The sequence below is a fragment of the Rhizobium sp. BR 315 genome (genome assembly GCF_050577975.1).
Classification (GTDB): domain Bacteria; phylum Pseudomonadota; class Alphaproteobacteria; order Rhizobiales; family Rhizobiaceae; genus Rhizobium; species Rhizobium miluonense.
Map to the genome: position 1 here is coordinate 1 of NZ_JARWKZ010000042.1, position 53,599 is coordinate 53,599.

The window sequence follows — 53,599 nt, forward strand, 5'->3', positions numbered from 1 at the left end:
CCTGAATCCGAGCTGCGCAACATCAAGCCCATCGACAAAGGCATCGATCACCCGCACCGCAGCATCTGCCGCAACGTAATCCTCGATCCGGGCTGGCAACAGCGACGTCTGACCCCGATCAGTCCCTGAAATGTATCCCATGAAAATGGCCGCATCGTTTCCAATGCGGCCACCTTAATTGATTTGCCGGACTTCTCACACAGGCTGCTCAGGGCCCGTTTTCTGTTTCCGCCGCTATGTCGAGTGCCTGAGCGGGCATTGCCGCTCAAGCCTCCATGGAGTAGCCCGCGCCGCGAACGGTGCGGATGACATCCTGCATGCTGGAAAAATTAAGCGCCTTGCGCAGGCGTCCGACATGAACGTCGACGGTTCGTTCGTCAACGTAGATATCATGCCCCCATACGCCGTCCAGCAGCTGTGAACGCGAGAAGACGCGACCCGGCGAGGACATCAGGAATTCCAGCAGGCGGAATTCCGTCGGCCCCAGCCGCACTTCGCGGCTCTTGCGATGGACGCGATGGGTCTCGCGATCCAGTTCGATATCGCCGCAGCGCAGCACCGTGGAGAGGACCTCCGGGCGGGCACGCCGCAGCATCGCCTTGACGCGGGCCATCAGCTCCGGCGTCGAGAACGGCTTGACGACATAATCGTCCGCGCCGGTGGAAAGGCCGCGCACGCGCTCGCTTTCCTCGCCGCGGGCCGTCAGCATGATGATCGGCAGGCGCTCCGTTTCCGGCCGCATACGCAGCCGGCGGCAGAGCTCGATGCCGGACACGCCGGGGAGCATCCAGTCGAGGATCAAAAGATCGGGGATGCGCTCCTGGAGACGCAGCTCGGCTTCATCGCCTCTGAGGATCGTGTCGACCTCGAAGCCTTCCGCTTCGAGATTGTAGCGCAGCAGAACGCTCAGCGCTTCCTCGTCTTCTACAACAGCAACTCTCGGAACCATGCGCCTGTGGTCTCCTTTCTTAGCTTCCAGATTATTCCGTCACCGCACCGACGGTGTTCGCAGTATCGTCCTTCGGACGCTCGCCTTCCGGCTGAGCGCCGGTCGCCATGTAATAGATCGTCTCGGCAATGTTGGTGGCATGGTCGCCGATGCGCTCGATGTTCTTGGCGCAGAAGAGAAGATGCGTGCAGGTGGTGATGTTGCGCGGATCTTCCATCATGTAGGTCAGCATCTCGCGGAAGAGCGAGGTGTACATGGCGTCGATTTCCTCGTCGCGCTCGCGGATCGACACGGCCTTGTCGGGCGAACGGGTCGCGTAGACATCGAGAACCTCCTTGAGCTGGCTCAGCGCCAGTTCGGAGAGATGTTCGATGCCGCGGGCAAGCTTCCGCGGAACGCCTGTGCCCTGCACGGCGATGACGCGCTTGGCGGTGTTCTTGCCGAGGTCGCCGACACGCTCCAGATCGGAGGCGATGCGGATCGAACCCATGATCTCGCGCAAATCGGCCGCCATCGGCTGACGACGGGCGATGGTGACGATCGCCTTGTCGCCGACTTCGCGCTCGGCATGATCGAGGATGACGTCGTCGGAAATGACCTTCTGCGCAAGAGCAGTGTCGCTTTGGACCAGCGCGCGCACGCTGTCGCTGACCATCTGCTCGGCCAGACCGCCCATTTCCGCAATGCGGCGGGTCAGGAACTTCAGGTCTTCGTCATAGGCAGAGAGAATGTGAGTGGAGACCATTTTTCTATCCTCAAGGTGAATTGTGTGAAAGGAACCGCGCGCGCGGCATCATCAACCAAATCGGCCCATGATGTAATCCTGCGTGCGGAAGTCGTCGGGATTGGTGAACATCTTATCGGTGTCGTTCTCCTCAACCAGATGGCCGAGATGGAACATTGCGGTGCGCTGCGAGACACGGGCGGCCTGCTGCATGGAATGCGTCACGATGACGATGGTGAAGTTTTCCCGCAGCTCATGGATCAGATCCTCGACCTTTGCGGTTGCGATCGGATCGAGCGCCGAGCAGGGCTCATCCATCAGAATGACCTCCGGGCTGACGGCAACGGCACGGGCGATGCACAGGCGCTGCTGCTGCCCGCCGGACAGGCTGGTGCCAGCATCGTGCAGCCGGTCCTTCACCTCGCCCCACAGACCGGCCTTCTGGAGGCTGGTCTCGACAATATGCTCGAGATCGGCCTTCGAACGATGCAGGCCGTGGATGCGCGGGCCGTAGGCGACGTTTTCGTAAATCGACTTCGGAAACGGATTGGGCTTCTGGAAGACCATGCCGACACGCGCACGCAGCTCCACCACGTCGATACTGTTGTCATAGACATCCTGATCGTCGAGCGTGATCTTGCCGGTAACGCGGCAGGTCTCGATCGTATCGTTCATGCGGTTGAGGCAACGCAGGAAGGTGGACTTGCCGCAGCCGGACGGGCCGATCAGCGCCGTAACCGTATTGGCGCGGATATTCAGATTGACGTCGAAAAGCGCGCGCTTTTCGCCATAGAAGACCGAAACGTCCTGGCCGATCATCTTGTAGGGGATCGTCATCATCTTCTTGGCCAATGCTCTTTCACTTCCAGCTTCCGTCATCATGTTCATCTTAGCCCCTCCCTTACCAGCGCCGCTCGAATCGGCGGCGCAGCAGGATCGCGCCGATATTCATCGCGACGAGGAAGAAGAGCAGGACGATGATGGCCCCTGAGGTTCTTTCGACGAAAGCCCGCTCGGCTTCGCTCGCCCACATGTAGATCTGAACCGGCAGCGCCGTCGAAGGATCGAGCGGTGATGTCGGATAGTTGGCGACGAAGGCGACCATGCCGATCAGAAGCAGCGGCGCGGTCTCGCCGAGCGCATGTGCCAGCCCAAGGATCGTGCCCGTCAGGATGCCGGGCATGGCAAGCGGCAGCACATGGTGGAAGACCATCTGCATGCGCGATGCACCGAGGCCGAGTGCTGCGCTGCGGATCGAGGGCGGCACGGCCCGCAGCGCGGAACGCGTGGCGATGATGATCATCGGCAGCGTCATCAGGCTGAGCACCAGCCCGCCCACCAGCGAGGCAGAGCGCGGCAACCCCATGGTGTTGATGAAGACCGAAAGCCCGAGCAGGCCGTAAACGATCGAGGGCACGGCGGCGAGGTTGTTGATGTTGACTTCGATCAGATCCGTCAGCCGGTTCTTCGGTGCGAACTCCTCGAGATAAATCGAGGCGGCGACACCGACCGGCAAGGCAAGTACGAGCACGGTCAGCATCAGATAGAGCGAGCCGATGAGCGCGACGCCGAGACCTGCGGCCTCCGGCCGGCTCGAATTGCCCGACAGGAAGAGGCCGCTGTTGAAACTCTTATACAGAGCGCCGCTTTCGCTCAGCTGCTTCATCCACGCGACTTGGCGATCGGATACCTTACGGTCCTTCTCCTCAACAGTCAGATCGATCTGCCCCTTGCTGGCGGAGTCGATGTTGGCGCTGGCGAGGAAGGTGACATTCTGGGTCGTGCCTATGATCGCAGGGTTTGCCACCACCTTGTCGCGAAGCACGATCCTGGCGCTGTCCGACACCATCGAGGTCGCTTCGCGGACGAGCGCGCGATTGGCAGGGTCGATGCCCAGCACCTTCACCAGCGTGTCGCGCACGAGGATGGGATAATTGGCTGATATCAGCACCTTGGAATCGCCGGCGCGCTTGCCCGCGGGGTCGATAAGCTTCTCGCTGAATTCGATCGGCAGGGTGATCGAGGTCTGCACGAAGGCGGTATAGCCGTTGCGGACGACCGTCGAGACCAGAATGACGAGGAAGACCAGGCCGAAAATCACGGCGGTCATGCCATAGGCGCGAAAGCGTCGCTCGGCGGCATAGCGCCGCTTGATGCCAATATCACGTCGCGCCGGAGCGCCTGGCGTGAGCCCGCGCGGGATGTTCTGTGACGGGGAGGATACGATGTCGCTCATTCGTATTGCTCCCTGTAGCGGCGGACGACGTAGAGGGCATAGACGTTCAGGCAGAGCGTCAGGCAGAACAGCGTGATGCCGAGCGCAAAGGCGACCAGGGTCTGAGGCGAGGTGAATTCCAGATCGCCGGTCAGCTGGTTGACGATCTTTACCGTTACCGTCGTCATCGGCTCGAAGGGATCGAACTGCATGCGTGCCGCGACGCCGGCCGCCAAGACGACGATCATCGTTTCTCCGACTGCCCGCGAGGCAGTCATCAGCAGCGCGCCGACGATGCCCGGGAGTGCCGCCGGCAGGAGGACGCGCTTGACGGTTTCCGAGCGGGTGGCGCCGAGGCCGAGCGAGCCGTCCCGCAGCGAGCGTGGCACCGCCATGATGATATCGTCCGACAGCGAAGAAACGTAAGGGATGAGCATCACGCCCATAACGAAGCCGGCGGTCAGAACGCTCTGCGCTTCAATGAAGCTCGTGTAGCTTCCTGTCATCAGGCCATTGATCTCGGCCGAGATGTCCCTGAGGAAAGGTCCGACCGTGACGAGGGCGAAGAAGCCGTAGACAATCGTCGGAATGCCGGCCAGCACCTCAAGCATCGGCTTGGCGATGGATCGCACGCGGGCCGAGGCGTATTCCGCCATGTAGATGGCGGCGAACAATCCGATGGGCACGGCAAAGAACATCGCGACTAGGCCGATATAGATCGTTCCCGCCAGCAAGGGGATCAATCCGAAGGTCCCAGATGTCTGCGAGCCGGCGCCGGTAAAGCGCGGATCCCAGACCGTGCCGAAGAAGAATTCGTTGGCGGGCACCATGCTGAAGAAGCGCGCCGCTTCCGACAGCATCGAGATAACGATCCCGACCGTGGTCAGCACGGCGATGGAGGACGCAACGATCAAAGCCCCGAGAATGACCTGTTCGACGCGATTGCGGGCGCGAAAACGCAGCGCGATGGCCCGCAGGCCGTAAACAGCGCAGAGCAGCGACAACAGGATCGCCGATATGGTCATGACGATCCGGCTGATCTCGCGCATGCTGTTATACTTGTCGGCGGCATCGATCATGTAGCCGGTCGGGCGAATTGCGAGCGGCACGCCCTTCTGCGCCAGCAGCAATTGAAGATCAGCCGTGCCGCCGGCGACTTCAGCTAGCTCCTGACCATTGAGAAGGCGCATGCCACGGGCGATGCTACGCACCATGCCGTAGCTGAGGTTGAGCTCGGCCAGCGGAAGCGCTTTCACTTCCTCCGGAAAGGACTTGACCACCAGGCGGTCGATCACCTCCGGGCTGACGATCGACCAGACGCAGACAAGCGCCAGGGCCGGAAGCACGGCCCATATGGCGGCATAGGCGCCGTGATAGCCGAGCCGGGAATGCATCGACGAAGACCTGCCGCCCGACAGCGCAGCAGCCCTCACCCGCCCAAGCACGAAGGCAAAGGCGCCGATGACCGACACGCATAACAGCAGTAGCGACACACTCATTCCAATTCCCCGGCCCATTCCTCGGCCAACGTCGGCGCGATCGAATGCCGCACCGACGCATAGTCCTTACGCACTCACATGATCTTTCCGTCCGCAAAATCCTTGCGGATCTGGTCGCGCTCAGCATCCGGCGCCGGCACGAGGCCATATTCCGCCAACGGGCTATCCGGCCCGATCATCTGATCGCTGATGAAGAAATCGACATATTCCTTAAGTCCAGGAATGACGCCCATATGCGCCTTCTTGACGTAGAAGAACAGCGGCCGCGATACCGGATAGGTGCCGTCGGCGATCGTCTGGCCCGACGGTACGATGCCGCTCACGGTGGCGACCTTCAGCTTGTCGGCGTTGTTCTGGTAGAAATACAGGCCGAAAACGCCGATGCCGTGCTTGTTGGCATTGATGCGCGCCAGCGTCTCGGGATAGTCGCCGTCGATGTCGACAGCCAGGCCGTCCTTGCGCACGGCAATGCACTTCTTCGCCTGCTGGTCGGCATCCTTGACCGTGGCCTTGATGACGTCGAGCGCGCCGGACGCCTTGCAGCCGGCGGCAAGCACCCGCTCTTCGAAGACCTCGCGCGTGCCGTGCTTCTCGCCGGGAATATAGGCTGATATTTCAAAAGCCGGCAGCGACGGGTTGATCTCAGACCATTTCTTGTAGGGATTGGCAACCAGCTTGCCGTCAACGACGACCTCGGCGGCGAGCGCCTTGTAGAGATCGGCGGGCACGAACTTGATGTCCGGATTGCTCTTGTCGAAGGCAAAGACGATGCCGTCATAGCCGATCTTGACCTGCTGGATGTCGGCAACACCGGCCGCCTTGCATGCGCCGATTTCGCTGTCCTTGATCGGACGCGACGCATTGGCGATATCGATGGAATCGGTGCCGACGCCCTTGCAGAATTCCTTGAGGCCGGCACCGGAGCCGCCGGATTCGACGATGGGCGTCTTGAAGTTGGTGTGGGTCTCGCCGAAATTTTCGGCAACGATCTTGGCATAGGGGAATACGGTGGAAGAACCGGAAATCTGAATCTGGTCGCGGGCGACGGCGGCGCCTGCGAAAGCAGCCGATGCGACCAGCGCGAGAATAGACAATTTCAACGCGTTCATGATGAATCCTCCCTGACGGGCTTAAGGAGCACGACGGCGGACAGCACATCCGCCAGTTTCAGCGCTTCTTTCTTACCGGCCAAAGCACCGTCCTTTTATGTCAGGCGAGTGAAACAATTATGACAGGCCATCTATTTGAAATTGATGCGATAAATCTCGCATAAAACAGCCGGTTCACAGAGGTTTTCAGAAGCGTACGGTAAAGTCCGTCCCCTTGCCGACTTCCGACTTGACGATCAACCTGGCGCGGTGGCGGGTAAGGATATGCTTGACGATGGCAAGCCCGAGGCCAGTGCCCTTCTTGGAACGGCTGTCCTCAACGTTAACGCGATAAAAGCGCTCTGTCAGGCGTGGCACATGCTCTGCCGGTATCCCCGGTCCCTTGTCGGAAATGACGACCGCGACCGCCTGGTCCGGCTCGTTCAGCAACGAAACCTCGACCGATTTTCCTTCCTGACCATACTTGCAGGCGTTCTCGATCAGATTTTCGAAAACCTGCACCAGCTCGTCGCGGTCGCCCAGCACCTCCGCCTTGCCGGCCGGGACATGCAGGTTGATCGTCACATCGAGATCGCCGGCAAGCGGCAGCAGCGAGTCCCGCACATGGCCAAGCAGCGGCACCAGATCGACCTTCTGATCCGGAGCGATATGCGACTTCGACTCCAGTCGGGACAGCGACAGCAGATCGTCGACCAGACGGCTCATCCGCGTCGTCTGATCGAACATGATGCCAAGGAAGCGCTGCTGCGCCTTCGGGTCAGACTTGGCAGGCCCCTGGATGGTTTCGATGAAGCCGCGCAGGGAGGCCAGTGGCGTGCGCAGCTCATGGCTGGCATTGGCGACGAAGTCGGAGCGCATGCGATCGATATGGCGCAGTTCCGATATGTCACGGAACGACAGCAGGAAGAAGGTTCCCGCCTCCACCTCGGCTTGCTGCAGATCGATCGGCGCGATGCGCACGATATAGACGCGCTCGGACGGCAGCCGCTCGGAGTGCTCGATCTGGTTCGGGCTATTGGTCGCCATGGTCTCGCGGACCATGTCGAGCAGGCCCGGAGAGCGCAGCTTGGAAGAGATGTGCGCGCCGATCGGAAAGGCGCCGAAGGCCTTTTCAGCCGCGGCATTCTGCATCAGCACCGAGGCCTCGCGGTCGATGATCAGCACCGGTATGTCGAGTGCCGAAAGGCCCGCGAAAGCGGTCCGCAGCAAAGCTTCCGGATCAACAGACGCGGGCGCGGTCTGCGATGACACGACGACCCGCTCCACCAGCGGAGGCCGGATCAGCGCAACGATGAACGTGATGGCCCAGATCCAGAACACGATGCCGGTGTGGATGCCTTCTATGAGCGCAAGCGCGGCGATCAGCGTCGCCAAAATCAGGATGGCGCTCTCCTGTCGTAGCCGCCCCGCCAACTTCCTGACAAATGACCACTCGTCTTCCAACTGCGCCCGTCCCTTCGCCTGCCATCATGGAATGCTGGATCCCGCCTCTTATCTGCGATTCATGACAGAAGTATTCGGCTGTATCCACAGAAGGCGATAACTGACAACAATAAATGTAGCCGGCAAAAGAGGAAGATCGCAAAGGGGTTGAAACCATTGGATAAAAGGGCCAATTTGCCTGCGGAGCTTTTTGCCGCGATCCCGCGGCAGGATTAGCAAAGCGTAAACAACCGAGGAGCCGGGATATATGGGAGAGGAAGCGAAAAGCCGCACGGTGGAATTGGATATCGGCGGTACCAAGCGCATATTCGATGTCGACGATCCCGTACTGCCAAGCTGGATCGACGATGAGGCGCTGACTTCCGGCAACTATCCCTACAAGAAGAAGCTCAAGGACGAAGAGTATCTCGACGAGCTGAAGACGCTGCAGATCGAGCTCATCAAGGTGCAGTTCTGGCTGCAGGCGACCGGCAGGCGGGTGATGGCCCTGTTCGAAGGGCGCGATGCCGCCGGCAAGGGCGGCTCGATCGCCGCGACATCGGCCCACATGAACCCTCGCCTGGCGCGCGTCGTGGCGCTGACCAAGCCGACGGATCGCGAGGCCGGTCAATGGTACTTCCAGCGTTATGTCGCAGAGTTCCCGACCGCCGGCGAATTCGTGCTGTTCGACCGCTCATGGTACAACCGCGCCGGTGTCGAGCCGATCATGGGCTTCTGCACACCGAAACAGTACGAGCAATTCCTGAAACAGGCGCCGCAGATGGAAAAGCTCATCGTCCACGACGGTATACACTTCTTCAAATTCTATCTCGATATCGGCCGGGAGATGCAGCTGAAGCGTTTCCACGACCGGTGCCACGATCCGCGCGCCGTCTGGAAGCTTTCCTCCATGGATATCGCCGCGCTTCCGAAATGGAAGGAATACAGCGAAAAGCGCGATCGCATGCTGAAGGATACGCATACCGATCACGCGCCGTGGACCGTCGTGCGCGCCAACGACAAGCGGCGCGCGCGCCTGAACCTTATCCGTCACATCCTGCTGACGCTCGATTATGACGGCAAGGACAAGAAAGCGATTGGCGAGATCGACGACAAGATCCTCGGCACCGGATCGTCCGTTCTCAAATAGCTGATGGCTCTCAAGCAACTGACGGCTGGCGCGCAGCCCGGACTTATTGTCCGGGCAAAACACGGATAGCGTAGACGTTGATGCCGCGCGCCTTGCCATCGACATCGCTGTTGATGATCAGTCGACCAGAGCTCGTCGGCGCCATCGCGCGATCATAGCGAACCTGAAATAGCGCATCCGTTTTCTGGCGGCTGACCGTGAAGCGATGACGCCCGCAGCGGCCGAGCGAACCGAAATCGCATTCCACCGTGATCTGCGTCGGTGCATCAGACGTGGACTGCAAGGTGAGCGCGATCGTCGAAGGTTTGCCAGCCATCTGCTGCAGCACGCTGGTCGGCACCTCGACAGTGGCGTTGCCGTCGGAACCGCTGCTGAGAGAGGTAATCCGCACGGCCGCCCCCTCGTTCTCCGAAACATTTTCAGCCTTCGCCTGCGCCGAGGAGCCAACCTTCGATGCTTCCGTGGGCTTCAGGACTTCGATCCACTCTGCGGAGAAGCTGTTCTGCGGGTCTATGGTCGCGAGCCCAGGATTGACCGGGCCGCTGTTGTCGTCATACTCGGCGTTGTCGTCTTCGCTATTGTTGCCGCTGAAATCCTGCGAATCGACATGCGCCGGCGGATTGCGGACGCTCGTATCCCGCTGGGCCGCCGACATGAAGACACCCGAGGTCTTGATCCACCAGCCGCCAACACCGAGAAAGGCCAGCAGGATGCAGAACACCAGCAGCCGCGAGAAGAACTTGCGCGGCTTGCGGCGAACCGCGGCGCGCTCCGGCTTGAAATTCATCGGCCGCGCGGCTGTCGGCGCTTCCGCGGTCGCCCGCACCTCGCTGTCGACGCCGAGATGATCGGCGGGGCCGGCTCGCATATCCCCGAAATCGGACTGCGGCCCTGCAGCCTCGACCGACTCGCTTTCGACCGGAACAGGGTCGCGGGCGACAGGCGGCGCGGTCTCACGGGTTTCGCCGCGCACGCTCATGACCGGCTCCGTCCGCAGCACAGGCCGTCCGGCCTCTGGGCGCGTTGCGGCGGGGGAAACATGCGGGGCGCCGAGATCCGGCGAGATAGGTATTTCTTGCGCGGGGCGCGCGCGCTGCTCGGCCTCGATCTCCCTTATCGTCGCTTCCAGCCGCTGACGCTGGGAGGAAATGACGTTGACATCGGTAATGTCCTGCTTGCGGAGACCGGCTTCCAATGCCTGTCGTGCTGATTGATAGATACGAGCCCGGATTTCCGGATTGGCGCGATCGGACCGATCCAACGCGCTTCTGATAGCCGTTTCTAATCCGCTCACATCAGGTCCTTTACTCTTACTCGCAACATACGCGCATACTCTGCTGGCAAGACGGCCTTGGTCTTTAGCATTCGTTAACCGGATTCGGTAGCGCCCCGCTTGTCAATACGCAAGCCTTCGACAAGGACGGCGAGCACTCCGGCGGGGATAAATGCCAAAGGCGACGCTTTTGCGATAGCTCAAGGGCTGTCCGACTTGCGCCGGATACTCCTTGAAATCGCCTTGGAAAGCTGCCCGGCAGCTCGCCACTTCCCCTGGCAACGGACATCTGCTATCCATTTTGACGTTTTCGTAAACGTCAAAATGGATGATGTTCATGGCCCTTCCCTCCATCCTGACCGAGCGCCTGCGCCTGCCGATCGTCGCTTCGCCGCTCTTCATCATCTCCCATCCGGCGCTGACGCTGGCGCAATGCAAGGCAGGCGTGGTCGGCTCCTTCCCGGCCCTGAACGCGCGCCCGGAAAGCCAGCTCGACGAATGGCTTGGCATGATCACCGAGGACCTCGCCGCATATGATGCCGCAAATCCGGATCGCCCGGCGGCCCCATTTGCGGTCAATCAGATCGTCCATACGTCAAACAAGCGCCTGGAGCATGATCTGATGCTCTGCGTGAAATACAAGGTGCCGATCGTCATTTCCTCACTCGGTGCCGTGCCCGAGGTGAATGCGGCCGTACATTCCTATGGCGGCATAGTGCTGCACGATATTATCAACAATCGCCATGCCAATTCGGCGATCCGCAAGGGCGCGGATGGGCTGATCGCCGTAGCGGCAGGCGCCGGCGGCCATGCCGGCCGTTTCTCGCCCTTCGCGCTGGTCCAGGAAATCCGCGAATGGTTCGACGGGCCGCTGCTGCTGGCAGGCGCGATCGCCACCGGCGGTGCCGTATTGGCTGCTCAGGCCGCGGGCGCTGATCTCGCCTATATCGGCTCGCCCTTCATCGCGACGGAGGAGGCCCGCGCCATTGATGGCTACAAGCAGGCGATCGTCGAGGGAAGCGCCGCCGATATCGTTTATTCCAACTATTTCACCGGCGTGCACGGCAATTATCTGAAATCCTCCATCCTCGCGGCCGGCCTCGATCCCGACAATCTGCCCGAAGCCGACCCCTCCAAGATGGACTTCGAAGCCGCCACGACCGGCGTCAAGGCCTGGAAGGATATATGGGGCTCCGGCCAGGGCATCGGCGCCGTAAAGGCCATCCAGCCCGTCGCCAAGCTTATCGACAGGCTCGAGGCGGAATACCATCAGGCGCGGGCGCGGCTCGCCCTTTGAGCATGCGGGAAGCGGGCTTGTTTTTCACAAGCCCATTCGCTTTTTTGCCAAATGGCAATTTGAGCGCTTGAAATCTGGTCGCATAGACTGTATCAGCGCCATGCAAATCGCGGGGCCGAACCGAATGCCCCTTGAATGCCGCTTTAGCTCAGTCGGTAGAGCACATCATTCGTAATGATGGGGTCACGTGTTCGAGTCACGTAAGCGGCACCACTTTTATTTGCAAGGCAATTGAAAAGAAAACGAATTAGCCTCCCCAAATGGTTCCTATCCACCTTTGTTAATTCGGTGCAGGCCGAAAAATGATTCCCGTCGTTTTCTAAAATTCGCGCTCGGATTATCACACCGCCATGTTGGCGACTGGAGCTCGAGCCTCGACGATGCCCCTTTCGACAATCGAGAGCCGGGTTCGAATAAAACAAGAGAGTTTTACCCGGTTGACGTTGGCCTTTTGGCCCAACGACGCGACCGCCCCAAAATCATCACTTTTGGTTCAGCTGACGTTCAGGCGGCACGGGATCTAATGCAATTTAAGGGGCTGGATGGAGCGCGAAATGAATCGAATCCTGATCACATCAACGCTGCTCGCCGGGTGCTTTCTCGGCGGTACAGCGAATGCCATGCCGGCGCTTGAGGCCGGTGTCGTGGCAACCGAGCAGAAGCCTGTCCTCGTCGACTATGCCTGCGGTCCCGGCTGGCACCTGACGCAATGGGGCCATTGTCGCCGGAACTATTGGCAACCGGCGCCCAGGTATGTCTATCCCCGCGGCTACAATGGCTGGTACGGCCCTCCCGGCTGGCGCGACCGCGGCCCTCCGCCCGGCTGGCGGCATCGTCATCATCATGAAAACGACGACGATCAGGGCGACGACGACTGACGGAGGCTTTCGGCGGCGGCCCGTCTTTTTGACATTCGTTCCTCTCAGCGTCGCCGAGAAACGGTCTTGTGACCGGAGCCCAAAGAAATAGCCAAGCAGCCTTACGCGCCTTTGCCACGAAATGGCATTGCATCAACAACGAACTCGACTGCGTTTCAGGTTGCTTGGCTTGCCGCCCGACAATTGACGTTTCTCAGTCCCCCGGATGAGGTGCATTCAGAGCCGCTTCAGGGAAAACGAGAAATGCCCGTGGGATTCCATGGTGAGGTATTCGAATTGCCAGTGGAAATCCTTGCAGAATTTCGTGCAGGCCTCGACGACGCCGTAGGGGACGGCATCGACCACGTTGCCACTGCAGAAATCATGGCCGGCGATGCGCCCCTGCGGCCTTACCTTGCTGTTGCTGATCACCAGCTCTTCCCAGGTCGTCTCGAAACTATGGTTGGTATCGATATAGACCCAGTCGAAAAAGCTGTTGGGAAATTCCGCCAGCCTGACGGTTGAATAGCCCTGCACGATCCGCAGGCGATCATTTTCCAATGCGCCTCGGTATTTCATCCTTATCTGCTGCAGGCCGTCCTGATAACGGGGCGTGTCCCAGGCGTCGATCAGGTAAAGTTCGCGTGGCGCATTCTTTTCGAGGATCTCGCCGGTGAAATCGCCGAAAGCTGCACCGATCTCCGCGCCGACGCCACCCTGTGGCAAACGACAGAGAAGCTCGCCGCGATCCGGCAGCAAACGGGCATTTTCCGTGTGCTGCAGGCTGAGCTGCGTGTGCGGCATCGCGCTCTTGTACTGAAATCTCCAGTCGCGGGTATTCATGTGCGGCGGATACCTTCGATGTTGAGCGGCCGAGCCGCGCCGATGACCCGCTTTGGAAGCGGTGGATGAGTAAATTCTTGGCATCCATGGCTTGCCTCAGGCATTCGAGCCGATATGCATTCGCCACGCTTCATGCGCTTGCTTGGCCATCGACGACTTCATCTGTGATGCCCGTTTAGATATCGCCATTCTGTGATAGTGATCGACACCTGCCGCGGATTCGGCGGATTCGGCTATTTTTCATCCCAATTACTTATGGTTCCAAGGATATCGTCATGATCCACGTTCTCGCCATTCTTACCGCGCTGCCCGGCAAGCGGGTCGAAATGCTCGAAGCTTTTCAGGCCAATGTTCCCGCCGTTCACGCCGAAGACGGCTGCATCGAATACACTGCTGTCGTGGATGTCGAAGGAGCCGATCCGGCGTTTGGACCCGACACATTCGTCGTGGTCGAGAAGTGGGCAAGCATGGACGCGTTCAAGGCTCATGCGGCTTCGGCGCATATGGCAGCCTATGGCGAGAAGGTGAAGCATCTGATGGCCGGCCGCGCCGTTCACGTGCTGAACCCGGCATAAGCCTGTCACCGCCCGGCAGGCCAGGCGGGAACATCCTCAGAGAGCGGCGCCATCGGGCGCCGTTTTGCTATCGGCATGGTCGTCAGTTGTGCGAGAAATGCGGCTCGCCATGATACCGCCAGTATCCGTGGCCGCCGTGCCATCCGCCATGATAGTATCCACGATCACCGTCCCAGCCATGATGGTGATGGCGATATCCGCCGAAGCCGCCAAACCAGCCGAACGAGTAAAATGGCTGGTAGCCGCCATAATAGGGCTCGTCGTAGCCATAATAGGGCCGGTAGTAATTGGGATAAGGGCTGTAATAGGGACGATAGTAGTAGCGATGATAATAGTAGTGCCGATAGACCATCATGTGGTGATAGTGGTGATGCCAATGATGGTAGTGACGACGCGCTTCGGCATGGGTTGCAGGCAGCGCGAGCATGCCTAGCGCGATGAGCGCTGTTGCCAGAATTTTCATTTCCAGCCTCCTTGAATGCCGGACGCAAACGCGACTCGGATCATTCGTGTCGCCCGGACCATAAGATAAACGCAATTGCACCCTCGAAAGTTCCGCTAACCGCTGCACCGCAAGCGTTTTCGCGGCTTGCCCATATCGCCCGCCACGCCAGGAAACACCGTTAGATCAGCAAGTGCGCCTCGGCCGAGGCTTGCGACCATTAATTCATCACGCGGGACGGCATGTGTTTTCGCGGAGCGTCCATCTCTCCCACCAATTCGCGAACCGCCTGCTGGATCAGCCGACAAGCTTCGACCGAGGCTTTGCGACCATTATGGGCGAGATGGTAGGACAATGGCAGGACCTCATCCGGATCGACGATCCTCACCTTGTCGGCGATCGGCAAGGCGCTGACGCGGCCGAGAAACGAGACGTAGCCATGATTGGCCACCAGGTCGACGATGACAGGCAGGGAATCCGCCGAGGTGATGTCGCGGCCGCGAAACCGGCGCCGATCATGGCTATCATAGCCGAAGGCAGTCGCCGCGTTGCCGATGCCTGTGCGCGGGCTCGGCACGCAGAGCGGATGATTTTCCACCAGCGCGGCGAGCGTCTGCTCCGTGCTGTCAGGTGGCGCGATCGCCACCATGTCGGTCGCCACCAGCTCCATATGCTCGAAAGCGTCGAGGCCGAACACGGAATCGACGATGGCAACGTCGATACGACCGGAGCGGAGCGCCTCGCGCAGATCATCGGCAGTCATCAGCATCAGCGACAGCATGTTGCGGTTGCCGCCGATGTTCCATCGCGACACGAGGCTTGCAAGCGAGCGGGCGACCCAGCTTTCAGCGCCCGTCGGAATGATAGAGCCGATGCGCACGGCGCGGGCGGTGCGTTGAAAGCGCTCGTCCGCTGCCGCCCTCATCTCGTCCCATGCCTGTGCGATGCTGGCCAGAATGGCGTGAACCTCCTGCCCGGCCTCGGTCAGTACGGAACCTTGCGCCTGCCGAGCGAACAGGCGGAAGCCGAACAGCTCCTCCAGATTGGCGATCTGCAAGGAGAGCTGCGGCTGTCCCAACCGCAGGCGACGGGCGGCACGATTGATACTGCCTTGATCGGCCACTTCGAGGAAGCGCTCGATGGTGGCGATCTTCAGCGACAGGCGTGCCGCCCATTGAGCATAATCATCGGCCGCGGGCGGATCCTTCATCAGGGTCGAAAGCTCGCGAATGCCGGCGAGAACGGGCTGCAGCCCCTTCTGGACCTTCGAGCTGGCGAGCAGCGTCGCCAGCTCTCCGGATGCGCGCTCGACGAGCTTCATCGCCAGTTCCGTTTCCAGGCGGCGCAGCGCGCTGGAGACCGTCGAAGCCGAAAAGGAGAGCCTGCGAGCAGTCTCCCTTACCGAGCCGATGGAGAACACCATGTCCGCTATGAACAACGCCCCGAGATACAAGCCCTTTTTCCCTTCCAAGCCAAGCATGCGCCGCCTTTCCGTCACGGCGGCACCAATTGATATCCCGACGATATGATGTGTTCTTGAAAAAAGATATCCCTAAGCGGAAGAGCGATGGCTATCGTTTCCTTGTCGCCTTACCGATCCAGCCGCAAAATGAGATCGGAACAGCGCCAAACGGGTCAGGGGAACAAAAACAAACGCACTTGCCCCCGAAAAAAGAAATCCAATTTCGCGCGAATGTCGAGTACGCTCGGCATAATCGCGCGACTGCAACGGGAATCCGGAGCATCATCGACTTTTCCGCGATGAGCGCCACGTGCCCGAAACAGCCACGAATTCGCCAGTGGGCCGCCGGCCCGCTCGAAGCCTGCTTGTCCGAACTGCGGCCTTGAGGCGCATGGGCAAGCAGAACAAAGGTTTAACGGGGTACAAAGGGAAAACATCATGCTCAAGAAGCTTGCACTTGCCGCCACGCTGACGGCTTTCCTCGCTAGCGGCGCCAGCGCCGCCGATGTCATCGTCTCCTCCAAGATCGATACCGAAGGCACGCTGCTCGGCAACATCATCCTCGCCGCACTCAATGCCAACGGTATCAAGGCTCAGGATCGCATCGCGCTCGGCACGACGCCGGTCGTGCGCAAGGCGATCACATCAGGCGAAATCGACATCTATGCCGAATATACCGGCAACGCCGGCTTCTTCTTCAACAAAGCCGACGATGCGGCCTGGAAGAACCTGCAGCAGGGCTACGATCTGGCCAAGAAGCTGGATTACGACGCCAACAAGATCGTCTGGCTGACGCCCTCGCCGGCCAACAACACCTGGGCGGTCGCCGTGCGCAACGATGTCGCCGGCCCGGCCAAGCTGAAGACCATGTCCGATTTCGGCAAGTGGGTTGCCGGCGGCGGTTCCATCAAGCTCGCGGCTTCTTCCGAATTCGTCAATTCTCCGGCAGCCCTGCCGGCCTTCGAGACCACCTATAGCTTCAAGCTGAAGCCGGATCAGGAAGTCGTGCTTTCGGGCGGCGATACGGCAGCGACGATCAAGGCTGCGGCCGACCAGACCAATGGCGTCAACACCGCTATGGTTTACGGCACGGACGGCGCCATCGAAGCCGCCGAACTGACCGTTCTTGAAGACGACAAGAGCGTGCAGCCGGTCTATGCGCCGACACCGATCATCCGCGAAACCGTTTTGAAGGCCAATCCGAAGATCGAACAGGTTCTGGCTCCGATCTTCAAGGGCCTGACTGCCGACGTGCTGCGCAAGCTCAACGGCCGCATCCAGGTCGATGGTGAGCCGGCTAAGGCCGTCGCCGAATCCTACCTCAAGGACAAGGGCTTCCTGAAGTAAGGCTATGCCGCTGCTCTTGCGGCTCCATTTTGATAGACTGGAGCCGCGGGGGCTTTCCTATGGGCATGATCTTGTCCGAACCCGCCTCAAATTTTGAGCTCATGCGCTGACGGAGCTTGCCTTATGGAAGATACGCTAGCGGTCCGCAGAGTGGACCGCCTCGGAGTGGTATTGGTGGCAGGCGGCGCATTCGCGATAGCCTGGATGCCGTTCATCATCGTCAAGGCGAATCGCATCGCGGCGGGAAAGCCGCAATTGCTGACGCAGCTTCTTGGCCAGCCGGCGGCGCTTACCCTGCTCATCCTTCTTGCGGCAACCGCCCTTGCCGCACTTTTCCTGCACAATCAGATTATCCGCCTTGGCGTCGCGACGCTTGCGATCGCCATGCTCATCGTCACGCTCGGGCTGGTTTCGACGGCAGCGACGCCGGAGGGCAGCACCGTGGCGCGCATTACACCCGGTGGTTCCTTCTGGGTGTTGCTGGCTGTGGTCGGGCTGATGATTTCGGACGCGCTGGTGAAGCTGCAGCTGACGCCCTGGCTGCGCGTGGCAGCGCTGGCCGCTTATGGCGCCTTGCTCGCGATGGTCCTGCGCTCCGGCCTACTCAACAATCTCTCGATCATGAAGGAATACGCCAACAATGCCGACAAGTTCTGGCATGAGGCGCTCGGTCATGTTTTCCTTTCCCTCGGTTCCGTCGCTATCGCAATCGTGCTTGCTCTGCCGCTCGGCATCTTCTGTTACTGGCAGCCGCGCATCCGCGCCGTGGTGCTGCGGGCGCTGAGCCTGGTGCAGACCATTCCGAGCCTGGCGCTGTTCGGCATCCTCATGCTGCCGCTCGGCTATATCGCCGCCAACGTGCCCTTTGCCGCCGCGATCGGCATCAAGGGTATCGGCGTGGCGCCGGCCCTGCTGGCGCTGGTGATCTATTCGCTGCTGCCGATCGTCGCCAACACCGTCGTCGGTCTTGCCGGCGTCGATCCCTCCGTGCGCGATTCCGCCGCCGGCATGGGCCTGACGCGCCGGCAGATCCTGACCGGCATCGACCTGCCGCTCGCCTTTCCAGTCATCCTCACCGGCATCCGCATCGTGCTGGTGCAGGCAATCGGCCTCGTCACAGTAGCGGCGCTCATCGGCGGCGGCGGCTTTGGCATTTTCATCTTCCAGGGCATCGGCCAGACCGCCAATGACCTTGTGCTGCTCGGCGCCGTGCCGACGGTCTTTCTAGCCTTCTCATCGGCCGTCATCCTCGATGCGGTCATCGACAGCATCCGGGGACAACGCGCATGACCAACATGATCGAGCTCAAGGGCGTCACCAAGCGCTATGGCAGCGCAACCGTGGTCGACAAAGTCACCATGAGCATGGAAAAGGGCACGATCACCGTCATCGTCGGCACCTCCGGCTCCGGCAAGTCGACACTGATGCGGATGATCAACCGGCTGGTGCCGATCACCGAAGGGCACATCACCGTTGGCGGCCAGGATATTATGAGCGTGCCGGCGACCGAGCTTCGCCGTCGCATCGGCTATGCCATCCAGGGGCACGGCCTGTTCCCGCATCGCACGGTCGCGCAGAATATCGCCACCGTGCCCGAACTGCTCGGCTGGGAGAAGGGGCGCATCGATCGCCGCGTCGAGGAGCTCCTCGATCTCTTCCGTCTCGATCCCGGCACCTTTGCCGCCAAATATCCGAGCCAGCTCTCCGGCGGCCAGCAGCAGCGTGTCGGCGTGGCGCGCGCCCTTGCGGCAGAGCCAGAAGTGCTGCTGATGGATGAGCCATTCGGTGCTCTCGATCCCGTTATCCGCGGCAAGGCGCAGGACGATCTGCTTGCCATCCAGAAAAAATTCGGCACCACCATCATTCTCGTCACCCACGACATGGACGAGGCCTTCCATCTCGGCGACAGGATCGCCGTCATGAGCGGCGGCAAGCTTTTACAATGCTCCGAGCCTGAGAAGATCCTGACCGAGCCGGCCGATCCGTTCGTGCAGCAGCTGACTGGTACGTCGGACCGCGCATTGAAGCTGATGTCGCTGCTGCCGCTCAAGGAGAGCATGCAACCGCCGCGGTTCGGCCTCAGCTACAGCCTGCCGCAGACGCTCAATTTGCGCGATGCCTTGGCTGAATTGATCTGGCAGGGCGCGGACGAGGCGACCGTCGAGGACGAACGCAAGATGCCGGTGGGCTCGATTTCGATCCAGCATCTGATCGAGCTGGGCCGCAAAGCATGAAACTCCTCGCCGCCAATCTCTTTCGCCTTCTGGCGCTGACGCTGCTGCTGGTGATGCTGTTCCGTCCGGAATGGCTGACGCCCGTCCTGGCACCCCTGACCAAATTCGGAGCGTCACCGATCTATGCGCAAAACAGCCTGCCGAGCTTGGCGCTCAGCCATCTCGAACTGATCCTCATCTCGATTGCGGCAAGCGGGATCCTCGCCGTTCTCGGCGGCATCTTCGTCACGCGGCCGGCTGGTGCCGATTTCCTGCCGCTGTCGCGGGCGATTGCCAATGCCGGGCAAACCTTCCCGCCGGTTGCCGTGCTGGCGCTTGCCATCTCGACCACCGGCTTCGGGGCAGTACCGACGCTGATCGCACTCTTTCTTTACGCATTGCTGCCGATCTTCGAAAACACGGTGGCCGGCCTGCAGCAAGTCCCAGCCTCGGTGCTCGATGCCGCCAACGGCATGGGCATGAACGGCTGGCAACGGCTGTTCCGCGTCGAGCTGCCGCTCGCCCTGCCCCTGATCATCGAAGGTCTGAAGATCGCGACTGTCATCAATATCGGCACGGCAACGATCGGCTCCACCGTCGCGGCCAAGGGCCTCGGCGAGGTCATTATCGCGGGGCTAATCAACGACAATACTGCCTTCATCCTGCAGGGCGGTCTGATCGTCGGCCTGATGGCGGTGCTGATCTATGACGGCATGGAGATGATCGAGCGGTCCGTAACAAGCAAGATCGGCCTCCAATCCCATTGAGATCGGAGGTCATCACTCGCTCTTACAGCCGGTGATCGGCAAATAGCTCCGTCAATCGCCTTCGCCGGAAAGCAGAGAGGCGCCCGGCAAATACAGCGAGATCGGCCTGATTTCATAAACGGCGGTGGGATTGACGCGGCGCAATTCGCGGGCCGCCTCGACCGCTCCCTCGATAGTCGGAAAATCGACGACGTAGAAGCCAAGCAATTGTTCCTTCGTCTCGGCAAATGGGCCGTCGATGACCAGTCCCGCGCCTTTTCCGCGCACGGTCACGGCGTTTTGCGTCGACCCCAGGCGCGCAGCCGGCCCCAGCGATTTCTGCGCGACCATGCGGTCGTTGATCTCCAGCAGGTCGGTCATGAGCGCGGCGTCTTCCTCCTCGCTCCACGACTCGACGATGTCTTCTTCATGATAGGCCAGAATAGCGTAGTACATGGCGTCTCCCCATTGAGCCGTATGCCTGAGCGCTGGGGAGTAAAGCAGACGGATAGGAATCCAGAAACCCCGGATCTATAGGTAAATGCGCGCAAGACAATTTTCCGCGCCTTGCCTTCAGCGGGCACCGATGGCATTGGCTTCGGATTAGAGACTGAGACGACCGATGGAGAGGCGCCCATGGCCAAGATGATTCACTCGATGATCCGCGTGCTCGACGAAGCACGCTCGGTCGATTTCTACAACAAGGCTTTCGGGCTGGAGATTGCCGACCGTATCGCCTTCGAGACCTTCACGCTGATCTATCTCAGCAATGCCGAGACCGGGTTCGAACTGGAATTGACGGTCAACCAGGGCCGTACCGAGCCCTATGCGCTCGGCAATGCCTATGGCCACCTCGCCGTCTCCGTCGCAGAGCTGAAGGACGAGCATGCGCGCATGACGACGCTCGGGCTCAATCCCGGCAAGATCGTAGAACTCAATCGCGATGGGAAGGTCTTTGCCCTGTTCTTCTTCGTCACCGACCCCGACGGCTATAAGATCGAGGTCGTGCAAAGACATGGGCGATTTCAATAGGTCACACAAACCAAAGCCCCGCGCCAGCGGGGCTTAACGTACCGGCTCCGTCAGCGCGCTCACATCCAATAGGGTGGCACGCCAAAATAATCATGGCTCTTGTGGCCATGATGCTTGTTGTCGTGTTCATCCTTGATGGCGAAGCGGCGCGCTTTTTCAATGTCGTTCTTGGTCATGCTGACACGATAGCCGTCGATGCGGGCATCGTAGCGCAGCTTCTCCCAAGGCAAGCGGTAGTGATCCTGACCGATGCCGAAAAAGCCGCCGAAGCTCAGAATGACGAAAGCGATCCGACCATCGCTTTTTTCAAGCATCAGGCGCTCAATATGACCAATTTGCTTGCCGTCCGATCCGAACACTTTGGATCCTTCGACACGGTCGCAAGCGACCAGCATCGACATGTCCTTGACATAGAGGTCACGGCCAGGGACTTCGACACTCTCTTTATGCATGTGCGCACCTCCTTTTGGATACGCTTTACATAAACTTGGAGCGTCCGATCTGCTCTTCCAGGCACACGATGCTCCGAATGGGTATTCGCCCATGGCGCATTAACGCTCCGTTGCAGCAAAAGTTCCAGCATTTTTTTCAAAACTGTAAAAAAACGTGAGTGCGCAGGAATTATTGACGCTTACGTTAAGGTTAGTATAGCTTTGGATACGCTCGAATGATTTAGTTGAGAGCGAGGGCTGCGACACCGTGAAAAGCGGGAGACTTTTCGGTCGCGCAGTGACACTCTGCATAACCGCCACTGCAATTGGCGGGGCGTGGTGATGATGCGTAAAGGAGGAAGTGCGCATGAATTCAATCTCCGCTCCTTCGGATAGACCGCAGGTCAAAAAGATCTGGCTTGCGTCCTATCCGGATATCGTACCGGCCGAGTTGCCGCCGCTGGAGCATGCATCACTCGTCGAACTGCTGGAGGAAAGCTGCAGGCGCTATGCCGATCGCTCCGCCTTCACCAGCATGGGCAAATCAATCACCTATCGCGATCTCGACACGCAAACGCGCAAGATCGCCGCCTGGTTGCAGAGCCTCGGCCTCAAAAAGGGCGATCGTGTCGCCGTAATGATGCCGAACGTGCTGCAAAATCCCGTCACCACCTATGGCATCCTTCGCGCCGGCCTCGTCGTCGTGAACGTCAATCCGCTCTACACGCCGCGCGAACTCGAGTACCAGCTGCGCGATTGCGGCGCCAAGGCGATCTTCGTCCTGGAAAACTTCGCTCATACCGTGGAGCAGGTGCTGGCGCATACGGATGTGCGCCATGTGGTCGTCACCTCTCTCGGCGACATGCTCGGACTCAAGGGCCATATCGTCAACTTCATCGTCCGCAAGGTGAAAAAGCTGGTGCCGGCCTGGTCCATCCCCGGCCATCGCAACTTCAAGGCCGTGATTGCCGAGGGCGCACGCCTGCCGCTCAAGCCATCCGAGCTCGGCGGCAGCGATATCGCTTTCCTGCAATATACCGGCGGCACGACCGGCGTTGCCAAGGGCGCGATCCTCACCCATGCGAATCTGCTGGCAAACCAGCAGCAATTGCTGCTCTGGCTGCAATCCGCCTACATCAGCAAGCCGCGCCCCGAACAGCTGACCTTCGTCTGCGCGCTGCCGCTTTACCACATCTTCGCGCTGACGGTGAATTCGTTGATGGGCATGTCGCTCGGCGGCCATAACGTGCTGATCGCCAACCCTCGCGACATACCGGCCTTCATCAAGGAGCTGGGCAAATACAAGTTCGACATGTTCCCCGGCCTGAACACGCTGTTCAATGCGCTGATGAACAATCCCGAATTCACCAAGCTCGACCTTTCCAACACGGCGACGCTTGCCGGCGGCATGGCGGTGCAGCGGCCGGTTGCCGAACGCTGGCAGAAGATGACGGGGGCCTGGATTACAGAAGGCTATGGGCTTTCCGAGACTTCACCCGTTGCCAGCGCCAACCGCTTCGATAGTTCCGAGTTCTCCGGCACGATCGGCTTGCCGATCACGGGCACTGAATTCGACATTCGCGACGAGAACGGCAAATCGCTGCCGCTCGGCGAAGTCGGCGAGATCTGCATCCGCGGGCCGCAGGTCATGGCTGGCTATTGGAAGCAGCCGGCCGAAACCGCGCGCGTGATGACATCGGACGGCTTCTTCCGCAGCGGCGACATGGGCTTCATGGACGAACGCGGCTATACCAAGATCGTCGACCGCAAGAAGGATATGATCCTGGTATCGGGCTTCAACGTCTATCCCAACGAGATCGAGGAAGTCGCCGCCATGCATCCGGGCGTTCTGGAGGCGGCGGCGATCGGCGTGCCGGATCCGCATTCCGGCGAGGCGGTGAAACTCTTCGTCGTCAAGAAGGACCCGGCCCTGACCGAGGCCGACCTAAAGGCCCATTGCGCTGAAAACCTGACGAACTACAAGCGCCCGCGTTTCATCGAATTCCGCTCCGAACTGCCGAAATCGAATGTCGGCAAGATCCTGCGTAAGGAGTTGCGCGGCTGACATAATTCCGTGTCATTCAGAAGGCTGCTCACCTTAGCCGGCGAGCGGCCTTTTTTCTTTTTGGACGATACGTGAACTTGATTTACGCCCTACATAGGGAATAGTTTCCGCGACCAACTCAGAGTGCCCTGCCCTCTCCGGACGGCAAGCGGCGCGAACCGCAAGGAGTCCTCCATGAACGCCCTCGTCGATCAACTGAAGAGCATCGCATCTGCAACGAAGGCCACCGATATTCGCGCCGCCTTCGCCTCCGATCCAATGCGCTTTTCCCGCTTCAACGCGTCTTTCGACGACCTGTTGATGGACTATTCCAAGACGGCGGTAAACGACGATATTCTGGGCCTTCTCGAGAAGCTTGCGGACGAGGGCGGCGTCGCGGCCAAGCGCGAGGAAATGTTCTCGGGCGTTGCCATCAACTTCACCGAAAACCGCGCCGTCCTGCACACCGCGCTGCGCAATCGCTCCAATACGCCTGTGCTGGTCGACGGCAAGGATGTCATGCCTGACGTCAACGGCGTTCTGGCCGCCATGGGCAAGTTTGCCGACGGCATCCGCTCCGGCGCGCTGAAGGGCTCGACGGGCAAGGCGATCACCGATGTCATCAATATCGGCATCGGCGGCTCCGATCTCGGCCCGGTCATGGCGACGCTCGCGCTCGCCCCCTTCCATGACGGCCCGCGCTCTCATTTCGTTTCCAACATCGACAGCGCCCACATCGCCGATATCCTGAAGCTCGTTAAGCCGGAAACGACGCTGTTCATCGTCGCCTCGAAGACCTTCACGACAATCGAAACGATGACCAACGCGCAGACGGCGCGCAAGTTCATCGCCGATGCGCTTGGCGAAGCTGCCGTACAGCACCACTTCGCCGCCGTTTCGACGGCGCTCGACAAGGTCGCCGCCTTCGGCATCGACGGCGAGCGCGTCTTCGGCTTCTGGGATTGGGTCGGCGGCCGCTACTCGATCTGGTCAGCCATCGGCCTGCCGCTGATGATCGCCGTCGGCCCGGAAAACTTCGGCAAATTCCTCGATGGCGCGCATGCGATGGACAACCATTTCCGCAAGGCGCCGTTCAAGGAAAACCTGCCGATGCTGCTCGGCACCATCGGCTTCTACCATCGCAACGTGCTCGGCTATCCCACGCGCGCGATTCTGCCCTACGACCAGCGCCTGTCGCGCTTCCCGGCCTATTTGCAGCAGCTGGACATGGAATCGAACGGCAAGGGCGTCACCATCGACGGCACGCCGGTCGAAGGCAATTCCGGCCCGGTCGTCTGGGGCGAGCCCGGCACCAACGGCCAGCACGCCTTCTACCAGCTCATCCACCAGGGCACGAGCGTCATCCCCGCCGAATTCATGATCGCCGCCAACGGTTTCGAACCGGAGTTGCGCCACCAGCACCAGCTGCTAATGGCCAATTGCCTGGCGCAGTCGGAAGCGCTGATGAAGGGCCGCACCTTCGAAGAGGCCAAGGCACAGCTCACCTCGAAGGGCATGGACGGCAAAAAGGCCGACTTCATCGCACCGCACCGCGTCTTCACCGGCAACCGCCCGTCGATCACCTTCGTCTACGACAAGCTGACGCCGTTTGCTCTGGGACGCCTGATTGCGCTCTACGAACATCGCGTCTTCGTCGAAGGCGTGCTGTTCCGCATCAACTCCTTCGACCAGTGGGGCGTCGAGCTCGGCAAGGAACTGGCGACGGGCCTGCTGCCTGTTATCGAAGGCAAGGAAAGCGCTGCCGGCCACGATTCCTCGACGCAGGGGCTTGTGGCTGCGCTAGCAAGCCGCGCGAAGTAATATCTCCATCGGAAACAAAAGAGCCCGCCTGAAGCATCAGGCGGGCTCTTTTATTGGAAGACTTGAAAGTCGAGGGAGCTCAGAGCCCGATCTCATGCGCCCACGGCGGATTGGCGCCGGCGCGGGACACCGTCACAGCCGCGGCCTTGGCGCCGAGCGCCAGCGCATCCTGCAACGCCTTTTCACTCAAAGCAGCGACCTGAGCCTTGGTCAGCAGGTTATTCATCTTCAGCGAGGCCAGAATGCCGGCATCGAAGGTGTCGCCTGCACCGACGGTATCGACCACGGTGACGCGCTCGCTCGGAACCGAGACCTTCAGCGACTTGGTGTAACCGGTTGCGCCTTGCGCACCCTTGGTGATGACGACGAGCTTGGCGCCCTGGCCTAGCCAATGCGCGGCGAGCTCATCGTGATTGCCAGCGATGCCGAACCATTCCAGATCCTCATCGGAGAACTTCAGGATGTCGGACATGGCGACCATCCGGTTCAGACGGGCCATGTGCGCGGCCTTGTCCTTGATGAAGCCCGGACGGATGTTCGGGTCGAGCGAGATCACGCGGCTCTGATGCTCGCGCTTCATCAGCGCCTCATAGGTCGCACCGCAAGGATTGGGGATCAGGCTGATCGCACCGAAATGCAGGGCTTCGCAATCATCACCGAGCGTCGGCAGATCGGCCTCGGTGATCATGCGGCCGGCCGTGCCTTCGTCGTAGAAGGCATAGGTCGCCTGGCCGTTGACGAGCTTGACGAAAGCGATCGTGCTCGGACGGGGCGTGATGGCGCAGTAGCTATAGTCGACCTTGGAGGCGGATAGCGTTTCGCGCAGGATGTCGCCCATCATGTCATCGGCGAGGCCGGTGAAGAAGCCCGTGGGGACGCCGAGACGGCCAAGCGCTATCGCAGTGTTGAAGATCGCACCGCCGGCATAGGGGGCAAAGCCCTTTTCGCCCTGCGTTGTCTCCCGCGGCAGCATGTCGATCAAAGCTTCGCCACAGCACAATATCATTCCGGCCTCCCAAAGAGCGCGTCTATCTTATCCAGTCTCATAAATCGATTAGATAAATTCACGGCAAAAGCAAAGCGTCAGTTTTTCGGCAGCTCCGAAATACCGCCATTCCGGCTGGACCAGGGGAGCGGCGCATTGAGAAAGGCCTCGACCTCGTCGAGCGTCTTCTCGTCGAACAGCTTCTGTTCCTTGGCAACGGCGAGCACATCGCGCCAAGTGGCGATGTGATGCAGGCGGACCTTTCTGTTGGCAAAACGCTGTTCCGCCTCGGGGAAAATGCCGTAATAGAACAGCGCCATGCCATGATCGACGATGCCGCCGGCCGCACGGATGGCGTCGATGAAGGTGAACATGCTGCCGCCGGCCGTCGTCAGATCCTCGATGACGAGCACGCGCGCACCATCCCGCATATCGCCTTCGATCTGGGCGTTGCGACCATGCCCCTTTGGCTGCTTGCGAACATAGATCATCGGCAGGTTCAGGCGCTCGGCCAGGAAGGCGGCGAAGGGAATGCCCGCCGTCTCGCCACCGGCAACGCAGTCGAACTGCTCGAAGCCTGCATTGCGCATGACAATGCTTGCGGCGAAATCCATGACCGTCGAGCGGATGCGCGGATAGGAGATCAGCTTGCGGCAATCGATATAGACCGGGCTCGCCATGCCGGAGGCGAACTTGTAGGGCTTGTCGGCGCTGAAATGGACCGCCTTGATCTCCCAAAGCATCCTGGCCACCAGCTCAGCCATGACGGAGCGATCGGTAAATGTCATCTGGGTCATGCGGGGGGCCTCCTTCGCAGCGCTAATGTTCCAGCGGCAATAGCAGCAAGCGGCCCGGGTTTCCAGACGCATGGAAGGTTTTGCAGGCATCCGTCGCCGGCGCCACAGCCCTCCCTCCGTAAAAAGCCGCCTGTCAAACCACACCGAGATCGGCGGGCAGCATCACCTTGAACAACGCAATCACCTTGTCGCCTTCTTCCCGTTCGATCGAAATCGCATAGCGGACCGCCGCAGCGACAAGCTGCATGGTCAATCTGGCGATCCTTGCCAGCTCGGAATGGTCGCGCTCCGGCCACAGGCGCTGGAGGACAGTGAGAAAAGCCTGCGAATGCCATTCCATGTCCTCGGCATCGACCTGCTGCAGCAGCTTGTCGGCATAGGTTGCGTGCCAGATGTCGCGCATGACGGGCTCATCGAGAAACATGGCGTAATAGCCATCGACAATACGGCCAAGCGCGGACTGGAGCTGATCGCGGCTTTTGATCGCCTCCAGTTCATCCCCGACGCATTGGCGACCCTGCTCGTTATAGCGTTCGGCCAGCACGCGGATGATCGCCGTCTTGTCCGGGAAATATTGATAGAGCGAGCCGAAGGAGACGCCTGCCTTTTCGACGATCTCGCCCATGCGCAGCGCATCGCTGCCGTTCCTGGCAATCAGCTCGGATGCCACCGAAAGGATCAGATCCACGCGTTCGCGGCCGCGCTGCTGGCTGGGTATGCGCCGCGGCGTGCCCGCCTCGTCCTTGCTGCGCCTGCGCTTCGCGACCGGTTCCTGCGTCATGTCATTCCCTGCCTGTGACTGTTGACAAGCAATATAAGAGAGTTTATCACATTTTGCAAATGAGAGAATTTATCACATTTTACGCAGGAGGAGCTTGAAATGCAGATTTCGACTGTTGCCGTCATCGGCGGACTGGGAAAAACCGGCGGGCGGGTCGCGGAGCGGCTGGAGGCGCGCGGCATCGCGGTTCGCGCCGTCTCGCGCTCAACGACACCGAACTTCGATTGGCAGGACCGCGGCACTTGGCATCAAGCGCTTGAAGGCACGTCGGCCGCCTATGTCACGTTTCAGCCGGACCTTGCGGTCGCCTGGGCGGCCGATGCCATTGCAGCCCTTGCGAAGGCGGCTATCGATGCCAGCGTGAAGCATATCGTCCTGCTTTCCGGCCGCGGCGAGGATGGCGCGATCCTGAGCGAGGCAAGACTCAGGGCCGCCGGCGTGGATTACACAGTGCTGCGCGCCAGCTGGTTCAACCAGAATTTCAGCGAGGGCGCCTTCGTGGATGGGCTTCTCCGAGGGAAACTGGCGTTGCCCGCCGGCGATGTGCCGGAGCCTTTCGTCGATGCCGACGACCTTGCCGACGCGGCCGTCGAGTGCCTCATCAATCCGCGCCACCGCAACCAGACCTACGAGCTGACAGGCCCTCGCGCCCTGACATTTCGCGAAGCGGTTGCCGAGATCGCATTGGTCTCACGCAGAAGTATCGGATACGAAACGCTTCCGATCGATGCCTTCATCGCCGAAATGACTGCTTTCGGTCTGCCGCAAGCGGCCACCGATCTGCTGCATGAGCTTTTCACGCAGGTCCTCGATGGTCGCAACTCGCCCGTCATGGATGGCGTCAGCCAAATTCTCGGCAGGCAGCCGAAAGACTTTTCCGATTACGCCAACCAAACCGCCGCAACCGGCATCTGGAGCATTCAGTCATGACTTTTCCGATCACGAATATCGCGCTCATCATCGCGGCGCTCAGCAGCGGTCTTCTCGCCGGCGTCTATTTCGCCTTCTCGACCTTCGTCATGCAGTCCCTCGCCCGCCTTCCGGTCGACCAAGGGATCGCCGCCATGCAATCGATCAACGTCACGATCGTGCGTTCGCCATTCATCGTCGTGTTCATGCTGGCCGCTGCCCTGTCGGTCTTCATCGCCGCCATGGCCATCGTCTATTGGCGGGGCGGCGTCAGCGTGATGATGCTGGCGGGGGCTGCGCTCTATATCGTCGCCAGCTTCCTCTCGACCATCGTGTTCAACGTTCCGCTGAATGATGCGCTCGACAAGGTCGATGGCCATACAGCGGAAGCAGCACAACTGTGGACGACCTATCTCAGCGATTGGATGCAGTGGAACCATGTGCGCACGGTGGCATCGCTTCTTGCCGCATGCGCCTTCGTACGGGCTCTGTTTTAACCGGTAAAAAGAGCGCTACAGGGGTCTAGCGAAATGATCGGCTAGACGGCATGCAGGTAGGCCGCAACCTCGACACGGTTGCGGCCGTTTCGCTTTGCCTCATAGAGCGCCTCGTCGGCAGCGCGAAGGACATCGTCGAAGCCGATCCCCTTGACGGTGCCGGTAGCGACGCCTGCGCTGACGGTGCAGACCAGCGATTTGCCCTCTACCTCGATCGCCCGCGCGGCAAAGGCATCCCGCACCCGTTCCGCGACCTGTTCGGCACGCCCGGGCAAGGTATTGTCGAGCACAAGGGCGAACTCCTCGCCACCGAGCCGCGCCACCGTGTCCGAAGGACGCAAGCCCACGGACAATTCCTGGCCAAAAAGCTTGAGCACAAAATCGCCGGCGGCATGGCCATGCTGATCGTTGATCAATTTGAAGCGATCGATGTCGAAGATGATAACCGCCATGGACGGGCCGAAGGTCCGTCTGCCATGAAGGTCGAAGAGTGCGCGGCGGTTGAGCAGACCGGTCAAGGAATCTGTGATCGCCTCCTGACGATGCAGCGCCGCCTGGCGCCATTGATGCAGTGCAAGCGACAGCGCCCCGATCCCGGTCATTCCGGCGATGCAGACGGCGAGGCTGAAATCCTCGGCCCAATTGTTAGGCGCGTGGCCGAGCACGAGCTTGCCATCGGCGATGAGCACCGCCGCGCAAAGGCCAAAGGAAATGGCGGTCAAAGTGTAGAGCGCGGTAATGCCATAGAGCGGCGTCGGCGCTTCATGGCGGCTTATCCAATATTCGCGCGCCGTCAGAAGCAGCAGCAGGCCGATGACGACGTTGTCGCCGATGAAGGCCAGCCCATCATAGCCGGCGAGCATCGGCCCGACCGACGCGGCAATACCGGTGAGGCATCCGAGCAGGAAGCGCCATCCGGAGAGCCGGCGCGTGCGAAATTGATAACCGGCCACCCAGATCGTCGAGAAGCCGATGAAAAACAAGACGAAAGTCAGGATTGCAAAAATCGGATGCGGCTTGTCGACATAATGGCCGTATATGAAAATGCCGCCCACCAGCGGCACTAGGCCGGCGGAGCATGTCAGCAGAAAGGTATCGGGCCGGCGCGAAAACCAGCTTCCCACCAATGTCACCGCGAGGCAGGATGCGGAAACGCCAAGGGCGAGAAGAAGTGAGTTGTAATCGACCAGCATCATGCTCTTTCGACGGTTTCTTGCTTACCGTAGGGGATCAATGACACGCTAGCTCTCAAGGGGTATCGAATTGGTTACGGCAAATAATAAAGAAAATACATTTCAGTAAAATATACGTGCCATTTGGCGGCAGAACACAAATAATCCGCCGCCAATACTACTCATTAAATTCACTATTACTTATATAAAGAAGAACTAAATCAGGCTTCGACGTCCCAGTGCAGCGGGAACATCGGGTCGAAAACGGTGACCGGGCCAGCCCCGGTCTCGATCTTCGCCGGGAAGGTCACCGCATCGGGCCGGCGCACCAGAGTGATGCTATCCTCGTTGACGGGCAGGCCGTACCAGGCCGGTCCGTTCAGCGAGGCGAAGGCCTCAAGCTTGTCGAGCGCCCCCTCCTCCTCGAAGACATGGGCAAGGCAGCTCATGGTGTTGATCGAGGTATAGATGCCGGCGCAACCACAGGCGCATTCCTTCAGCGGATCGACATGAGGAGCGGAATCCGTGCCGAGGAAGAACCTGGTGTCGCCGCTGGTTGCGGCCGCGCGCAGAGCGAGGCGATGGCTCTCTCGCTTGGCGACCGGCAGGCAATAGTAATGCGGTCGGATGCCGCCGACAAGGATGGCGTTGCGGTTGATGATTAGATGGTGCGTCGTGATCGAGCCGGCGAGATTTGCCTTGGCCGACTTGATGTAGTTCACGCCGTCCGACGTGGTCACATGTTCCATCGTCACCTTCAGTTCCGGCAGGCGCTGGCGCAACGGATCGAGCACGGTTTCGATGAAGACGGCCTCGCGATCGAAAATGTCCACGTCGGGCGTCGTCACCTCGCCATGGACGCAGAGCGGCAGGCCGATCTTCGCCATGCGCTCCAGCACCGGCATGGCCTTGTTCAGATCGCGCACGCCGCCATGGGAGTTGGTCGTGGCACCGGCCGGATAGAGCTTGACGGCGGTGATCAGGCCGCTCTTCTTGCCCTCCTCGACATCGTCGGGGCTGGTATGTTCGGTGAGATAAAGCGTCATCAGCGGCTGGAAGCGATCCCCGGCCGGCAGCGCCTTCAGGATGCGCTCGCGATAAGCCGTCGCATCCGCCGTCGTCACGACCGGCGGCACGAGATTGGGCATGATGATGGCGCGGGCAAAGTGTCTGGAGGTATCGCCGATCACGCCTTCCAGCATGGCGCCATCTCGCAAATGCAGATGCCAGTCGTCGGGACGGCGGATGGTGAGCTTTTGCATGGGCGCGACCTCTGGAAATGTGAGCATGGTCTCGTCCGAAAGCGACTTCCCGCCCTTCGGGACCATACTTGATGATATCGCGCTTCGATAACACCAACCAGCATCGCAAAACAATCCGCAGCGGCGGTTAAATGATCGTGAGGTTCAGTCCTGCACGGCGTCGATGGTGACATCGGCCGGGCGGCGGTTCTCAAGGATCAGCCGACCGTTCGGCAGGTCGTTGCCGTAGACCTTGGCGCCGGCCGCCTCTTCATCGAGATCATAGCCTCTCCAGCGCGCCCATAGCCGCTCCTCAAGCACTTCCATCGGCGGCGCAAGCATGATCGAATAATCGAACACGCCCTCCAGCTCCGCCCATTTACCCTGGCTGAACAGCAGGTAATTGCCCTCGATCACGATAAAGCGATGATCTGGCGACACGATGCGGGCGGATGCAATGGCAAGTTCGCGCGAGCGGTCGAAGACCGGCACGAGCACCTCCTGATCGGCGGCGCGCACGGCTTTGACGATATCGAGAAAAGCGCGGACATCGAAGCTCTCCGGCACGCCCTTCCGCTTCAGGAGCCCTTTTTCGATGAGGACGGCATTGTCCATATGGAAGCCGTCCATCGGCAGGACTTCGGCGCTTTCGCCCTTGGCCTGCAGCGCCTTGGCGACGTTTTCGGCCAAGGTCGATTTACCGGCGCCGGGCGGCCCGGCAATCGCCACCAGAAACCGCCTGGTATCGCCGGCGCGAGCAATGATCTCGCCGGCGATGTTCTCGAGAGAGATACTCATGCGGCGACGTTCTCCACCGGCGGAGCCTTGGCACCGGTCATGAAGGCGACGGCATCGGACATGGTATATTCTTTGGGATTGATGACGGTCAAACGACGCCCAAGGCGATGGATATGGATGCGGTCCGCCACCTCGAAGACATGCGGCATATTGTGCGAGATCAACACGATCGGCAAGCCGCGGGCGCGGACATCAAGGATGAGTTCCAGCACCTTGCGGCTTTCCTTGACGCCGAGGGCGGCCGTCGGCTCGTCCATGATGACGACCTTGGAGCCGAAGGCTGCGGCGCGCGCCACGGCAACACCCTGACGCTGGCCGCCGGAAAGCGTTTCCACCGCCTGGTTGATGTTCTGGATCGTCATCAGGCCAAGCTCGGTGAGCTTGTCGCGGGCACGCTTTTCCATGGCCGGCCGGTCGAGCATACGAAACCAGGAGCCGAGAATGCCGGGCTTGCGGATTTCGCGGCCGAGGAACATGTTGTCCGCGATCGAGAGCGCCGGCGAGAGCGCCAGGTTCTGATAAACCGTTTCGATACCGGCCTCGCGCGCTTCCATCGGCGACCTGAAATGGACAGGCTTGCCTTCCAACCTGATCTCGCCTTCATCGGGTGTGGCCGCGCCGGAAATCGCCTTGATCAGCGAGGATTTTCCGGCGCCGTTGTCGCCGATGACAGCAAGGATCTCGCCGGGGTAAAGATCGAAGTCGGCATTGTCGAGCGCAGTCACGCGTCCATAGCGCTTAACGAGGCCGCGGGCGGTGAGAAGGGGTTCGCCGGTCGTGGTCATGCCGATACCTTTCTGATCCATTGATCGATCGCGACGGCGCCGATGATCAGCACGCCCGTCAGGAGGACCTTCCACTGCGGATCGGCTCCGAGCATGTTGAGGCCCATGGATACGACGCCGACGATCATGGCGCCGAATAGCGTGCCGAGGATCGAGCCGCGGCCGCCGAAAAGCGAGATGCCACCAATCACCGTCGCGGTAATTGCCTGAAGATTGAAATCCGTCACAGCCGAAGACGGCGAGACCGAGCCGTTGCGGCCAATCGAAACCCAGGCAGCAAAGGCCGCAATCAGTCCCGAAACGCCGTAGACCGCGAGCAGCACCTTCTTGGTCTGTATGCCCGACAATTTTGCCGCTTCCGGGTCATCGCCGACAGCATAGACATGCCGGCCCCAAGCGGTGTGATTGAGAATATACCATAGGCCGACCACCAGCAGCACCATGGCGATGACACCGAGGGTCAGCACCGCTCCACCGACACGGAAGCTGATCGCGAAGAGATGCAAAAGCGGTGCCTTTTCATCGACATCGGTGTCACGGATGGTCTCATTGGCGGAATAGATGAAATTCGTCGCCATGACGATATTCCACGTGCCGAGCGTCACGATGAACGGCGGCAGCTTCATGTTGGCGACCAGGAAACCGTTGAGCAATCCGCAGAGACCGCCAGCGACCATGCCGGCAAAAACGGCGACAGGCGTCGGCAGGCCGTAGGTGACGGCGACGTTGCCCATGACGACGGAGGAAATGACCATGATCACGCCGATCGAAAGATCGATGCCGGCCGTCAGGATGACCAGGGTCTGCGCTGCGGCGAGAATGCCGACGATGGCGATCTGCTGCAGGATCAGCGTCAGGGTATAGGCCGAGAAGAAACGGCCGCCGATGGCAAAGCCAAAGATGATGATCGCCAGCACCAGCACGATCAACGGCACGGCGGCCGGCGTCGAATGCAAGAAATGCTGCATGCGTTTGAGAAGAGAGACATCCTGGTGCTCGAACGAGGCAACATTCTTGTCGCTGCCGTCGAGAACACGCTCGAATTCCTGTGCTCCGGTCATTGTATTCCTCCGCTGCCGCGCCGAACTATACGCGGAAACCGCCGGCTGTTGAACCGGCCGAAGTTGAGGTCCGGCCAGCGTTGATGTCAGGAAGGCACGATCGCGAACCGAAGGGCCGCTTCAGCGAAAAGTGTGAAGCGGCTCTCGGATTGGATCATGCCAAGTTCAGGACGAGGCTTAGCCCCAGCACTTTGCCGTGCCTTCCTTGGTGTCGATCGACTTCAGGCCGGGAACCGGCTTGTCCGTCACCAGCGAGACGCCGGTGTCGAAGAAGGACTTGCCTTCGGTCGGCTTCGGCTTTTCGCCGGTCGCGGCGAACTTCTTGATCGCCTCGACGCCGAGGGCAGCCATCATCAGCGGATATTGCTGCGACGTCGCGCCGATCACGCCTTCCTTGACGGACTTGACGCCCGGGCAACCGCCGTCAACAGACACGATCAGAACCTGCTTTTCCAAGCCGACGGCCTTCAGAGCCTGATAGGCGCCGACGGCGGCCGGTTCGTTGATCGTGTGGATGACGTTGATGCTCGAATTCTTCTGCAGGAGGTTTTCCATGGCCTTGCGGCCGCCCTCCTCGTTGCCGTTTGTGACGTCATGCCCGACGATGCGCGGATCGGTTTCGTCGCCGATCTTGTTCGGATCCTTCGGGTCGATGCCGAAGCCGATCATGAAGCCCTGGTCGCGCAGGACGTCAACGGAAGGCTGCGATGGCGTCAGATCCAGGAAGCCGACCTTGGCGTCCTTCACCTTGTCGCCCAGCGTTTCCTTTGCCCACTGACCAATCAGCTTGCCAGCGAGAAGATTGTCGGTGGCAAAGGTCGCGTCGGCGGCGTCGGCCGGCTCCAGAGGCGTGTCGAGCGCGATGACCAGCAGGCCCGCGTCGCGTGCCTTCTTGACCGAGGAAACGATGCCTTTGGTGTCGGAAGCGGTGATCAGAATACCCTTGGCACCGCTGGCGATGCAGCTCTCGATCGCGGCAACCTGGCTTTCGCTGTCACCATCGATCTTGCCGGCATAGGACTTCAGCGTCACGCCGAGTTCCTTGGCCTTGGCCGTCGCACCTTCCTTCATCTTGACGAAGAAGGGGTTGGTATCGGTCTTGGTGATGAGGCAGGCGGACACGTCTGCAGCCTTTGCCGGCGCGGCAAAGGCAACGCCGAGCGCCAGAGCGGCGATCGCTGCTGAAATAACAGATTTCTTCATTCAATCCTCCCGATGTTTGAAAAGCCGGACCGTCCGGCATTCCCGGATGAGCGCCCGGGGTGGAGATGCGCAATGCCTGTCAGATTATTTTCGAGAGACCTCCTCCAAGGCCATATACGCATCCTCGACGCCTATATCTGAGCCTAAAGATTTCCATCTGTCAATAAATAAATCGGATTGAATTATTAATTGGATGTGGCATTCTGGAAAAAAATCAGGCATGGCCATGGTGGAAGGAGCAGGCCCATGTCTCTCGTGCACGACCCGGAGGACACACCCACAACGCCAGCGATTCTCGACCCCAGCGGGGGCGCGAACCAGCTTGGCGTGCGTGCCCATAACGAGCGGCTCGTGCTGTCGCTCGTGCGTCGTCACGGCGCGCTGTCGAAGGCCGATATCGCCCGGCGCAGCGGGCTATCCGCGCAGACCGTTTCCGTCATCATGCGCGCCCTGGAGAAGGATGGGCTGCTATCCCGCGATGCACCGGTGCGCGGGCGCGTCGGCCAGCCATCCACTCCCATGCGGCTCAATCCGGATGCTGTGCTCTCCTTCGGCGTCAAGATCGGCCGACGCAGCGCCGATCTCGTGCTGATGGATTTTGTCGGCAGAATCAGGATGCAGCTTCATCAGACCTATCCCTATCCGCTGCCGCAGGAGATCATCGCTTTCGTGACTGCCGGCATCAGGGAATTGGAGGGGCGCCTGAGCGAAGAGGAGCGCCGCAAACTCGCTGGGATCGGCGTCGCCGCGCCGTTCGAGCTGTGGAACTGGGCCGAGCAGGTCGGCGCGCCGCCCGGAGCCATGGATGTCTGGCGCGGCTTCGACCTGCGCACCGAAATCGCCTCTCGCGTGACTTATCCCGTCTTCCTGCAGAACGACGCCACCAGCGCCTGCGGGGCAGAACTGGTTTTCGGTGCGGGCGCGCATTATCCTGATTTCGTCTATTTCTTTGTCGGCTCCTTCATCGGCGGCGGCATCGTGCTCAATTCCTCGATCTTCGTCGGGCGAACGGGCACGGCCGGAGCCCTTGGGCCCCTGCCCGTGCGTGGCCGCAACGGTGAAAATCGCCAGCTCCTGGAAATCGCCTCGATCTTCGTGCTCGAGAACCTGTTGAGGGATCACGGCTTCGACTCGCGCCCCCTCTGGTACTCCGCCGACAACTGGATCGATTTCGGCGAACCGCTGGAGATCTGGATACAGGATACGGCAAAGGCGCTGGCGCAGGCGATCGTCGCAGCTGCCTCGGTCATCGATTTCAGCGCTGCCGTCATCGATGGCGGCTTCCCCGATTGGGTACGAGAGCGGGTGGTGCGCGCAACCATCAAGGCCGCCTCGGATCTGGATCTGCAGGGTGTCATCATGCCCGAGATCATCGAGGGTGCAGTGGGGCCGCAGGCGCGGGCCATCGGCGGCGCGAGCCTGCCGATCTTTGCACATTACCTCATCGACCAAAACGTCCTCTTCAAGGAGATAGAGCATGCTGAAGGGCATTGACCCGCTGTTGAGCCCGGAGCTTCTGGCGACCTTGCGCGCCATGGGTCATGGCGACGAAATCGCCCTCGTGGACGGCAATTACCCCGGTCTCGAACATGGGCGCCGTCTCGTCCGCCTCGATGGCCATGGCGTCATCCGCGTGCTCGATGCCGTGCTGAGCGTGCTACCGATCGACGATTTCGTGCCGCAGGCGATTTTCCGGGCGACCGTCAAACAGGACCGTGATGCTATCGATCCCGTTCATGCCGAGATGATCGAGTGCTGCGCCCGGCATGTGCCCGATATCCGGGTCGTGCCGCTGCTGCCCGCGGAATTTTACGAGCGGGTCAAGCAGGCGCATACGCTGATACAGACCAGCGAGCCGCGGCTCTATGGCAATATTATTTTGCGCAAGGGCGTGATTTATCCGAAGGGATAGCGGAGGGGCAGAGACGCCCCTCATCCGGCCTATCGGCCACCTTCTTCCCGCAGGCGGGGCGAAGGGGATAGACGCGACCACAGCCTTCCTTCCGGCAATTTGCTTCGACGAGAATGCAGAGCTAGTCCCCTCTCCCCGTCAAAACGGGGAGAGGGTTAGGGTGAGAGGCAGAACTCTCCAGACGATAGGAGCCGATGGCCCTGCCCCCTCAAATATCGCCCGCCGAAGGCCCCCAGACATCCGTCATGGCGAAGCCTTCCGCCATCGGGTCGAACGGATCGAGCGCCACCTGGCTGAGACCGAAGGTGAAGCCTCGGCCGGTGATCGTGGGAATGATGGCCGGCTTGCCGGCGACTTCGGTCACCGCCTGCAGGCCGACCTCGAACTCCGAACCGATGATCGAGCGGGACTTGAAGATATCGCCGACCTTGGCCTTGCCGCGGGCATGCAGCGTCGCCAGATTGGCGGAATTGCCGGTGCCGCAGGGTGAGCGGTCGGCGCGGCCTGGCCACATGGTCGTGCAGGTGCGGATGGCGCCATCGGGATCGATGTCGCGGAACATCACATAGGCAACGCCGGAGATCGCAGGGATTTCCGGGTGAACCACGGTCATCGCCCGATTGATCGCATCCTTGATGACCATGCCGGCCTGAACGAGGGTAGCAGCATTGCCCTTCTCGATTTTCGAGCCGATCTGGCCGACATCGACGAGCGCATAGAAGATGCCGCCATAGCAAAGGTCTAGCTTGATCTTGCCCCATTGCGGCGTGTCGAGTTCGACATCAAGCTCATGAACGAAAGACGGCACCATGATCAGCCGCACCTTCTCGCAGCGGCCGTCGCGGCAGGTCGCCGTGGCACGGACGAGGCCGGCAGCCGTATCGAGCGTGACGACCGTTTCCGGCTCCTTCATCTCGACGATGCCGGATTCGAGCAAAGCGGTGGTTACGCAAATGGAGTTGGAGCCGGAGCTTGCATGCGCCTGATCCGGCTGGAGGATGATGAAGCCCGCATCGGCCTCTGGGTGCTTGGCCGGCAGCAGCAGGTTGACAGAGCCGATCGGCGCGCCGCGCGGCTCCAGCACGAGGAAGCGGCGCAGCTCCTGCCCCTTCGGATCAGTGTTTAGCCAATGCAGCTGCTCGGCAATACTGTTTCCGGGGATCTTCGGCACGCCGCCGATGGCAACCTTGCCGATTTCCCCTTCGCAATGAACGTCCAGCAGCTGGATCGTGCGCTTCCATCTCATGTCATCTACTCCAATCAAACGTATCGCGGGATGCCGCTATCGATCATCAATGCAGGTGCTCTTTGTTGCGGGGCATCAAGCCGAGATGGCCGCTGAACAGCCGCGTACCGGAGGTCCGGTACGCAGGAGCGACGATAATCCCGCGGCAAATCGCGGCCGGCCATCTCGCCACCATCGCCGACGCTGATAACCGTACGCCTGATTTCGCCCATGCCAAAGCCTACCCGCAATGCGCCACCATGTCCGATATGGCGCAGCTCTGTGATATATCAGATTGAATTGACTGGCTACGGCGTTCTGAAAGACGACAAGCGATGCGGTCCCGATTGAAGATATGGGGCTCTACTTTCCCAATGTCTCCCCGACATTGTTACTCGTCGCCTCGACGCTGTCGCCGAGCGAGCCGACCGTATTGCCCGCGGACGCGCCGACACGGCGCCATTGCTCGCCGTAATTCGCACGCGTGCGGGGATCGAAGATGGCAATCGGGGCGCTGACGGCCGCGCCTGCGACACTGCCAACCGTCTGGGCAGCGCCGAGAGCCACCGCGCCGACGGCATCGCCGATACCGACATCGGAATCGGTGATCGTCTGGCCGGCAATCAGCCGCGCTCCGATCAATTTCACTACTTCAGGGCTCTCGGCAAACTTGCCGTGGTTCAGGCCATCGCCAGTCTTGAGCTTGGTGAGATCAAGTACGGTGATCCCCTGCTTTTCCAGCTCGCTGCGATAGGGCTCGGCTGTGGGATCGATCTGGCCGAGACGATCGATACTGCCCGAAATGCGCCGTGAGAGCGACAAGGCCCGGTCGTCGCGCGAGACGAACAGCGTAAAATGCGGCTTGTCTTTGCCGAGTGCTGCGAACTGCCGCCCGAAGACATCGACATCGAGATCGGGCGAAGCCAGAATGACGTTCTTGATCTTCGGCGTGACGCGGCCATTGCGGATCGCCATCTGCCGGAGGGATTCGACGGCTAGCCAGCTCCCCATCGAATGCGCCATGACGGTGATATCGCCGACGGCAGGATCGGCGGCGACCCGGCGCAACAGCTCCTCAAGCGAGTCGCGCGAATAGTTCGCGCTTTCCTTGTCATAGGCATAGTCGAAGATGCTCGCCCGCGATGGCCAGGTAAAGACGATCGGTGCGACATTGGCGTGCGAATCGTGCACGATCTGCGCAAAGCGATAGACGGCGTCCTCATAGCGATTGTTGAAACCATGCACGAAGATCAGTACCCGCCGGTCCTTCGGCAATTCCGCATGCAGCCAGGCGCGACCATCCGCTTCGGTCGCCAGCGGCTTGACGGCAAGGGTGACGAAATTCTTCAAGGGGTTGCCGGGCAGACGGCTCGGCCACTGCACCTGGCCGACCTTGCGATTGGCCTCCGGCGGAATGGAGACGCTGACAGCGTCGATCTTCAACCCCGGGCCACGTTCTCCCGAAAACAGGATCGCCGGATCCTTGTCCGGCAAGCGCGTGGTGGCGACCAGCAGATCGACCTTCGAGGTTCCCGGCACATTTTCCCCGACCGGCTGCATGACTCCGACGGGACGGCCGCAAGCCGCAAGCGATAGCGTCACAGCAACGGCAACGGTTCGGAAAAACACGCTTCCCCCTCGGCCCGAGCCTGCCACATGCTGCATCATGCAACCCTTCTCCAACGCCCAACGATCGCGCCACTCTACGCATCGGCACCCATGGTGCAAGCAGAGAGAGCGGTTATCGCCCACATGAAGCAGCGCTAATTCGCACCGGCATTGCAATGGCGCAACTCCGAGATCGAACAGAAGATGCCGCGGGAACATCAGGAATGTGGGGAATAAAAAAGAGCCCGACGCGGGAGGAGGATGCGTCGGGCTCTTGATCCGGATTGGCAACTGGGAGGAGGAGTGTTGCCAATCAATGAAGGAGCGCTGGGAGGAGGAGGTGCGCTGCCTTCGAGCGGGTAGATATAACGCTGGGACACGCATGAATAGACCGGCCTTCGCAATGCAGCAATGCGCTGCGCGCAATGCTTATACCCAAATTGGCCAGGAATCCCGCATAGCACCGGCGAACAGGGCATTCCGCCGCCTATTTTAAAGCCGTCGGATGCCAAGACTGCAGGATTCACATGATCGTGAAGCAGGACTGCGCGCTCGCACAAGCATATATGGGCGGCAGAGACGTTGTCTTCGCCGCCCCGTGCACATTTTCGAATCGTCGCTCCAGCTTTGCGCGCCGAAGCCGTGGGCCTTATGCCGCCTTGAACGCCTTGCGACCTTCGGCATCCAGTGCAGCAAACTCCTCATCGGAGAGCACGATGTCGACGGCCGCGGTGTTTTCCTCGAGATGCTTGACCTTGCCCGTTCCGGGGATCGGTAGCATGACCGGGCTGCGCTTCAGCACCCAGGCAAGCGCGATCTGGCTCGGCGCCGCGTCATGCTTCTTGGCGATGGTATCGAGAAGCGAGCCTTCCTTGGCGAGATTGCCCGCGGCCAGAGGGAACCAGGGAATGAAGCCGATATTGTGCTTATGGCAATAATCGAGGACATCTTCGCTGGTGCGGTCGACGAGATTGTAACGGTTCTGCACCGTCGCCACGCTGAAGTGCTTCGACGCCGCCTCGATGTCGGCAACGGAGACTTCGCTCAAGCCCGCATGGCGGATGATACCGTCATCGATCAGGGATTTCACGGCATCGAATTGCTCGGCGACCGGCACTTTGGAATCGATGCGGTGGAGTTGCCAGAGATCGATGCGGTCGACGCCGAGGTTGCGCAGGCTCTTGTGCGCCTGCTGGATCAAGTACTCCGGACGACCTAAAGGCACCCAGACATCCGGGCCGGTTCGCGTCAGTCCGCCCTTGGTGGCGACGACGAGATCCTTGCTATATGGATGAAGCGCTTCCTTGATCAGCAGTTCGGAAACGTCGGGACCATAGGAATCGGCTGTGTCGATGAAGTTGATGCCAAGCTCCGGCAGGCGCTTCAGCGTGCGGATGGCTTCGTCGTGATCGGCAGGCTCGCCCCAGATGCCGGCACCCGTGATGCGCATGGCACCGAAGCCGAGACGATGGACGGGAAGATCACCGCCGATCTTGAATTGACCGGACTTGGCTGCGTCGAAATCTGACATGGTTATGTCCCTTCACTGATCTAAGAATATATCTGGAGTTCCCGCCATCGGAGCGGCCGGGATCTGTCGATCAAAGCGAGCTGTTCGCGAAGAGGGAAATAGGGTCGCGACACGGCAGTAGATGGGTCTGCGATCCGGCATATGCAATGCATTGCCGCCGACAAAGCCATCTTTTCGAGATGCCGCGATCGACGCGGGTCTGCAGCTGCCGATGGATCGCATCGGGATCACCGGGCTGGCAAATGCGCCCGCGCCAGCGCGCCCAGGTCGGCAAGCGCTGCCCAAAGCTCATGGAACATGCCGGAGGCGAACTCCTCCAGCGGTAGATCTTTCTGCGCGCCGCTCCAGCGTTCGCCGCCGATGCGCAGCATGCCGACGACGGCTGCGGCAAGCAAACTCAAGCGGAACCGCTCCTCGTCTCCGCCGGAACAGCGGGCATGCAGCGCATCCGTGAGCTTTCGTTCTAGCTTGGCGTATTTCAGCTGATCCCGGGACCGAAGTGCCGGCGTATCCCGGATCAGGACGGCGATGGCAAGATGCTGAGGATCAGAGACCGCAGCCCGCAGGGCCGCATTGATTGCCGTCTCGATGACCTCGACCAGCGGTGCATCTGCAGGCTGGGCAGCGACTGCACCGATCAGTTCGTCGGCGAAGCCATCCTGCCAGGCAGCGACCACATCTTCCTTGCTGGGGAAGTAATCGAAGAAGCTGCGTTTGGAAACATCGGCCGCCTCGGTGATATCTTCGATGGTGGTATTGTCGAAGCCTCGCTCGAGGAAAAGCTTCAATGCCGTGGTTTCGATACGCTCGCGGGTCTGGCGACGCTTCCGTTCGCGCCGGCCTTCCCTCACCGCGCCATCGATATCCGCCATCTGCTCCCCCCGCTATGCATTTGCTTCGGGCCGCCCCGTATCAGCCGTGCCGGCCTCCTGCGCATGGGCGCCGATTGCCGCGATCTTCCCGGTGCTACGAGATTCGGCGCCGTTGATCGAGAGTTCCAGCGGATCTTGGCGCGATATCCTGTAGACGCCGGCCGGCGGAATGTTGCGCACGGTGCCGCCGATGCGAGTGCCCTTCAAGCCGAGGCTTTCGAGGATCGGCCGCTGAATAGGACAGCGCGGGCCATAGGTGAATTGATAGAAGGCACTGCCCGGCTTCATCACCGCGAAGGCTCCGCCGACAATGGCGGCGACTTTCGAAGGCGGCATGGACAGGAGTGGCAGGCCGCTGACGACGGCACCAAAAGGCGCGTCGTCGAAGAGGCCGCAACCACCAAGCTGGGCCGCATCCATCCGCACTACTCGAGCCTCAGGAAAACGGTCCCGCAAACGAACGGCAAACTCCTCGCCGAATTCGACGAGCGTGAGGGCACTTTCCGGAATTCCCCGCGCCAGCAGAGCCCGCGTGAAAACGCCCGTGCCGGGGCCAAGTTCCAGAATCGGGCCATCAAGCGGATCAATCTCCTGCGTCATCAGCCTGGCCAGCCGCTCGCCCGAAGGCGCGACTGCTGCGACCCGCATCGGATCGCTCACCCAGGAGCGAAAGAACCGCACGAAATCGGCGCATGATGTCTTTGTCGTCATTCCGCGAATCCAATCTCCGGCTGCGATATCGAATGTGGCGCGATCAGGACTGAGCAGCATGGCATTTCAAAGGCGTATCACGCCATTAGGCCATCCAGAATCGTTGAGATGCAAGTGCCGTCGCACGACTTTTCGCATATTTTATCTATTGCAAATTTGCATTTAATGCAAAAATATATCGGTTGCAACAGGCGATAACGAATCTCTCTGTGAAGTCTCTCGCAACGGCGTGAAATAAAGCCCTCCCCGCGATTGCCGAGAGGGCTTCAAGCATCCAGTTCACCGACAGCTTACGGGCTCACGCACTGGCGGCGAGGACCATTGGTCGGCTGATAGGTATTGTCGGAAGCGCGATAGGTCTTGTAGCGGCTGGCGCACCAGCGAACATGCGCACTGCCGCGAGGTGGATGAGCAACGGCGCCGGCAATAATTGCACCGGCAGTGAAGGCAGCCATCGGATACCACCAGCCATCGCTATAACGGCGATAGCCTGGGCGGGCGTGGCGATAGCCGCGATGGCCATGCCAATAGCCCGGCCGATGATGCGGGCGATAGCCAGGACGATAATGGGGGCGGTGGTGCGGGCGATAGCGCCTGTCGTGATGACGATACTGCACGTCGACGACACTGGAGGGCTGGCCACTCGTCTGTATGGCCGCCGGCTGAACCATCGGCTGGATCGGTCCTGCAACTGCCGGATCAAAGGACGAAATCGCCAAAAGGGCACTCAATGCGGTCACCGTTACCGTGGTCAGAAGTCGTTTCACAGCTCTCTCCTCTCGAGTCGCAGTACTGATGAACAACGCGTAATGATTGAAAAATGTTTCACAATATTATCGCTTGCGCAAGTACGCAGGCGGAGCATATAGATAGGAAGCCTACCTATCTATTGAGGCTGATGCTCCATGACCGATACCATCCGCCATCCTGGGCTCGACGAAGCCCATGCGCTTGCCGAAGCATTGCGCCCTGCCTTGCATCGCCTTTATCGACAATTGCGCCGCGAAAGTGACGATCCGGGATTGTCGCCGCTACATGCCCTGCTCCTCGTTGCCGTCATGCGGCAACCAGGCATCGGAGTTGCCGAACTGGCGCGGATGGAGAAGCTGCGCGGGCCGACGATTTCAGGACATGTGAAGGCAATGGAGCGGGACGGTCTCATTACGCGCTCAGAACCGGACCCCAGCGACCGCAGGCGCAACGGCCTGATCGCAACCGAGAAGGGCAAGAAGCTCATACAGGCTCTGAAACAGAGGCGGACCGACTGGCTCGCATCGGAACTGGCCAAACTGTCGCCTGAAGAGCGCGCTGCAATTCGGGCCGCGATCGGGCCACTTGGAGAGATCGGACAATGAGCGGAGATCGTCTCCAGGCAGCTTCGCCAGCGGCACCAGCAGCGGACGGCCTACCCGACCGCCGCGAGATCCGCGCCGTCATTCTCGGCCTGATGATCGTTCTCGGGCTCGGCGCCATCGACCAGAGCATCGTCGCCACCGCCCTGCCCCGCATCGTCAGCGATCTCGGCGGGCTGACGCATCTTTCCTGGGTGGTCAGCGCCTATGTGCTCGCCTCCACCGCCACCATGCCGCTCTACGGCAAGCTCAGCGACCAGTATGGCCGCAAGCCGATGATCTATGCGGCGATCCTGATCTTCCTGCTCGGCTCCGTCCTGAGCGGCATGGCGCAGACGCTGATGCAGCTCATCATCTTCCGGGCGATCCAGGGCATCGGCGCCGGCGGATTGATGCCGCTGGCGCAGATCATCATCGGCGACATCGTGCCGCCGGCTCGGCGTGGGCGCAACCAGGGCTCGATCGCCGCCGTCTTCGCGGTTTGCAGCGTCATCGGCCCGATCGCCGGCGGCATCATCACCGATCTCCTGTCCTGGCACTGGATCTTCTACGTCAATCTGCCAATCGGCGCCGTTGCCCTCATCATGATCGGCCGCGCGCTCAAGCGGCCGCACCAGTCTCGCAGTCGCCGCATCGACTATCTCGGCGCCGCCTTGCTGACGGGCTGTACGACGAGCTTCCTGCTGGTGCTGGCGCTCGGCGGCAACGAATGGGCCTGGAATTCGCCGGAGATTTTCGGACTGTCTGCCGTCGCCCTCGTGCTTTGCGTTCTTTTCATCCTTCACGTCCGGCGCGAGCCCGAGCCGGTGCTGCCGCCCGATCTCTTCCGCAATCGGCTGTTCGTCGTCGCCTGCATCGTGCTGGCCCTGACCTTCATGGGGATGCTGGGCGCAAGCCTGTTCTTTCCGCTGTTCTTCCAGATGGTCATGGGGGTCAGCGCCTCGCATTCCGGGCTGCTGACCGGCCCGCTGATGATCGGCGTCGTTATTTCCTCGATGGTCAACGGGCGCGTACTGCTGCATCGCTTCGGGCGCTACAAGCCGGCGCAGCTCTGCGGCCTCAGCCTCGCGACGGTCGCCTTCGCGATCCTTTCCTGGGCCGCGGCCACCAGCCAGGGTTTCGGGATCATTGAGCCCGCCGTCTTCGCTCTCGGCCTTGGTCTCGGGCTTGTCATGCCCACCATGACGATTGCCGTGCAAAATGCCCTGCCCCTTGCCCATCGCGGCGTCGGAACGGCGACACTCGCCTTCTTCCGTTCGCTCGGCGGCCTCATTGGCGTCACCGGCTCGGGTGCAATTCTGGCCTATCGCGTGCAGAACGCCTCCGGCGCGCTGGATGGCGTGCATGTGTCGTCCCTCACCGAGGCCGGCATGAGACAGCTCGCGACCGCCTCTCCCGAGGCCCATGCCGCCGCCATCGCGCTTTACCGCCACGCCATTGCAATGACCTTCGCAACGGGAACGGCGATCGTGGCACTGGCGTTGGTCGTTCTGTTGTTTCTGCCGGAATTGCCATTGGCAACGGATCACGGACAGGGGACCCCGCGGTCAAGCTGACTGGGCTTCTCCGCCAGCAGGGCTACCGATCCAGAGAGACGCTGACTTGGGGCGCAAAGCCACCATCGGCCCGTCCGTGCGCCGGTCGAGGTGCGCCCGTCGCGCCCAGCAGGTAATCGCGGCGACCAGAACAGATCGAGGGCGCGAACACCGAGGCCGAACCGGCTATGCGTTTAGCCCGATAACAGGCTGCGTTTCAAACGCAGCAAGCATAAAAAACGATAAGGGAAAAATGGCGCACCCGAAGAGATTCGAACTCCTGACCCCCAGATTCGTAGTCTGGTGCTCTATCCAGCTGAGCTACGGGTGCGTGCCGAAACGGAAGAAACCGTTCGGTGTGGGCGGTTCTCTAAAGGGTCCCTTGGGGGAATGCAAGTGGATTTCTGAAAAAGATCGCGATTTTCGTGCAAGATACCGACAACTATCTGAAAATATTCAGATTTCTTGCAAGCTCTTGCTGCGATAATCGTCGAGGGATACGGGACGGTCGGGAATTTCGATGCGGAACTGCGTTCCGGCAGCCGGTTTTTCCACGAGCGCAATGGTGCCGCCATGGGCAAGCACCAGCTCCCGGGCGATCGCCAGGCCAAGGCCTGTGCCTCCGGAGCGGGCGGAGCCACGAAAAGCGGTGAAGAGATTCTCCCGCGCCTTCTGCGGCATGCCGGGGCCGGTGTCGTCGACGGTAATGCTGACGACGCTGCCGATTCGATGCGCCGAGACCGTGATGCGCTTTATGCTGTCGAGCTCGGCGTTGCTAATGGCAACCAGCGCCTGATGGGCGTTGCGGCAGAGATTATGGATGACGCGGAACAACTGTTCGCCGTCGGCATCGACTTCCAGATCGGCACTAAGCTGCTCGATGAATTCTATGCCGCTGTCGGGCTCGATCGCCAGGATATCGCGAACCTCGGCGATCAGCTCGATAAGACGAATCTTGCGCCGGCGCGGCGCCGATTCGGAGGTCTGGCCATAGGACAGCACCTCGGTCGTATAGCCGACGGCGCGATCGATGGTGCGCAGCAGCTTCGGCGCGAAGCGCTTGACCATGGGGTCGTCGACATCGACGAGCCGGTCCGACATCAGCTGCGCAGCCGACAGGATGTTGCGCATGTCGTGATTGATCTTCGAGACGGCGAGGCCGAGGGCGGCAAGATTCTTCTGCTGCTTCAGCGTCTTCTGAAGCTGCGTCTGCATGGCAGCAAGATGGCGGCCAGCGACGGCAAGCTCGTCGCGCCCCTGGTCGGGCACGAGAATGCGGCCCGGATCCTCCGGATCGTCGGAATAGGCCTGCATGCTGTCGGTGAGACGGCGGATCGGGCGGATCATGATGCGGTTGATCGCAAAGAAGATCAGCGTCGCGGTGAAGAGCGAAATCAGGATGGAAACGAGGAAGACGCTGCGGGAATAGGCAAGCATCGCATTGCGCAGGCGCGTATCCTTCAGCACCACTTCGATGCCGGTGCCGGCATCCCCGCCGACGGGGCCGAAAACACGGATGATGCGGTTGCCGCCGAAAAGCAGAGTGTCGAGGGCGTCCTTGATGGCGGTAGGCTGCGACACGTCGCTGAGATCATACATGTCATCGACCGAAGCCGGCATTTCTGCCGTCGCCAGCAGACGCGAGGTGCCGTCCTTGCGCAGAACGATGGCCCGCGTGCCGGTGGCCATCAATGTTTCCTTCTGCAGCGCACGGGGCAATTCGGCCGTCTGCAAGCCGTCAATGGCGATGGCGGCGGCGGCAGCCGTGCTCAGCCGATCCTCCAGCCAGCGCAGCCGCATATTGGCGACGGAAGGCACGAAGATGAGCACCTCCGCCAACGATATGAAAACGATGGTGAGGATGAGGAGCTTGCCGGAGAGCCCGCCAAAGATGCCGGTTGGCCTGCAAAGCCTGGAGAGGCCGACCTTCTCGGCCTTGCCGTCCTTTGCGGCGCTCCTGCCCTGCTCACTGTCCATTTCAATTGTCCCGCTTCGCCGCAAAGCGACCTGATGGCGACTTGTCGAAACGGTATAATAGGTGATTGTGGGCTTTTTTCCAATCGCGTCCCGATCCTAGGGCACGATGACGCATACAAGGAGAGCGGCGGCGCTCAGCACAGCCGCTTCTCGCCCACTCGCGAAGAGATCAGAACTCTTCCCAATTCTGCGCAGCAGCGGCCGGCGCGCGGGCAGCGTTGCCGCCGAAGGCCGTCGCGACCTTGTCAATCATCCGGCGCGCCGGCGATGCCGTCGGACGATGCGTTTCGGCGCGCGCCGGCACCGGAGCGGAAACGCTGCCTCCATCGACCTTGAAGCGGGAGACCAGGCGCACGAGGCCGTCAGCCTCGCCCGCCAGACGATGGGTCGCTGCCGAAGTTTCCTCGACCATGGCAGCGTTGCGCTGCGTGACCTCGTCCATCTGATTGACGGCCTTGTTGACTTCCGACAGGCCGGTCGCCTGTTCGCGCGCCGCGGTGGCGATGGAATGGATGTGATCGTTGATCTTGAGCACGCGCGCTTCGATGGTCGACAGCGCCTCGCCGGTCGCCTGCACCAGCTTGACGCCGACCTGCACCTCGCCGCCGGATTTTCCGATCAGCGCCTTGATATCCTTGGCCGCCGTGGCGGAGCGTTGGGCAAGCTCGCGCACTTCCTGCGCGACGACGGCAAAGCCCTTGCCTGCCTCGCCGGCGCGCGCAGCCTCCACACCGGCGTTCAGTGCCAGCAGATTGGTCTGGAAGGCGATATCGTCGATAACGCCGATGATCTGGCTGATTTCGCCGGATGCCTGCTCGATGCGGCCCATAGCATCGATCGCGTTGCGAACGACGGTGCCGGAACGGGCAGCATCTTCCTTGGCTTCGCCCACCATGACGCTCGCTTCGCGCGCCCGCTCCGTCGAGTTCTGGACGACGGAGGTGATCTCATCGAGCGCTGCCGAGGTTTCCTCGAGGGCAGCTGCCTGCTGCTCGGTACGCTTGGATAGGTCGTCGCTGGCGTGACGAAGCTCGTTGGTGTTGGAATTGATCGAGCCGGTGGTCTCGCGCACCTCGCGCATGGTGCTCTTCAGCGTTGCGAGCGTCGCGTTGACGTTCTGCTGCAATTCCGCAAAGGCGCCCTGGAATTCGCCCTTCATCGACTGGGTGAGATCGCCTTCGGCCAGGCTTGCGATGACGCGACGGACCTCACCGATGCCGACATCGACGCTCATCAGCAGCTCATTCACATTGGTAGCGAAGCGATTGAGATTGGCGTCGCCGTAATCCTTGTCGATGCGGCGGCTGAAATCGCCGGCGGCCGCAGCCGAAACGGCCAGCGACATGCTGGACTGCAGCTCGTCGCTTCTGGCGCGCATCGCCATTTCCTCGGCATTCATGCGGCGCACGGCATTGCCGTTTTCCTTGAAGACGTCGACAGCCGCTGCCATCTCGCCGATTTCGTCGCCTCGACCGGCAAACGGGACCTCGATATCGAACTGGCCGTCGGCAACCTTCTTGATCGCGTCCGTGACCTTGCGGATCGGGCGGCTCAGGTGAACGGTGCCGATGTAAGCTCCAAGACCGACGCCGGCGCCGATGCCGGCGACCATGATGCTGAGGACGACCCACAGGACGCTCTCGTGGAAGACGGCGATCTCGGCTTCAGCCTTTGCAAGTTCCGCTTTGTCAGCCTGGACGACGGCGTCGATCTCAGCCTGGAAGGCTTTGCGATTGGCGCGGTTCGCCTCGTTGTTGCCCTGCTTGGCCGCCGCATCGGGGCCATCCGTCACGCCGAGTTTGACCGTCTCCGTGCGGAAGACGCGAAACTCCTGAGCGCGGGCTTTCAGCTTGGCGAAATCCGCTTTCTGACTATCCGGAACCAGAGGCGACCAGGAGACCAGAACCTTGTCGATCTCGTCGAGATCGGCCGTCAGCCCATCGGCGAAGCTCTTGGCATCCTTTGCGGAAGCGGCCGCATAGATGCCGCGGGATTCCATGACCACCGCGGTTACATAACGGTTGAGGTGCTCGCCCATATAGGCGCGGCTGGCTGTCTGCTCATAACTCTGCAATCTCTGGTCATATTGATGCAGCGCGTAAAGAGTGGTGCCGCCGATCAGGAGTGCTGCGCCGGTCATGACGAGTACAAGCAGATTTACTTTGCCGCGAATTTTCAAGATATCCCCCAAGGCCAGCGTCATCCCCCAAAATCGGTGGGTTTTGCCAGTACGCACTTAGATATCGGCTAAATTCATTAATGTTATCTTGCCGTATTTCGCGTCGGAACATCGGGATTCAGGGCTGTTTCCGCCTTATATTTCAGGAATCTCCGAACTCTATTGCCGGCGGCACAATCGATCGGCCGACTAACAGGAATCCTGGATTTCCAGGAATCTGCGCCGGTATAATTGACTTTGGGGGCCCTGATCCTTATAAGCCCGCGCACGTTCGGTCATAGAGCCTGCATCTGCGGGCCAAGTCCGTTCGTCATAATCAACAACGCTCCTTGCTATTGAAGCAAAGCTCAAGAAGGGCCGCACTCCGCGGTGTTTAAATAAATGAAGCGTACCTATCAACCATCCAAGCTTGTCCGCAAGCGTCGCCACGGCTTCCGTTCCCGTATGGCTACCAAGGGCGGCCGTGCGGTTCTTTCCGCTCGCCGTAACCGCGGCCGCAAGCGTCTTTCGGCCTAACGGCCGAAATGCCCGATAGTCGAGGATGGCGGGCAATTGACGAATGAACGACCCAAAAAGACTGTCGGGCGGCTGAAAAGCCGGCCGCAGTTTCTTGCAGTCCGTGAAGGCGAGAAGCGCAGAGGCGGCTTCTTCCTGCTAGAGATGCTGGACCGCAAGCTTGCCGACGCCGACCCCCGCGTTGGTTTTACCGTTACCAAAAAACATGGCAACGCAGTGGAGCGCAACCGCATGCGGCGCAGGCTGAAAGAAGCCGTGCGGCTTCATGCCGGGTTTGCAATGCAGCCCGGACACGACTATGTGGTTGTCGCGCGGCGCGATGTGCTGACCGCACCTTTCGAAAAACTGGCAAGCGAACTCGTAAGCCGCATCGAAACCAGGCCGAAACATCGGCGGTCCGAGACGGACCGCTCCAGGAAAGTATGATGGAAAACAACCGCAATTACTTCATTGCAATTGCACTGTCTGTGCTGATTGTTCTCGGCTGGCAGTTTTTCTACATGAACCCGCGCCTCGAGGCGCAGCGCCAGGCCGAACAGGCCGCCAAGCAGCAGCAGTCGCAGCACGCCCAGACGACGCAGGCACCCGCCGCCGGCGCAGGCGCTGCTCCGGTCAATGGTTCGCTGCCGGCAGGCGGCCAGAACACGGCGTCGGTGCTGACGCGCGATCAATCGGTCGCCAAGACGTCGTCTGCGCGCGTCGCGATCGATACGCCCGCGCTGTCAGGCTCCATCAACCTGGAAGGCGCGCGCCTCGACGACCTGCAGCTCAAGGCCTATCATGAGACCGTCAGCAAGAGCAGCCCGATCATCACGCTGTTCAGCCCGGCAGACACCAAGGATGGCTACTTCACCGAGCTCGGCTATGTCGGCAGCGACGCGACCGGTGCTGTCCCCGGCCCTTCGACCGTATGGAAGCTGGCAAGCGGCGACAAGCTGACCGATAAGACGCCGGTGACGCTGTCCTACACCAACGACAAGGGCGTCACCTTCTCGCGCACCATCTCCGTCGACGATCGCTACATGTTCACGATCACCGACAAGATCGCCAATGGCGGCCAGGCACCGGTTTCGCTGTCGAGCTATGGCCGCGTCACCCGCTACAACAAGCCCGAGACGCCTTCCGCCTACGTCCTGCACGAAGGCTTCATCGGCGTCATCGGCGATGACGGCCTGATCGAGACCAAATATGCGTCGACCGAGAAGGAAGCCACGACGCCCGCCAAGGCGACCGGCGGCTGGCTCGGCATGACGGACAAATACTGGGCCGCAACCATCGTGCCGCCGCAGTCGACCGCCTATGATGCTCGCTTCTCGCATTTCAGCGACGGTACGGCGCGTTATCAGGCCGATTACAAGCAGGATGCCATCACGGTGGCTCCCAGCCAGTCGATCGAGCTGAAGAACCTCATCTTCGCCGGCGCCAAGGAAGTTCCGGTCATCGATCGCTATGAAACCAGCTATTCGATCCCGCGCTTCGACCGCCTGATCGACTGGGGCTGGTTCTATTTCATCACCAAGCCGATGTTCAAGCTGATGGATTTCTTCTTCCGCTTCTTCGGCAATTTCGGCGTCGCCATCCTCTGCACGACCATCGTGGTCAAGGCGCTCTTCTTCCCGCTTGCCAGCCGGCAATATGCCTCCATGGCGAACATGAAGCGCGTGCAGCCGAAGATGGAAGAGCTGAAGGCCAAGTTCGGCGACGACCGCATGGGCCTGCAGCAGGCGACGATGCAGCTCTACAAGGAAGAGAAGATCAATCCGATCGCGGGTTGCTGGCCGGTGCTCTTGCAGATCCCGATCTTCTTCTCGCTCTACAAGGTGATCTACATCACCATCGAGATGCGCCATGCGGCGTTCTTCGGCTGGATCCAGGACCTCTCCGCGCCGGATCCGACCTCGATCGTCAACCTCTTCGGCCTGCTGCCGTTCGCAGCCCCGACCATCCTGCATCTCGGCGTCTGGCCGCTGATCATGGGCGTCACCATGTTCTTCCAGATGCGCATGAACCCGACGCCGCCGGATCCGACCCAGGCGATGATCTTCAACTGGATGCCGCTGGTGTTCATGTTCATGCTGGCAAGTTTCCCGGCCGGTCTCGTGATCTACTGGGCCTGGAACAACACGCTCTCGGTCATCCAGCAGTCGATCATCATGAGGCGCCACGGCGTGAAGGTGGAGCTCTTCGACAATCTGAAGGGCCTCTTCAAACGAAAACCGGCGCCATCGAAATAAACAGCAAAGCCCCGCTTCGCAGCCTGTGTGAGAAGTCCGGCAAATCAATTAAGGTGGCCGCATTGGAAACGATGCGGCCATTTTCATGGGATACATTTCAGGGACTGATCGGGGTCAGACGTCGCTGTTGCCAGCCCGGATCGAGGATTACGTTGCGGCAGATGCTGCGGTGCGGGTGATCGATGCCTTTGTCGATGGGCTTGATGTTGCGCAGCTCGGATTCAGGCGAGCGGTTGAGGCCTCGACAGGTCGTCCCCCCTACGATCC

51 protein-coding genes and 2 tRNA genes are annotated in these 53,599 nt (G+C 60.7%); 22 read left to right on the forward strand and 31 right to left on the reverse strand.

Going from position 1 to position 53,599, the window contains the following annotated elements; all coding sequences use genetic code 11:
- Nucleotides 1–265 precede the first annotated feature (265 nt).
- The 7 genes from phoB to phoR form a co-directional block, all read right to left on the reverse strand.
- Nucleotides 266–949 carry a phosphate regulon transcriptional regulator PhoB gene (gene phoB, locus QD409_RS27230; RefSeq protein ID WP_092843014.1) on the reverse strand — a complete coding sequence of 228 codons (684 nt, stop codon included), beginning with the start codon at nucleotides 947–949 and terminating at the stop codon, nucleotides 266–268.
- Between the two features lie 31 nt (nucleotides 950–980).
- Entirely contained in the window at nucleotides 981–1,694 is a 714-nt protein-coding gene (gene phoU, locus QD409_RS27235) for a phosphate signaling complex protein PhoU (RefSeq protein WP_092843016.1), read from the reverse strand.
- Nucleotides 1,695–1,745: 51 nt separating this feature from the next.
- Complete coding sequence (gene pstB, locus QD409_RS27240; protein ID WP_092843018.1) at nucleotides 1,746–2,561, reverse strand: phosphate ABC transporter ATP-binding protein PstB; 816 nt, start codon at nucleotides 2,559–2,561, stop codon at nucleotides 1,746–1,748.
- Between the two features lie 13 nt (nucleotides 2,562–2,574).
- On the reverse strand, nucleotides 2,575–3,909 hold the full coding sequence (gene pstA / locus QD409_RS27245; protein ID WP_430764137.1) for a phosphate ABC transporter permease PstA: 1,335 nt from the start codon (nucleotides 3,907–3,909) through the stop codon (nucleotides 2,575–2,577).
- Complete coding sequence (gene pstC / locus QD409_RS27250; RefSeq protein WP_430764138.1) at nucleotides 3,906–5,387, reverse strand: phosphate ABC transporter permease subunit PstC; 1,482 nt, start codon at nucleotides 5,385–5,387, stop codon at nucleotides 3,906–3,908. The genes pstA and pstC overlap by 4 nt, the downstream gene beginning before the upstream one ends.
- A gap of 74 nt (nucleotides 5,388–5,461) precedes the next feature.
- Nucleotides 5,462–6,496 (reverse strand): substrate-binding domain-containing protein, encoded by a 1,035-nt coding sequence (locus QD409_RS27255; RefSeq protein ID WP_430764139.1) that lies wholly within the window; start codon nucleotides 6,494–6,496, stop codon nucleotides 5,462–5,464.
- 186 nt (nucleotides 6,497–6,682) lie between these two features.
- Nucleotides 6,683–7,939 carry a phosphate regulon sensor histidine kinase PhoR gene (phoR, locus tag QD409_RS27260; RefSeq protein ID WP_208858592.1) on the reverse strand — a complete coding sequence of 419 codons (1,257 nt, stop codon included), beginning with the start codon at nucleotides 7,937–7,939 and terminating at the stop codon, nucleotides 6,683–6,685.
- A 247-nt stretch (nucleotides 7,940–8,186) separates the two neighbouring features.
- Here phoR and ppk2 point away from each other — a divergent pair, with 247 nt between their 5' ends.
- A complete protein-coding gene (gene ppk2 / locus QD409_RS27265; RefSeq protein ID WP_092843028.1) occupies nucleotides 8,187–9,068 on the forward strand; it encodes a polyphosphate kinase 2 in 882 nt (293 codons plus the stop codon).
- 43 nt (nucleotides 9,069–9,111) lie between these two features.
- On the opposite strand, the gene QD409_RS27270 is transcribed toward ppk2, so the two are convergent.
- Nucleotides 9,112–10,362 carry a hypothetical protein gene (locus tag QD409_RS27270; protein WP_430764140.1) on the reverse strand — a complete coding sequence of 417 codons (1,251 nt, stop codon included), beginning with the start codon at nucleotides 10,360–10,362 and terminating at the stop codon, nucleotides 9,112–9,114.
- A gap of 316 nt (nucleotides 10,363–10,678) precedes the next feature.
- On the opposite strand from QD409_RS27270, the gene QD409_RS27275 reads away from it, so the two are divergent.
- From QD409_RS27275 to QD409_RS27285, 3 genes are all read left to right on the forward strand, one after another.
- A complete protein-coding gene (locus tag QD409_RS27275; protein WP_430764141.1) occupies nucleotides 10,679–11,638 on the forward strand; it encodes an NAD(P)H-dependent flavin oxidoreductase in 960 nt (319 codons plus the stop codon).
- A 137-nt stretch (nucleotides 11,639–11,775) separates the two neighbouring features.
- A tRNA-Thr gene (locus tag QD409_RS27280) sits at nucleotides 11,776–11,851 on the forward strand.
- 341 nt (nucleotides 11,852–12,192) lie between these two features.
- Nucleotides 12,193–12,516: a GCG_CRPN prefix-to-repeats domain-containing protein gene (locus QD409_RS27285; protein WP_430764142.1), complete on the forward strand. Its 324-nt coding sequence runs from the start codon at nucleotides 12,193–12,195 to the stop codon at nucleotides 12,514–12,516.
- Between the two features lie 216 nt (nucleotides 12,517–12,732).
- On the opposite strand, the gene QD409_RS27290 is transcribed toward QD409_RS27285, so the two are convergent.
- The gene (locus QD409_RS27290) at nucleotides 12,733–13,338 is read right to left on the reverse strand and encodes a class I SAM-dependent methyltransferase (protein WP_430764143.1); all 606 of its coding nucleotides are present in this window, start codon (nucleotides 13,336–13,338) and stop codon (nucleotides 12,733–12,735) included.
- A gap of 275 nt (nucleotides 13,339–13,613) precedes the next feature.
- Here QD409_RS27290 and QD409_RS27295 point away from each other — a divergent pair, with 275 nt between their 5' ends.
- Entirely contained in the window at nucleotides 13,614–13,913 is a 300-nt protein-coding gene (locus tag QD409_RS27295) for a putative quinol monooxygenase (RefSeq protein WP_430764144.1), read from the forward strand.
- 82 nt (nucleotides 13,914–13,995) lie between these two features.
- Here QD409_RS27295 and QD409_RS27300 read toward each other — a convergent pair whose 3' ends face one another.
- Entirely contained in the window at nucleotides 13,996–14,376 is a 381-nt protein-coding gene (locus QD409_RS27300; RefSeq protein ID WP_430764145.1) for a hypothetical protein, read from the reverse strand.
- Nucleotides 14,377–14,575: 199 nt separating this feature from the next.
- Complete coding sequence (locus QD409_RS27305; protein ID WP_430764153.1) at nucleotides 14,576–15,808, reverse strand: LysR family transcriptional regulator; 1,233 nt, start codon at nucleotides 15,806–15,808, stop codon at nucleotides 14,576–14,578.
- 83 nt (nucleotides 15,809–15,891) lie between these two features.
- Between QD409_RS27305 and QD409_RS27310 the strand changes: the two genes are divergently transcribed.
- The 5 genes from QD409_RS27310 to QD409_RS27330 all read left to right on the forward strand — a co-directional run bounded on the left by QD409_RS27310 (nucleotide 15,892) and on the right by QD409_RS27330 (nucleotide 20,144).
- Nucleotides 15,892–16,203: a hypothetical protein gene (locus QD409_RS27310; RefSeq protein ID WP_139115010.1), complete on the forward strand. Its 312-nt coding sequence runs from the start codon at nucleotides 15,892–15,894 to the stop codon at nucleotides 16,201–16,203.
- 52 nt (nucleotides 16,204–16,255) lie between these two features.
- Nucleotides 16,256–17,164: a glycine betaine ABC transporter substrate-binding protein OsmF gene (gene osmF, locus QD409_RS27315; RefSeq protein ID WP_092843042.1), complete on the forward strand. Its 909-nt coding sequence runs from the start codon at nucleotides 16,256–16,258 to the stop codon at nucleotides 17,162–17,164.
- A gap of 123 nt (nucleotides 17,165–17,287) precedes the next feature.
- Nucleotides 17,288–18,454, forward strand: coding sequence for an ABC transporter permease (locus tag QD409_RS27320; protein ID WP_092843044.1), 1,167 nt, complete (start codon nucleotides 17,288–17,290; stop codon nucleotides 18,452–18,454).
- 5 nt (nucleotides 18,455–18,459) lie between these two features.
- Entirely contained in the window at nucleotides 18,460–19,398 is a 939-nt protein-coding gene (locus tag QD409_RS27325) for an ABC transporter ATP-binding protein (protein WP_245297900.1), read from the forward strand.
- Complete coding sequence (locus tag QD409_RS27330) at nucleotides 19,395–20,144, forward strand: ABC transporter permease (RefSeq protein ID WP_092843048.1); 750 nt, start codon at nucleotides 19,395–19,397, stop codon at nucleotides 20,142–20,144. The genes QD409_RS27325 and QD409_RS27330 overlap by 4 nt, the downstream gene beginning before the upstream one ends.
- A 51-nt stretch (nucleotides 20,145–20,195) precedes the next feature.
- Here the strand turns inward: QD409_RS27330 and QD409_RS27335 are convergent, their stop codons facing one another.
- Nucleotides 20,196–20,579 (reverse strand): YciI family protein, encoded by a 384-nt coding sequence (locus tag QD409_RS27335; RefSeq protein ID WP_092843050.1) that lies wholly within the window; start codon nucleotides 20,577–20,579, stop codon nucleotides 20,196–20,198.
- A 180-nt stretch (nucleotides 20,580–20,759) separates the two neighbouring features.
- Here QD409_RS27335 and QD409_RS27340 point away from each other — a divergent pair, with 180 nt between their 5' ends.
- Nucleotides 20,760–21,155, forward strand: a complete 396-nt coding sequence (locus tag QD409_RS27340) for a VOC family protein (protein ID WP_430764146.1) — start codon at nucleotides 20,760–20,762, stop codon at nucleotides 21,153–21,155.
- A gap of 59 nt (nucleotides 21,156–21,214) precedes the next feature.
- Here QD409_RS27340 and QD409_RS27345 read toward each other — a convergent pair whose 3' ends face one another.
- Nucleotides 21,215–21,607, reverse strand: coding sequence for a PRC-barrel domain-containing protein (locus QD409_RS27345; protein WP_092843053.1), 393 nt, complete (start codon nucleotides 21,605–21,607; stop codon nucleotides 21,215–21,217).
- A gap of 346 nt (nucleotides 21,608–21,953) precedes the next feature.
- On the opposite strand from QD409_RS27345, the gene QD409_RS27350 reads away from it, so the two are divergent.
- Together QD409_RS27350 and pgi are read left to right on the forward strand one after the other, a co-directional pair.
- Nucleotides 21,954–23,651: a long-chain fatty acid--CoA ligase gene (locus tag QD409_RS27350; protein WP_092843055.1), complete on the forward strand. Its 1,698-nt coding sequence runs from the start codon at nucleotides 21,954–21,956 to the stop codon at nucleotides 23,649–23,651.
- Nucleotides 23,652–23,825: 174 nt separating this feature from the next.
- Nucleotides 23,826–25,451 (forward strand): glucose-6-phosphate isomerase, encoded by a 1,626-nt coding sequence (pgi, locus tag QD409_RS27355; RefSeq protein WP_092843056.1) that lies wholly within the window; start codon nucleotides 23,826–23,828, stop codon nucleotides 25,449–25,451.
- 79 nt (nucleotides 25,452–25,530) lie between these two features.
- Here pgi and QD409_RS27360 read toward each other — a convergent pair whose 3' ends face one another.
- The 3 genes from QD409_RS27360 to QD409_RS27370 form a co-directional block, all read right to left on the reverse strand.
- Entirely contained in the window at nucleotides 25,531–26,457 is a 927-nt protein-coding gene (locus QD409_RS27360; RefSeq protein WP_092843057.1) for a carbohydrate kinase family protein, read from the reverse strand.
- Between the two features lie 77 nt (nucleotides 26,458–26,534).
- The gene (locus QD409_RS27365; RefSeq protein WP_092843058.1) at nucleotides 26,535–27,233 is read right to left on the reverse strand and encodes an orotate phosphoribosyltransferase; all 699 of its coding nucleotides are present in this window, start codon (nucleotides 27,231–27,233) and stop codon (nucleotides 26,535–26,537) included.
- Nucleotides 27,234–27,366: 133 nt separating this feature from the next.
- Nucleotides 27,367–28,014, reverse strand: coding sequence for a TetR/AcrR family transcriptional regulator (locus tag QD409_RS27370; protein ID WP_430764147.1), 648 nt, complete (start codon nucleotides 28,012–28,014; stop codon nucleotides 27,367–27,369).
- Nucleotides 28,015–28,113: 99 nt separating this feature from the next.
- On the opposite strand from QD409_RS27370, the gene QD409_RS27375 reads away from it, so the two are divergent.
- Both QD409_RS27375 and QD409_RS27380 read left to right on the forward strand, forming a co-directional pair.
- Nucleotides 28,114–28,944: an SDR family oxidoreductase gene (locus QD409_RS27375; RefSeq protein WP_430764148.1), complete on the forward strand. Its 831-nt coding sequence runs from the start codon at nucleotides 28,114–28,116 to the stop codon at nucleotides 28,942–28,944.
- Nucleotides 28,941–29,420 carry a DUF1772 domain-containing protein gene (locus QD409_RS27380; protein ID WP_430764149.1) on the forward strand — a complete coding sequence of 160 codons (480 nt, stop codon included), beginning with the start codon at nucleotides 28,941–28,943 and terminating at the stop codon, nucleotides 29,418–29,420. Before QD409_RS27375 ends, QD409_RS27380 begins: the two co-directional genes overlap by 4 nt.
- A gap of 41 nt (nucleotides 29,421–29,461) precedes the next feature.
- On the opposite strand, the gene QD409_RS27385 is transcribed toward QD409_RS27380, so the two are convergent.
- From QD409_RS27385 to QD409_RS27410, 6 genes are all read right to left on the reverse strand, one after another.
- Complete coding sequence (locus QD409_RS27385; RefSeq protein WP_430764154.1) at nucleotides 29,462–30,613, reverse strand: GGDEF domain-containing protein; 1,152 nt, start codon at nucleotides 30,611–30,613, stop codon at nucleotides 29,462–29,464.
- Nucleotides 30,614–30,813: 200 nt separating this feature from the next.
- Nucleotides 30,814–31,854: a dihydroorotase gene (gene pyrC / locus QD409_RS27390; protein ID WP_430764155.1), complete on the reverse strand. Its 1,041-nt coding sequence runs from the start codon at nucleotides 31,852–31,854 to the stop codon at nucleotides 30,814–30,816.
- Between the two features lie 144 nt (nucleotides 31,855–31,998).
- The gene (locus QD409_RS27395) at nucleotides 31,999–32,631 is read right to left on the reverse strand and encodes a nucleoside triphosphate hydrolase (RefSeq protein WP_430764150.1); all 633 of its coding nucleotides are present in this window, start codon (nucleotides 32,629–32,631) and stop codon (nucleotides 31,999–32,001) included.
- Entirely contained in the window at nucleotides 32,628–33,437 is an 810-nt protein-coding gene (locus QD409_RS27400) for an ATP-binding cassette domain-containing protein (RefSeq protein WP_004120962.1), read from the reverse strand. Before QD409_RS27400 ends, QD409_RS27395 begins: the two co-directional genes overlap by 4 nt.
- Entirely contained in the window at nucleotides 33,413–34,477 is a 1,065-nt protein-coding gene (locus tag QD409_RS27405) for an ABC transporter permease (RefSeq protein ID WP_004120960.1), read from the reverse strand. The genes QD409_RS27400 and QD409_RS27405 overlap by 25 nt, the downstream gene beginning before the upstream one ends.
- Nucleotides 34,478–34,654: 177 nt before the next feature.
- A complete protein-coding gene (locus tag QD409_RS27410; protein WP_430764151.1) occupies nucleotides 34,655–35,680 on the reverse strand; it encodes a sugar ABC transporter substrate-binding protein in 1,026 nt (341 codons plus the stop codon).
- Nucleotides 35,681–35,926: 246 nt separating this feature from the next.
- Here QD409_RS27410 and QD409_RS27415 point away from each other — a divergent pair, with 246 nt between their 5' ends.
- On the forward strand, nucleotides 35,927–37,174 hold the full coding sequence (locus QD409_RS27415) for an ROK family transcriptional regulator (RefSeq protein WP_092843068.1): 1,248 nt from the start codon (nucleotides 35,927–35,929) through the stop codon (nucleotides 37,172–37,174).
- Nucleotides 37,158–37,592, forward strand: coding sequence for an RbsD/FucU family protein (locus QD409_RS27420; protein WP_092843652.1), 435 nt, complete (start codon nucleotides 37,158–37,160; stop codon nucleotides 37,590–37,592). The genes QD409_RS27415 and QD409_RS27420 overlap by 17 nt, the downstream gene beginning before the upstream one ends.
- 208 nt (nucleotides 37,593–37,800) lie before the next feature.
- Here QD409_RS27420 and QD409_RS27425 read toward each other — a convergent pair whose 3' ends face one another.
- From QD409_RS27425 to QD409_RS27450, 6 genes are all read right to left on the reverse strand, one after another.
- Nucleotides 37,801–38,838: a 4-hydroxyproline epimerase gene (locus QD409_RS27425; RefSeq protein ID WP_092843070.1), complete on the reverse strand. Its 1,038-nt coding sequence runs from the start codon at nucleotides 38,836–38,838 to the stop codon at nucleotides 37,801–37,803.
- 342 nt (nucleotides 38,839–39,180) lie between these two features.
- On the reverse strand, nucleotides 39,181–40,485 hold the full coding sequence (locus tag QD409_RS27430) for an alpha/beta hydrolase (protein ID WP_092843072.1): 1,305 nt from the start codon (nucleotides 40,483–40,485) through the stop codon (nucleotides 39,181–39,183).
- 589 nt (nucleotides 40,486–41,074) lie between these two features.
- Nucleotides 41,075–41,956: an aldo/keto reductase gene (locus QD409_RS27435; RefSeq protein ID WP_092843074.1), complete on the reverse strand. Its 882-nt coding sequence runs from the start codon at nucleotides 41,954–41,956 to the stop codon at nucleotides 41,075–41,077.
- Between the two features lie 227 nt (nucleotides 41,957–42,183).
- A complete protein-coding gene (locus QD409_RS27440; RefSeq protein WP_092843076.1) occupies nucleotides 42,184–42,828 on the reverse strand; it encodes a TetR family transcriptional regulator in 645 nt (214 codons plus the stop codon).
- 12 nt (nucleotides 42,829–42,840) lie between these two features.
- A complete protein-coding gene (locus QD409_RS27445) occupies nucleotides 42,841–43,539 on the reverse strand; it encodes a class I SAM-dependent methyltransferase (RefSeq protein WP_092843654.1) in 699 nt (232 codons plus the stop codon).
- 290 nt (nucleotides 43,540–43,829) lie between these two features.
- Entirely contained in the window at nucleotides 43,830–44,306 is a 477-nt protein-coding gene (locus tag QD409_RS27450; protein WP_092843078.1) for a BA14K family protein, read from the reverse strand.
- Nucleotides 44,307–44,444: 138 nt separating this feature from the next.
- On the opposite strand from QD409_RS27450, the gene QD409_RS27455 reads away from it, so the two are divergent.
- Both QD409_RS27455 and QD409_RS27460 read left to right on the forward strand, forming a co-directional pair.
- Nucleotides 44,445–44,894 carry a MarR family winged helix-turn-helix transcriptional regulator gene (locus tag QD409_RS27455; RefSeq protein ID WP_092843079.1) on the forward strand — a complete coding sequence of 150 codons (450 nt, stop codon included), beginning with the start codon at nucleotides 44,445–44,447 and terminating at the stop codon, nucleotides 44,892–44,894.
- Entirely contained in the window at nucleotides 44,891–46,447 is a 1,557-nt protein-coding gene (locus QD409_RS27460; protein ID WP_092843081.1) for an MDR family MFS transporter, read from the forward strand. Before QD409_RS27455 ends, QD409_RS27460 begins: the two co-directional genes overlap by 4 nt.
- A gap of 233 nt (nucleotides 46,448–46,680) precedes the next feature.
- Here the strand turns inward: QD409_RS27460 and QD409_RS27465 are convergent.
- The 3 genes from QD409_RS27465 to QD409_RS27475 form a co-directional block, all read right to left on the reverse strand.
- Nucleotides 46,681–46,757 (reverse strand) — tRNA-Arg (locus QD409_RS27465).
- Between the two features lie 125 nt (nucleotides 46,758–46,882).
- A complete protein-coding gene (locus QD409_RS27470) occupies nucleotides 46,883–48,403 on the reverse strand; it encodes an ATP-binding protein (RefSeq protein WP_430764152.1) in 1,521 nt (506 codons plus the stop codon).
- 169 nt (nucleotides 48,404–48,572) lie between these two features.
- A complete protein-coding gene (locus QD409_RS27475; protein ID WP_245297889.1) occupies nucleotides 48,573–50,606 on the reverse strand; it encodes a methyl-accepting chemotaxis protein in 2,034 nt (677 codons plus the stop codon).
- Nucleotides 50,607–50,963: 357 nt separating this feature from the next.
- On the opposite strand from QD409_RS27475, the gene rpmH reads away from it, so the two are divergent.
- Genes rpmH through yidC form a run of 3 tightly spaced genes read left to right on the forward strand, consistent with a single transcriptional unit; the run spans nucleotide 50,964 to nucleotide 53,332 of the window.
- The gene (rpmH, locus tag QD409_RS27480) at nucleotides 50,964–51,098 is read left to right on the forward strand and encodes a 50S ribosomal protein L34 (RefSeq protein ID WP_092843085.1); all 135 of its coding nucleotides are present in this window, start codon (nucleotides 50,964–50,966) and stop codon (nucleotides 51,096–51,098) included.
- A gap of 36 nt (nucleotides 51,099–51,134) precedes the next feature.
- Nucleotides 51,135–51,524, forward strand: coding sequence for a ribonuclease P protein component (gene rnpA, locus QD409_RS27485; RefSeq protein ID WP_199092748.1), 390 nt, complete (start codon nucleotides 51,135–51,137; stop codon nucleotides 51,522–51,524).
- Nucleotides 51,524–53,332, forward strand: a complete 1,809-nt coding sequence (yidC, locus tag QD409_RS27490) for a membrane protein insertase YidC (protein WP_092843089.1) — start codon at nucleotides 51,524–51,526, stop codon at nucleotides 53,330–53,332. The genes rnpA and yidC overlap by 1 nt, the downstream gene beginning before the upstream one ends.
- Nucleotides 53,333–53,599 lie beyond the last annotated feature (267 nt).

Coding starts and splice junctions, on each gene's coding strand:
- QD409_RS27365 (WP_092843058.1), bottom strand. CDS start 27,233: ATGACCCAGATGACATTTACCGATCGCTCCGTCATGGCTGAGCTGGTG.
- QD409_RS27405 (WP_004120960.1), bottom strand. CDS start 34,477: ATGACCGGAGCACAGGAATTCGAGCGTGTTCTCGACGGCAGCGACAAG.
- pstC (WP_430764138.1), bottom strand. CDS start 5,387: ATGAGTGTGTCGCTACTGCTGTTATGCGTGTCGGTCATCGGCGCCTTT.
- phoB (WP_092843014.1), bottom strand. CDS start 949: ATGGTTCCGAGAGTTGCTGTTGTAGAAGACGAGGAAGCGCTGAGCGTT.
- QD409_RS27410 (WP_430764151.1), bottom strand. CDS start 35,680: ATGAAGAAATCTGTTATTTCAGCAGCGATCGCCGCTCTGGCGCTCGGC.
- ppk2 (WP_092843028.1), top strand. CDS start 8,187: ATGGGAGAGGAAGCGAAAAGCCGCACGGTGGAATTGGATATCGGCGGT.
- pstA (WP_430764137.1), bottom strand. CDS start 3,909: ATGAGCGACATCGTATCCTCCCCGTCACAGAACATCCCGCGCGGGCTC.
- QD409_RS27340 (WP_430764146.1), top strand. CDS start 20,760: ATGGCCAAGATGATTCACTCGATGATCCGCGTGCTCGACGAAGCACGC.
- QD409_RS27385 (WP_430764154.1), bottom strand. CDS start 30,613: ATGCTGGTCGATTACAACTCACTTCTTCTCGCCCTTGGCGTTTCCGCA.
- QD409_RS27370 (WP_430764147.1), bottom strand. CDS start 28,014: ATGACGCAGGAACCGGTCGCGAAGCGCAGGCGCAGCAAGGACGAGGCG.
- phoU (WP_092843016.1), bottom strand. CDS start 1,694: ATGGTCTCCACTCACATTCTCTCTGCCTATGACGAAGACCTGAAGTTC.
- QD409_RS27330 (WP_092843048.1), top strand. CDS start 19,395: ATGAAACTCCTCGCCGCCAATCTCTTTCGCCTTCTGGCGCTGACGCTG.
- QD409_RS27335 (WP_092843050.1), bottom strand. CDS start 20,579: ATGTACTACGCTATTCTGGCCTATCATGAAGAAGACATCGTCGAGTCG.
- QD409_RS27475 (WP_245297889.1), bottom strand. CDS start 50,606: ATGACGCTGGCCTTGGGGGATATCTTGAAAATTCGCGGCAAAGTAAAT.
- QD409_RS27395 (WP_430764150.1), bottom strand. CDS start 32,631: ATGAGTATCTCTCTCGAGAACATCGCCGGCGAGATCATTGCTCGCGCC.
- QD409_RS27400 (WP_004120962.1), bottom strand. CDS start 33,437: ATGGATCAGAAAGGTATCGGCATGACCACGACCGGCGAACCCCTTCTC.
- QD409_RS27360 (WP_092843057.1), bottom strand. CDS start 26,457: ATGATATTGTGCTGTGGCGAAGCTTTGATCGACATGCTGCCGCGGGAG.
- QD409_RS27295 (WP_430764144.1), top strand. CDS start 13,614: ATGATCCACGTTCTCGCCATTCTTACCGCGCTGCCCGGCAAGCGGGTC.
- QD409_RS27435 (WP_092843074.1), bottom strand. CDS start 41,956: ATGTCAGATTTCGACGCAGCCAAGTCCGGTCAATTCAAGATCGGCGGT.
- QD409_RS27455 (WP_092843079.1), top strand. CDS start 44,445: ATGACCGATACCATCCGCCATCCTGGGCTCGACGAAGCCCATGCGCTT.
- pgi (WP_092843056.1), top strand. CDS start 23,826: ATGAACGCCCTCGTCGATCAACTGAAGAGCATCGCATCTGCAACGAAG.
- QD409_RS27470 (WP_430764152.1), bottom strand. CDS start 48,403: ATGGACAGTGAGCAGGGCAGGAGCGCCGCAAAGGACGGCAAGGCCGAG.
- QD409_RS27380 (WP_430764149.1), top strand. CDS start 28,941: ATGACTTTTCCGATCACGAATATCGCGCTCATCATCGCGGCGCTCAGC.
- QD409_RS27425 (WP_092843070.1), bottom strand. CDS start 38,838: ATGAGATGGAAGCGCACGATCCAGCTGCTGGACGTTCATTGCGAAGGG.
- pyrC (WP_430764155.1), bottom strand. CDS start 31,854: ATGCAAAAGCTCACCATCCGCCGTCCCGACGACTGGCATCTGCATTTG.
- QD409_RS27420 (WP_092843652.1), top strand. CDS start 37,158: ATGCTGAAGGGCATTGACCCGCTGTTGAGCCCGGAGCTTCTGGCGACC.
- QD409_RS27320 (WP_092843044.1), top strand. CDS start 17,288: ATGGAAGATACGCTAGCGGTCCGCAGAGTGGACCGCCTCGGAGTGGTA.
- QD409_RS27325 (WP_245297900.1), top strand. CDS start 18,460: ATGATCGAGCTCAAGGGCGTCACCAAGCGCTATGGCAGCGCAACCGTG.
- QD409_RS27285 (WP_430764142.1), top strand. CDS start 12,193: ATGAATCGAATCCTGATCACATCAACGCTGCTCGCCGGGTGCTTTCTC.
- QD409_RS27440 (WP_092843076.1), bottom strand. CDS start 42,828: ATGGCGGATATCGATGGCGCGGTGAGGGAAGGCCGGCGCGAACGGAAG.
- osmF (WP_092843042.1), top strand. CDS start 16,256: ATGCTCAAGAAGCTTGCACTTGCCGCCACGCTGACGGCTTTCCTCGCT.
- QD409_RS27460 (WP_092843081.1), top strand. CDS start 44,891: ATGAGCGGAGATCGTCTCCAGGCAGCTTCGCCAGCGGCACCAGCAGCG.
- QD409_RS27345 (WP_092843053.1), bottom strand. CDS start 21,607: ATGCATAAAGAGAGTGTCGAAGTCCCTGGCCGTGACCTCTATGTCAAG.
- yidC (WP_092843089.1), top strand. CDS start 51,524: ATGGAAAACAACCGCAATTACTTCATTGCAATTGCACTGTCTGTGCTG.
- QD409_RS27255 (WP_430764139.1), bottom strand. CDS start 6,496: ATGAACGCGTTGAAATTGTCTATTCTCGCGCTGGTCGCATCGGCTGCT.
- QD409_RS27445 (WP_092843654.1), bottom strand. CDS start 43,539: ATGACGACAAAGACATCATGCGCCGATTTCGTGCGGTTCTTTCGCTCC.
- pstB (WP_092843018.1), bottom strand. CDS start 2,561: ATGAACATGATGACGGAAGCTGGAAGTGAAAGAGCATTGGCCAAGAAG.
- QD409_RS27350 (WP_092843055.1), top strand. CDS start 21,954: ATGAATTCAATCTCCGCTCCTTCGGATAGACCGCAGGTCAAAAAGATC.
- QD409_RS27275 (WP_430764141.1), top strand. CDS start 10,679: ATGGCCCTTCCCTCCATCCTGACCGAGCGCCTGCGCCTGCCGATCGTC.
- QD409_RS27375 (WP_430764148.1), top strand. CDS start 28,114: ATGCAGATTTCGACTGTTGCCGTCATCGGCGGACTGGGAAAAACCGGC.
- QD409_RS27290 (WP_430764143.1), bottom strand. CDS start 13,338: ATGAATACCCGCGACTGGAGATTTCAGTACAAGAGCGCGATGCCGCAC.
- QD409_RS27415 (WP_092843068.1), top strand. CDS start 35,927: ATGTCTCTCGTGCACGACCCGGAGGACACACCCACAACGCCAGCGATT.
- rpmH (WP_092843085.1), top strand. CDS start 50,964: ATGAAGCGTACCTATCAACCATCCAAGCTTGTCCGCAAGCGTCGCCAC.
- QD409_RS27300 (WP_430764145.1), bottom strand. CDS start 14,376: ATGAAAATTCTGGCAACAGCGCTCATCGCGCTAGGCATGCTCGCGCTG.
- QD409_RS27430 (WP_092843072.1), bottom strand. CDS start 40,485: ATGATGCAGCATGTGGCAGGCTCGGGCCGAGGGGGAAGCGTGTTTTTC.